The organism is Streptomyces yokosukanensis (genome assembly GCF_001514035.1).
Classification (GTDB): Bacteria; Actinomycetota; Actinomycetes; order Streptomycetales; family Streptomycetaceae; genus Streptomyces; species Streptomyces yokosukanensis.
Map to the genome: position 1 here is coordinate 364,319 of NZ_KQ948212.1, position 57,671 is coordinate 421,989.

The window sequence follows — 57,671 nt, forward strand, 5'->3', positions numbered from 1 at the left end:
ATGGGTCCTGCCGGGCACGCGGGGTCTGGCACGCACTCCTCCAGAGGGGGTGCCCCCAGCCGTGTTGGCGTCGGTCGCCGACGCTCCCCCACGCTCGACCGCGCTCGCGCGGGGGGACCCCCACCGTCGACTCCCTCCTCCGCCTTGCAGCTGCACGCGTCAGACCCCGCTCGGGTCGGCCGGTCCGCACTGTTCGTCACGGCCGGCCTGATCCGAACGACACCCCCCCCAGCCCCTCGCCGGGCCCCGCGGTCGTGGGGTCAGGCGCGGGGCGCCCGGGGGCGGTCCGGGATCTCCGCGAGGGCCACGGGGCGGTGCTCGCGGCGGGAGACCTCGCAGGCCTCGGCCACCCGCAGGGCCTGCAGGGCCTCATGGCCGTCGCACGGGTTGGGACCCTGACCGCGCACCACGTCGACGAAGGCGTTCAACTCGGCCTCGTACGCGGGCCCGAACCGCTCCAGGAAGCCCGTCCACGGCTTGTCCGCGGGCGGCGGCCCGGTCGGCTCGGTGGACGCGATCGGGGTACGGTCGTCCAGGCCCACCACGACCGTGTCCCGCTCCCCGGCCAACTCCATGCGCACGTCGTACCCGGCGCCGTTCAGCCGGGTCGCCGTGGCCGTGGCGAGCGTGCCGTCGTCCAGCGTGAGCAGCGCCGCGCCCGTGTCGACGTCGCCGCTCTCGCGGAACATCGCGGGCCCGCCGTCCGACCCGGCGGCGTACACATCGCTCACCTCACGGCCCGTCACCCAGCGCAGCACGTCGAAGTCGTGGATCAGCGTGTCCCGGAACAGCCCGCCGGACAGCGGCAGCCACTCGGCCGGGGGAGGGGACTGGTCGCAGGTCATCGCGCGCACGGTGTGCAGCCGGCCGAGCCGTCCCGCGCGCACGGCCTCACGGGCGCCCGCGTATCCCCGGTCGAAACGCCGCTGGAACCCCATCTGCAGGATCGTTTTCGCCGTCTCCACCTCGGCGAGTGCCTGCAGGGTGCCCGGCAGGTCGAGCGCGATCGGCTTCTCGCAGAAGACCGGCAGACCCGAGCGCGCCGCCCGGCCGATCAGTTCCGCGTGGGCCGGTGTCGCCGTGGTGATCACCACCGCGTCCACACCCCACGTGAAGATCTCGTCCACCCCCGGCGCCGCCGTCTCGCCCAGCCGGTGCGCCAGCCCCTGCGCCCGTGCCGGATCCACGTCGGTCAGGATCAACGATCCGACGTCACGGTGACGGCTGAGCGTTCTCGCGTGAAGGGTGCCGATGCGGCCCGTACCGATGACCCCGATGCGCATGGAATCAAAGTGAGGGCGGAGCCCGTACGCTGTCAATGTGTATGTCCGGACAATCGGACTACACAACTTCCCGTCAACCGATCACGGGGCTACGCTCGAGCCCGTGCCGAAACCAGATGTGGACCCGACCCGCTCGCTCGACCTCCGCGTGGACCGTAGCTCCCCGGTGCCGCTGTACTTCCAGCTCTCCCAGCAGCTGGAGGCCGCCATCGAGCACGGCGGCCTCACCCCGGGCAGCCTGCTGGGCAACGAGATCGAGCTGGCCGCGCGGCTCGGCCTGTCCCGGCCGACCGTCCGCCAGGCCATCCAGTCCCTCGTCGACAAAGGACTCCTCGTGCGCCGCCGCGGCGTCGGCACGCAGGTGGTCCACAGCCAGGTCAAGCGCCCGCTGGAGCTGAGCAGCCTCTACGACGACCTGGAGGCGGCCGGTCAGCGCCCCGCGACCAAGGTGCTGGTCAACACCGTGCTGCCGGCCTCCGCCGCCGTCGCCGTCGCGCTCGGCGTCCCCGAGGGCGGCGATGTGCACCGCGTCGAGCGGCTGCGCCTCGCGCACGGCGAGCCGATGGCGTACCTGGTCAATCATCTTCCGACCGGTCTGCTCGACCTGGACACCGAGCAGCTGGAAGCCACCGGTCTGTACCGGCTGATGCGCTCGGCCGGCATCACCCTGCACAGCGCCCGCCAGTCCATCGGCGCCCGCGCGGCCACGGCCGGCGAGGCCGAGCGGCTCAAGGAGACCGAGGGCGCCCCCCTGCTCACCATGCAGCGCACCACCTTCGACGACACCGGGCGCGCGGTCGAGTTCGGTGATCACATCTACCGCCCGACGCGCTACTCCTTCGAGTTCCAGCTGCTCGTCCGGCCCTGACCGCCACCCCCGGGTTCGTCGCAATGTCCGGACAATCGGGCGGGTGAGCGCTCCCCGGCTGTGTCATGAGTGTTCCCTGTGTTCGATACTGGATCGTTTGGGGCTGCCGAGACATGATCGGCGGTCCCTCTCTTCCGTCGGAACGCAGCAGGACACAGCAAGAAGGGGCACCGCCTCGTGGCACGGTTTCGGACCTGGGCAGTCATCGCGCTGACAGGGGCGCTCTCGCTGCCCCTCGCGGCGTGCAGCAGCACCGGAGGCAAGCGGGCCGAGGACGCCCGCGAGGCCGCCGCGGCCCAGGGCAGGGCGGCGGTGAACACCCCCCGCTGGACCTTCGCGATGATCACCCACTCGGGAGACGGCGACACCTTCTGGGACATCGTGCAGAACGGCGCCAAGCAGGCCGCCGTGAAGGACAACATCAACTTCCTGTACTCGCACGACGACGAGGCCCAGCAGCAGGCGCAGCTGGTGGACGCGGCGGTCGACAAGAAGGTCGACGGGATCATCGTCACGCTCGCCAAGCCGGACGCCATGAAGGCCGCCGTGGCCCGCGCCGAGAAGGCCGGTATCCCCGTCGTCACGGTGAACTCCGGCTCCGCCGAGTCCAAGGCCTTCGGCGCCCTCACCCACATCGGCCAGGACGAGACCATCGCCGGCGAGGCCGTCGGCGACGAGCTGAACAAGCGCGGGAAGAAGAAGGCCCTGTGCGTGCTGCACGAGCAGGGCAACGTCGGTCACGAGCAGCGCTGCGACGGCGTCGCCAAGACCTTCCGCGGCACGCTGCAGAAGCTCTACGTCAACGGCACCAACATGCCCGACGTCCAGTCCGCCGTCGAAGCCAAGCTCCAGGCCGACAGGTCCCTCGACGCCGTGGTCACCCTCGGCGCGCCCTACGCCGACACCGCCGTGAAGGCGAAGAGCGACGCGGGCAGCAAGGCCGAGATCGACACCTTCGACCTCAACGCCCAGGTCGCCGCCGAACTGAAGAACGGCACCCTCGGCTTCGCCGTGGACCAGCAGCCGTACCTCCAGGGCTACGAGGCGGTCGACCTGCTGTGGGCCTACAAGTACAACGGCGACGTCCTCGGCGGCGGCAAGCCGGTCCTGACCGGCCCGCAGATCATCACCAAGGACCAGGCGTCCGCGCTGGCCGCGTACACCCAGCGGGGCACCCGATGAGCACAGCCGTTGACGAAAGGATTCTGCAGACCTCGCCGCTGAGGAAGCTGCTCGCCCGGCCGGAACTGGGCTCCGTCGTCGGCGCGCTCGCCGTCTTCGTCTTCTTCGCCTGCGCCGCCGACGGCTTCCTCAACGCCTCCAGCCTCAGCACGGTCCTGTACGCCTCCTCGACCATCGGCATCATGGCCGTCCCCGTGGCGCTGCTGATGATCGGTGGCGAGTTCGACCTGTCGGCCGGTGTCCTCGTCACGTCCTCGGCGCTGATCTCCTCGATGTTCAGCTACCAGATGACGGCGAACACCTGGGTCGGTGTGGGGGTGTCCCTGCTGGTCACCCTGGCTGTCGGAGCCTTCAACGGCTTCATGCTGACCCGTACCAAGCTGCCCAGCTTCATCATCACGCTCGGCACCTTCCTGATGCTGACCGGCCTGAACCTCGGCTTCACCAAGCTGATCGACGGCACGGTCTCCACCAAGTCCATCGCCGACATGGAGGGCTTCCCGAGCGCGCGCGACGTCTTCGCCGCGACCCTCACCGTCGGCGGCGTCGCCTTCAAGGTCACCATCCTGTGGTGGCTGGGCCTGGTCGCCCTCGCCTCCTGGATCCTGCTGCGCACCCGCGCCGGGAACTGGATCTTCGCCGTCGGCGGCAACGAGAGCGCGGCCCGCGCGGTCGGCGTCCCGGTCGCCAAGACCAAGATCGGCCTCTACATGGGCGTGGCGTTCGGCGCCTGGATCTCCGGCCAGCACCTGCTCTTCTCCTTCGACGCCGTCCAGTCCGGCGAGGGCGTCGGCAACGAACTGATCTACATCATCGCGGCCGTGATCGGTGGCTGTCTGATCACCGGCGGCTACGGCAGCGCGATCGGCTCCGCCGTCGGCGCCCTCCTCTTCGGCATGACCAGCAAGGGCATCGTCTTCGCCGAGTGGAACCCGGACTGGTTCAAGTTCTTCCTCGGAGCGATGCTGCTCCTCGCGACCCTGCTCAACGCCTGGGTCAAGAAGCGCGCGGAGGCGACGACATGACCGAGACCACCGAGCGCACGCCGCTGGTCGAGCTGACCGACGCCGGCAAGCACTACGGCAACGTCCGCGCCCTGGAGGGCGTCTCCCTGGAGGTCCACGCGGGCGAGATCACCTGCGTCCTGGGCGACAACGGCGCCGGCAAGTCGACCCTGATCAAGATGATCGCGGGTCTGCACCGGCACGACGCGGGCACGCTGCGCATCGACGGCGAGGAGGCCCGCCTGGCCTCCCCGCGCGAGGCCCTGGACCGGGGCATCGCCACGGTCTACCAGGACCTGGCCGTGGTCCCGCTGATGCCGGTGTGGCGCAACTTCTTCCTGGGCTCCGAGCCCCGCAAGGGCGTCGGCCCCTTCAAGCGCCTGGACACCGACCTCATGCGCCGCATCACCCGCGAGGCCCTGCTGCGCATGGGCATCGACCTCCGCGACGTCGACCAGCCCATCGGCACCCTCTCCGGCGGCGAACGCCAGTGCGTGGCCATCGCCCGCGCGGTCCACTTCGGCGCGAAGGTCCTGGTCCTCGACGAGCCCACGGCGGCACTGGGCGTCAAGCAGTCCGGTGTGGTCCTGAAATATGTGGCCGCAGCACGTGACGAGGGGCTGGGCGTCGTCTTGATCACCCACAACCCGCATCACGCGTACCTGGTGGGCGACAGGTTCGTGCTTCTGCGCAGGGGCACGATGGTGGGCAATTACACACGGGACGAGATCACGCTGGACGAGCTGACCAAGCAGATGGCCGGCGGAGCCGACCTGGACGCCCTGGTCCATGAGCTGCAGCGGACCCAGGGCGGCGCGGGGCCGCGCTGATCAGCGGCTCCGCCGCGGGGCGCGTCCCACCGCCGAGCACCCGCGCACGGCGGTGCCCGCGCACCCGCTCCCCCTTCCCCGCGCAGCACTCAGCGTGAGCGTGGGGCACAATCGAGCCCGATGAGCACCTACCGCGACCTCACCGCCCCCATCGGCTCCCGCCGAGCCCCGGTCCTGCGTACCGTGGGCACACGAGAGCGCCGTTCCCACCTGACGGCACCCCGTGTGCCGACGGTCGGCATCGACATCGGCGGCACCAAGGTCATGGCGGGCGTCGTGGACGCCGACGGCAACATCCTGGAGAAGCTCCGCACGGAGACCCCGGACAAGTCCAAGAGCCCCAAGGTCGTCGAGGACACCATCGTCGAGCTGGTCCTGGACCTGTCCGACCGGCACGACGTGCACGCGGTCGGCATCGGCGCGGCCGGCTGGGTCGACGCCGAGCGCAACCGCGTCCTGTTCGCACCCCACCTGTCCTGGCGCAACGAACCGCTGCGCGACCGCCTCAGCGGCCGCCTCTCGGTGCCGGTCCTCGTGGACAACGACGCCAACACCGCCGCCTGGGCGGAGTGGCGCTTCGGCGCCGGCCGCGGCGAGGACCACCTCGTCATGATCACCCTGGGCACCGGCATCGGCGGCGCCATCCTGGAGGACGGCCAGGTCAAGCGGGGCAAGTTCGGCGTCGCCGGCGAGTTCGGCCATATGCAGGTCGTCCCCGGCGGACACCGCTGCCCGTGCGGCAACCGCGGCTGCTGGGAGCAGTACAGCTCCGGCAACGCCCTCGTCCGCGAGGCCAGGGAGCTGGCCGCCGCCGACTCGCCCGTCGCCTACGGCATCATCGAGCACGTCAAGGGCAACATCGCCGACATCAGCGGCCCGATGATCACCGAGCTGGCCCGCGAGGGCGATGCCATGTGCATCGAACTGCTCCAGGACATCGGCCAGTGGCTCGGCGTCGGCATCGCCAATCTCGCCGCCGCCCTCGACCCGTCCTGCTTCGTCATCGGCGGTGGGGTCTCGGCCGCCGACGACCTGCTCATCGGCCCGGCCCGGGACGCCTTCAAGCGCCATCTCACCGGCCGCGGCTACCGCCCCGAGGCCCGTATCACCCGCGCTCAGCTCGGCCCCGAGGCCGGTATGGTCGGCGCCGCCGACCTGGCCCGACTCGTCGCCCGCCGCTTCCGCCGCGCCAAGCGCCGCCGGGTCGAGCGGTACGAGCGCTACGAGCGCTACGCCCAGGCCCGCCGAGACCGGGACTCAGCATGATCGCGTCACTGCCCCGCCAGTCCGCCCCGCCGGACGAGCCGCGCCGCCCCGCCGAGAACCCCGGGCACAAGGCCAAGCGCCGCGCGCTCACGCTGCTGATCATCGTCCTGCTGATCGGGGTCCCGGCCGGCTATCTGGTGATCTCCGCCAACCAGAGCCGCGACAGCGGCAAGGACAAGGAGGCGAAGTACTCCGCGACCGGCCTCGTCCCGGGCTGGCCGTCGAAGGTGCAGCGCCGCCTCTACCAGGTGAGCGTCCCGCACCCCGCCGACCACATCGCCTCCTACGAGACGAACAACTGGAAGACCAGCCGGCTCTATGTGCAGTTCCGCACCAACGCGGCCGGCGTGGACAGCTTCCTGCAGACGATGGGCGCCCGCCGGGACCAGCTGAAGAAGGGCGACATCACCATCGGCGCCCGCGACCAGAAGGTCAGCGGCTGGCACTTCACCGGCCCCGGCCCCTGGTGGGGGCTCACCCGCGAACAGAAGAACCCGGCACCCACCCAGGACGTGGTCGTGAACATGTCCGACCCGAACAACCCGATGGTCTACGTCGTCTCCCGCACCGTGCCGTGAGCACCGGCCCCGGGCCGATGTCCGGGGCCGAGTGTCAGACCCCGCCCGTAGAGTCGAAGACGTCTGATCCGACACACGGACGGGAGGTGGCAGGACGTATGAGCGGCGGCATGTCGGCGGTGGCCGAGCACACGGGAGGTTCCGGGCGGACCGGGAGCGCGGTCCCCGCGCGCCTCGCGACCGTCTATCTGCCCGCGCCCCTCCCGCGCGAGGGCCGTATCGCCTTCTGGGACCCCGACGGCGGCGCCCTGCCCGGCGAGCCGGACGCCGAAGGCGACAGGTCCGAGCTGACGGTCGTCCGACGGCACGGAGCCGGTGTGCGCCGCCGCCAGGTGCCCGCGCTGACCCTGCCGCTCGCCGAGGCGCTGCCGCTGCTGGTCCGCGCCCGCCACGACCCCTCTGCCCATCCGGCCACGGCCTGCTGGGGCGCCGCCGCGCTGCACGCGCTGCGCCTGGTCGCGCGCGGCCGGCTGCTGCCTGGCCTGACCCCGTCCGGCCAGGACGCCTGGCGGGCCGGCCCGCTGGAACCCGACGACATCGCCCACCTGCGCGCGGTGGCCGCGGCCCTGCCCCCGGAGGGCCACGCCGTGCCGCTGCCGGAGCCCGGCCCGCTCCGGCTGCCCGAACCGGAGGCCCTGGTCCGCTCCTTCCTGGACGCGGTCACCGACACCCTGCCCCGCACCCCGGCGGCCCCGCACACCTCCGGCCGTCCCTTCGCCGCCCGGGAGCCCGTGATCCTGCCGCAGGCCCACGAGTGGGCGGCCGAGGTCGCCGCCGGCATGGACGCGGGCGTACGGATCTCGCTCCGCCTGGACCTTTCGGCACACGACGTCTTCGACGCCGGTGCGCACGACGGCGCCCGCGCCGCCGGAGCCGCCGTCGTGCAGGCGCACAGCCTCGCCGACCCCACCCTGGTGGCCGACGCCGCGGCCCTGTGGGCGGGGGAGGCCGACACGGCGTTCGGGCCCCGCGCACGCGTGGACGCCGCCCTCGCCGTGCGGCGCGCGGCCCGCGTCTGGCCGCCCCTGGACCGGCTCGCCGAGCAGGAGGTGCCGGACGTCCTCGCCCTGTCCGAGGAGGAGCTGGGCGAGCTGCTCGGCGCCGGTGCCGCCCGGCTGGCCGCCGCCGGGGTCGCCGTGCACTGGCCGAGGGACCTCGCCCGCGATCTGACGGCCGCCGCCGTGGTCCGCCCGGCACCCGGCTCGGCGACCGACGGCACCGGCTTCTTCGAGAGCGAGGAGCTGCTGCAGTTCCGCTGGCAGCTGGCGCTCGGCGGGGAGCCGCTCAGCGAGGCCGAGATGGACGCCCTCGCCGAGGCCCACCGCCCGGTCGTACGCCTGCGGGACCGCTGGGTGCTGGTCGACCCGGCCCTCGTCCGCAAGGCCCGCAAACGCGAACTGGGCCTGCTCGACCCGGTCGACGCGCTGTCCGCCGCGCTCACCGGCACCGCCGACGTCGACGGCGAGAGCGTGGAGGCCGTCCCGGTCGGTGCGCTGGCCGCCCTGCGCGACCGGCTCACCGCGGGCCTGCGCCCCGCCGCCCCGCCCCCGGGCCTTGCCGCCACCCTGCGCGACTACCAACTGCGCGGTCTCGCCTGGCTGGACCTCATGACCTCGCTCGGCCTCGGCGGCTGCCTCGCCGACGACATGGGCCTCGGCAAGACCGTCACCCTCATCGCCCTGCATCTCGAGCGCGCCCGCCCCGAGCCGACCCTCGTGGTCTGCCCGGCCTCCCTGCTCGGCAACTGGCAGCGGGAGATCACCCGCTTCGCGCCCGGTGTGCCCGTCCGCCGGTTCCACGGCCAGAGCCGCACCCTGGACGGCCTCGACGGCGGCTTCGTCCTGACCACCTACGGCACCATGCGCTCCACCGCGGCCCACCTGGCCGAACAGCCCTGGGGCATGGTCGTCGCCGACGAGGCCCAGCATGTGAAGAACCCGTACTCGGCCACGGCCAAGGCGCTGCGCACGATCCCGGCCCCGGCGCGGGTGGCGCTGACCGGCACCCCGGTGGAGAACAACCTCTCCGAGCTGTGGGCCCTGCTCGACTGGACCACCCCAGGACTCCTCGGCCCCCTCAAGTCCTTCCGCGCCCGCCACGCCCGCGCGGTGGAGAACGGCGAGGACGCCGAGGCGGTGGAACGGCTGGCCCGCCTGGTCCGCCCCTTCCTCCTGCGCCGCAAGAAGTCCGACCCCGGCATCGTCCCCGAACTGCCCCCCAAGACCGAGACGGACCACCCGGTGCCCCTCACCCATGAGCAGGCCGCGTTGTACGAGGCGGTGGTGCGCGAGTCGATGCTCGCCATCGAGACCGCCGAGGGCATCGCCCGCCGGGGCCTGGTGCTGAAGCTGCTGGGTGCCCTGAAGCAGATCTGCGACCACCCGGCGCTGTATCTGAAGGAGGAGGCCGGCACACATCGCCTCGCGCACCGCTCGGGCAAACTCGCCCTGCTGGACGAGCTGTTGGACACCCTGCTGGCCGAGGACGGCTCAGCGCTCGTCTTCACCCAGTACGTCGGCATGGCCCGCCTCATCACCGCCCACCTCTCCGCCCGCGCGATCCCGGTCGACCTCCTGCACGGCGGCACCCCGGTGCCGGAGCGCGAGCGCATGGTGGACCGCTTCCAGAGCGGCGGGACCCCGGTCCTGGTGCTCTCCCTGAAGGCCGCCGGCACCGGCCTGAACCTCACCCGCGCGGGCCATGTCGTCCACTTCGACCGCTGGTGGAACCCGGCCGTCGAGGAGCAGGCCACCGACCGCGCGTACCGCATCGGCCAGACCCAGCCCGTCCAGGTCCACCGGCTGATCACCGAGGGCACGGTCGAGGACCGCATCGCCGAGATGCTCGTCGCCAAGCGCGCTCTGGCCGACGCGATCCTCGGCTCCGGCGAGGCGGCCCTCACCGAACTGACCGACCGCGAGCTGTCCGACCTCGTCTCGCTGCGGAGGCCGTCGTGACGAGCGGGGAACAGCGTCCCGGCGACGGCGCCCGACGGGCGCTGCGGGCAGCACGGGAGCGGGCCGAGTCCGAGCGTACGGGCCGGGCCGAAGAGGCGCCCGGGGCGCCCGTCGCGCCGCTGGAGTCGGCGCCGGAGGGGCCGGAGACGACTCCGCCCGAGGCTCCGGCGGGTGCCACGCCGGAGCGGGCGCGGACGCCCGCCGAGACCGAGGCGGAACGCCCTGTGGCCGGCGGACCGGGCGACGCGGCGCGCGCGGCACTGCGGGCCGCGATGTCGGCACGGCGCGGCGCGGGCGAGACTGCGACGGAGCCGGTGCCTTTCCACCAAGGAGAGGACGACGCACGGCAGTCCGCCGCCCCCGCAACGCAGGCCGTCTCCGCACCATCGGCCGCCCCCGCAACGCAGGCCGTCTCCGCACCATCGGCCGTCTCCGCACCGCCGGCCGCCTCCGCACCTCCCGCCGTCTCTCCACCGTCCAGCGCGATCGTCCCGGATGAGGTCGACGCACCCGCGAAGGACACGACCGTGCCGCAGGCCCGCCCGGCCGACGCCGCCCGGGAGGCGCTGCGCGCGGCCCGGCGCGAGGCACGGGCCGCCGAGACGGACGAGGCCACCCGACGCCGGACGGGAGCGGGGGCGGCGAAGGCGGCCGGAAGCGCCAACTCCGCGCCCTCGCGTGCCGTGTCACCCTCCGCGCCGGACCCCGCGTCCCGGGCCGCCCGCCTCGAGGCCGCCCAGGAGATGCGGCACTACCTGGCGAACGCCTTCCGGATGCCGACGTGGTCCGACACCCCGGAGGAGGAAACACCCGCCGACGCAACCGTCGCCACGCCCGACCGCCCTGCGCCGCCCGCGCCGACCACGCTCCCGCCCACGACATCCGCCGCCGCTGCCGGGCCCGCCCCCGCGCCCGACGACCTGGCGTCCGCGCACACCCCCTCGGCCCCGCCCGAGGCCTCGGCGTCCGTACACACACCGCCCGGCCTGCTCGACGTCCCGGCGTCCGCGTACACACCGCCCGGCCTGCTCGACGTCCCGGCGTCCGCGTACACACCGCCCGGCCTGCCCGACGTCCCCGCGTCCCCCCATGTGCCGCCCACCATGGCCACACCCCACCGCGACACCGAACTGCGCCGTACCTTCCCGGCGTTCGGGCCCCGCGCGGCCACTGCCGATGACGTGCCGTTCGCGGCGACCTGGTGGGGCAACGCATGGGTGGACGCGCTGGAGCAGGGGGCGCTGGACGCCAAGAGGGTGGCGCGGGGCCGTGGTTATGCCGACCAGGGACATGTCGACGCGATCACCGTGACACCGGGGCTCGTGCTGGCGTACGTGCGCGGGAGCCGCCCCCGCCCGTACCGCGTACAGGTGCGGGTCCGCACCCTGGAGGGCGAGGACTGGGCACGGTTCCTGGATACGGCCGCCGACCGGCCGGGACACATCGCCGCGCTGCTCGACAAGGAGTTGCCGCAGTCCCTCGCCGACTCCGGTGTCCCGCTGCTGCCCGGCCCCGGCGACCTCGCCCCCCGCTGCAGCTGCCCCGACTCCGGTCACCCCTGCAAGCACGCGGCCGCCCTCTGCTACCAGATGGCAAGGCTGCTCGACACCGACCCGTTCGTGCTGCTCCTGCTGCGCGGCCGGGGCGAGAAGGAGCTGCTCGACGCGCTGTCCCGGCGCAGTGCCGCCCGCGCGGCCCGGGCCGCCCAGGAGCGGCAGCCCCGATCCCTGCCCGGCGTACGCGCGGCCGACGCCCTCGCCCCGCGCCGACTCCCGGCGCTGCCAAGGCCGTTGCCGGCGCTCGCGCACCCCGAGCAGCCTCCGGTGTATCCGGCGGCGCCCGGTGGCCCCGATCCCTTCGCGCTGGACCAGCTGGCGACCGACGCCGCCGCCCGCGCCCACGCACTGCTCACCACCGGACACGACCCGGTGGGCGAACTGACCCTGTGGCAGGACGCGGTGCGGCTGGCCGCGGCCCGCCCCGGTTCCGGCCTCACGGCCGCCACCCGCACGCTGTACGCCACGCTCGCCACGGCCGCCGACCGCACCCCCGCCGACCTCGCGCGTGCCGTCGCGGCCTGGCGCCAGGGCGGCCTCGCCGGACTCGCCGTGCTGGAGGAGGCGTGGGACCCGCCGGCCGGCCGCTTCGACCGGGCCCGCCCACTGCTGCTCGCCGCCGACCTCCCGGCGTTCCGCCCCTGGCGCAACCGCCTCACCCACCCGCGGGGCCATGTCCAACTCCGCCTCGGCCTGGACGGCCTGTGGTACGCCTACGAGTCGGAGCTCGACCAGGACGACTGGTGGCCCCGCGGCACCCCGGACCTCGACCCGGTGGGCGCCCTGACCGGCACCGGCCTCGGCACCCCGGACGACAGCTGACCGACGACCACGGCGAGCCGCCCGTGCCCTCGTGTCGATGTGACGGAAGCAGTCGGTTTATCGGAATGTTTGTGCGAAGTGTCGGGCCTCTCGCCTGCCGACTGTCGACAATCCGGATGGCGTCGGACGGTGCGAAGTGGGACATGTCCCAGTCCGTCGTGGTCGTCGCGGGTCCGTCGCTCCCGGCGGGCGTGCGGGCGGGGGCGCAGGGGGCGACGTGAGGGTGACGCGGCCCGTCCCGGCCAGGCCTACACTCACTTGGTAGCCGCAAGCAACAGAATGTGGCGAGGGTCCGCTGCGGCGCCACGACGACGACCCGGTTCACCGCACGTACACGAGCCTCGGGGCGGGCAGGGCCCGGCCGGCGAGGCGAGGCAAGGAGATCCGCACGCATGACCACGTCCGCATCCCCGGCCCGCGGGGAAACCACAGCGATATCCGGGTCGGCACCGCCGACCGCCGGAAGGCTGACGCACCGTCAGATCATGACAATCCTCAGCGGCCTGATGCTGGGGATGTTCCTTGCGGCGCTCGACCAGACCATCGTCAGCACCTCGATCCGCACGATCGCCGACGATCTGCACGGCCTGAGCGCGCAGGCGTGGGTCACCACCGCTTACCTGATCACCTCGACGATCAGTACGCCGCTGTACGGCAAGCTGTCCGACCTCTACGGCCGCAAGCCCTACTTCCTCGCGGCCATCACGATCTTCATCATCGGCTCGGCCGCCTGCTCGTTCGCCACCTCGATGACGGAGCTGTCCGCCTTCCGCGCCTTCCAGGGCATCGGCGCCGGCGGTCTGATGTCCCTGGCGCTGGCGATCATCGGTGACATCGTCCCGCCCCGCGAGCGGGCTCGGTACCAGGGCTACATGCTCGCGATGTTCGGCTCCTCCAGCGTGCTCGGCCCGCTGATCGGCGGCTTTCTGGCCGGCCGGAGCAGCATCCTGACCATCGCCGGCTGGCGCTGGGTCTTCCTCGTCAACGTGCCCGTCGGCATCATCGCGCTGTTCGTCGTCGCCAAGGTGCTGAATCTCCCGCACACCCGGCGCGAGCACCGCATCGACTGGTGGGGCGCGCTCACCATCGCCCTCGGCGTGGTGCCGCTGCTGCTGGTGGCCGAGCAGGGTCAGAGCTGGGGCTGGACCTCCACGAAGTCCGGCGTCTGCTACGCGGTCGGCGTGGTCGGCCTGATCGCATGGGTCTTCGTCGAACGGGCCATGGGTGAGGAGGCCCTGATCCCGATGCGGCTGTTCCGCAGCCCGGTCTTCAGCAAGATGAGCCTGCTGTCCGTGATCATCGGCATGGGCATGTTCGGCGGGCTGATGATGGTCCCGCTGTATCTGCAGATCGTGAAGGGCGTCAGCCCCACCAAGTCCGGCCTGCTGATGCTCCCGTTGATGATCGGGATGATCGCCGGGACCGTCGTGGTCGGCGGCATCATCCAGAAGACCGGCAAGTACAAGATCTTCCCGGTCATCGGCTCCCTGCTGATCATCGCCGCCCTGCTGCTGTTCCACTACCGGGTGGAGTGGAACACGGCGCTGCCGGAGACCATGGCCTACATGGCGCTGTTCGGCGTCGGCCTCGCCGGCTGTATGCAGATCCTGACCCTGGCCGTGCAGAACGACGTCGAGCCCAAGGACATGGGCGTGGCGACCGCCTCGGCCACCTTCTTCCGGCAGATGGGCGGCACCGCCGGTACCGCCATCTTCCTCTCCGTGCTGTTCAGCACCGTCGGTGACAAGATCAGCTCGGCCTTCCGCAGCGCGGCCCAGACGCCCGCGTTCCAGGCCGCGCTGCACGACCCGGCCGTGCGCGCCAACCCCGCGAACGCCCCGGTGCTGGAGATGGTCAAGCACCCGGGGGCGAGCGGCGGCAGTGGCTCGGGTGTGCTCGACGACTCCTCGTTCATCCAGCGGCTCGACCCGCGTCTCGCCCAGCCGTTCAAGGTCGGCTTCACCGACTCGATGCAGCTCGTGTTCCTCATCGCGGCGGCCGTGATGGTCCTGGGCTTCCTGGTCGCGCTGTGGACCAAGGAGGTGCCGCTGCGCCAGGTCTCCGGCTTGGAGGCGCGGGCGGCCGAGGAGAACGGCGCCCCGGCGCCGGACCCGGCTGCGACCGCCGCCGCCCCGGCCGCCGTCGCGCTGGCCAAGGCCGAGCCCCTCGCCGTCGAACCGGCACCCAACGGGAGCCGGCCCGAGAGCGGGCCGACGGCCGACCGGTTCGAGCCCGTCCCCGCCACCGGGCGCCACGGCGTCCGCGGCCGGGTCCTGGACGGCACGGGCGCTCCGGTGCCGCAGGCCGTCATCACCCTGATCGACGTCAACGGACGGCAGCTCGGCCGTGCCGTCAGCGGCGCGGACGGGTGCTACACCCTCGCCGTCTCCGGTCCCGGCACCTATGTGCTCATCGGTGCCGCCGGTGCCCGGCAGCCGCAGGCCGTCACGGTGCTGGTCGGCGACGAGCCGGTCGACTGCGACCTCGCGCTCAGCGGCTCCGTCGCCCTCACCGGCTCCGTCCGGGACGCCGTGGACGGACACCCGCTGCCCGGAGCCCTGCTGGTCGCCACGGACGTACGCGGCGAGGTCGTGTCCAGCGCGACCACGGCCGCCGACGGCGCCTTCGCGCTCGCCGACCTGGTCCCCGGCGGCTACACGCTCGTCGTGAACACGCCCGGATACCGCCCGGCCGCCCTCGGCGTCGACGTCACCCCGGGGGCGACGGACGCCTGCGACATCCGCCTGGAGCCGGGCGCCCGGCTCGGCGGCGTGATCAGCTCCGCCACGGGCGACCCGCTCGACGACGCCAAGGTCACCCTGCTGGACTCGGCCGGGAACGTCGTCGGCACCGCGATCACCGGCGCCGACGGCGCCTACGGGTTCACCGACCTGGACGGCGGCGAGTACACCGTCATCGCCAGCGGTTACGCCCCGGTCGCCGCGTCACTGCGCCTGGACGGCAGCGGCGCCACCGGCTTCGACCTGGAGCTGTCCCACCAGGACGAGGCCCACTAGCGCGTACGCCCGGCGCCCACGCCCGGCCGCGAGCGGACACGCGATCGAGCCCGGGACGACACGACGAAGCCCCGCCGGACCGCACCGGCGGGGCTTTCGCCGAACGGGGCCCGCACGACACGACTTCAGGCACCGTGCAAGGACCACGTCACGCACCCGCGACGACGGCCGTGGCCGAGGACTGCCCGCTCTGCTCCAGAGCCCCCGCAAGCAGTGCCGCGGCCTTCGATTCCAGACGGGAGGCGCGCGGCCGGCGGCTGTCGACGAGCGCTAGTTCCAGGATGCCGATCGCGTCCCGCGTCCGGCCGAGGGCGAGCCGGCGCTCGGCCTCCGAGACCCGGTCGGCGATCTCCAGGAGGGGCAGGTTGTGCGACACGGCCGGCCGGTGGCTCTCCGCGTGCAGATCCAGCGCCGTCTCCAGCCGCCCCTGGATCCGTGCGGTGAGGGCGAGGCCGCGCAGCGCCGCGCACTTGCCGTAGGGATCGCCGAGTTCCTCGAACGCCCGCAGCGCCGCCGCACGGCCGGCCTGGAGGGCCTCGTAGGGCCGGACCCGGTGGAGATTCACCATGATCGAGACCTGCGCGTCGGCCACGGTCCAGCGGCTGTGGTCGGCGCGCCCCAGTTCGACGGCCCGCTCGTAGAACGCGCGCGCCCTCCGCGTCGCCCTGGTAGGCAGCGGCGATCCCACGGCAGATGACGATCTCCGCGTTCCTGCGCAGGGCCGCGATGTGCCCCTGCGGGGCCGGCTTCGGGTGTGCCGGGGGCCGCTCGCCCCAGAGGAGCTCGCAGAACCGGTCCACGGGAACGACTCTGCCGAGTTCCAGCGCGAGCAGCGCCAGTACGGCCCCGCGCTGCGGACCCGCCACGTCGACCGTGCGTCCCGCGTCGTCGCGCAGCTCACCGGTGACTTCGGCCGGGCCGAGGACATCGTGCAGGAGACGTTCCTGTGGGCCTGGCAGCACCCCGAGGCGTTCGAAGGGGGCGTGGACTCGGCGCTGCCCTGGCTGCTGACCGTGGCCCGCCGTCTGACGATCGACCAGCACCGGATGCCGTCCCGCCGCGCCACGGAGGTCGGCGGCGAGGAGCGGATGGAATCCGGCGCCCATCCCGTGGACCCCTACGAGAACGTGCCGCGGGCCTGCGACGTGGCCAAGGAGATGGCCCGCCTGCCGGAGCACCACCGCCAGGTGCTGGTCGAGCTGTACTTCAAGGACCGGACGGCTGCCGAGGCCGCGACGCACATCGGAGTGCCCGTGGGCACGGTGAAATCCCGCAGCCACTACGCGATGCGCACACTCCGGCCGATTCTGCGGCGGCATGGACTCCTGCCGCAGTGCAGTGCGCTTGAATCGTCACTGAGATGCCCGCATTAGGCATGTTTGTAAACAATTCAAGAGATGGACGGAATGCGTCACACTTTCCTGGCGGCGGGCGTAGCGCTGGCCGCCGCCCTCACCGGCTGCACCGCTTCGCGTTCTCCGGCCGATCGATCCGCCTGGAGCGGCGACTTCGTACGGGAGGCCGCCGAGGAGTTCGCGTCCCTGTGCGCCGTACCGGCCGTCCCGCCCGGACCCGGTGGGGGCGCGGCGCCAGCCCCCGCCGTGCGGACACTTCCCGGCGAAGGCGACGAAGAGCCCATGCCCCCCTTGCCGGGCGGAACCATCCTCGTCTTCTGCGTCTACGGCGAGCGGCCCGCGTCCCCCGACCCGGCGCCCGAACCGCCCTCCTGCCCGGCCCGCATGGTCTCCGCCGCGCAGCCGAGGCCGGGGGTCGCCTGGGTCGTCGCGGCCGACGGCACACCCACCCCCTTCCCGTACCCGCGGCTCGAGGCCCGGCACGAGGAGGACTGCGCCCCCGTCGGGGACGACGTCCAGACGCGCCTGTGGCGTTGAACCGCCCCGCGTCCCTACGGCGCCCACCGATCAGGAGCATCCATGCCGCAGCGGCCTACGGGAGCCGGACGGGGATGCTCCTGTGGGCGTTGGCGATGAAGAAGCCGACCGGCCGCAGCTCGCCGGCCGGCACCGCGAGCCTCACCTGCGGGAACCGGTCGAACGGCGCCGGCAGGGCGATACGCGCTTCCTGCCGGGCCAGTTAGGCCCCGATGCGGTAGTGCGGTCCGTGGCCGAAGGACAGGCGTTCCATGATGGCCTCACCGCGCCGGAACGTCGGGCCCGTCCCCGCGGCGTGGACGTCCTCCACCGGGAAACGCATGATCAGGTTGGCCACCGGCGGCTGGTGCCGCAGGCTCTCCTCGAACGCGCTTGCTGAAGCGGGCCGCTCGTCCGACCCGCCGCAGGAAGGCACTCCCCGGTGCGAAATACTCTCCCGATGAGGTCACGTACTTCCCCGATCAGCCAGCCGATCACGATACGGAGGGCCGTCGCGCGGGATGCCAAGCGGCTCACGCGGCTCGTGCGTGGCTCAGGCGCCTACGAGGGCAAGTACGCAGCCGCTGTGGCGGGCTACCGGGTCGGTCCTGATTACATCGAGGCCCACCGCGCCTTCGTGGCCGTCGGCGCCGACGAGCAGGGGGGCCGGGTCATCGGGTTCTACTCGCTCGTCCTCGCTCCACCGGAGCTCGACCTGCTGTTCGTCGCCGACGAAGCGCAGGGACGTGGCATTGGACGGCTGCTCGTCGCGCACATGCAGTGCGAGGCCCGTGCCGCCGGGCTCGACCGTGTCGAGGTCGTGTCGCATCTTCCCGCCGAGGACTTCTACCACCGCGTCGGTGCGGTGCGGACCGGGACCGCGCTCGCGAACCCGCCCGCCGTGCCGTGGGACCGTCCCAGATTCGAGTTTCGCATTCCTTCGGAATGACGCGGTGTGCCGGTTCGCACCCGGCGCTACGGCGTGGGGGGCCGCTGCGGGGAGCGGAGCACAAGAAGAGTGATCTCGCTCGGGGCGAAGACGCGGAAGGGCGGGCCCCAGAAGCCGGTGCCGCGGCTGGTGTAGAGGAGGGTGCGGGTGCCGTGGCGGCTGAGGCCGGCGAGGGCGGGCTGGTCGATGCGGACCAGGTGGTGGAAGGGCCAGATCTGGCCGCCGTGGGTGTGGCCGGAGAGCTGGAGGTCGACGCCGCCGGCTGCCGCCCGGTCGACGAACTTGGGCTGGTGGGCCAGGAGCAGGACGGGGTGGTCGGGGTCGGCGCCGTGCAGGGCTCCGGCGAGGTGGGCGCCGTGGCCGGCGAGGCCGGAGGACTCGGCCGTGACGTCGTCCACGCCGGCGACCACGAGGGTGTCGCCGCCGCGTTCGAGCAGCAGATGGCGGTTGCGCAGCGGCTCCCAGCCCAGCTCGTCCATCAGGTCGACCCAGCCCTGGGCCTCGCTGTAGTACTCGTGGTTGCCGGTGACGTAGACCCGGGCCCGGGTGGCCTGCACGGTGCCGAGTGGGGCGGCCTGGGCGCGGCGGCGTTCGGCCGTGCCGTCCGCGATGTCTCCGGTGTGGCAGACCAGGTCGGCCTTGAGCGTGTTGACCGTCTCGCAGACCCGCGCCGACCAGCGGGCGCGGTCGAGCGGGCCGTAGTGGGTGTCGGTGACGAGGACGACGCGCGTGCCGTCCAACCCGGCCCCCAGGCGGGGAAGTTGCACGTCCAGACGGCGTACCCGTGGTACCCGGCGAGCCTCGGCGTACCCCCAGGTGAGCAGCACGGTGGTGGCGCCGAGGACCGCCCAGGTGGCGGTCCGGGCCTGGTCCTGGCCGTCGCCTACGCCGGTCACGGCCAGGGCGAGCCGCAGCGGGACGCCGAGCACGACGGACCAGGTGAACACCACCCAGCTGGTGCCCAGCAGGGTGTCTCCGACGATCGCCGCCCAGTCCTGCTGGCGTCGGCCGTGGCCCCGCGCCATCGCGAGCGGCATACCGATCAGGCCGAGGGCGAACAGGGCGGTGCCGGCGAACGTGACGGGGAGCGGCCAGTGCTGTCCGGTGTACAGCAGCAGCCAGCAGGGCACGGTCCACAGCAGGACGGGGGCGATCAGGGGGAGGTAGCGCATCAGGCGGTGCAGTCGGCTCTGCTGCGTCGCCTGCGCCGCACTGTCGGCGGATCGGGTTTCGCTGGTGTCGGTCACGCTTCCCCTCCTCGAGCAACCGGGCTGCCGTCGCGCGCACTGTATCCGGCCGTCCCGGGCCGGTCGGACGGACGGGGTGCTCATGGTGGCAGCCCCGTACGGAGAGGCGGCCTCCGACTTCGCCCCGGCGTGCTCACGATTCCGTGAGGCTGCCCGCGGGTCCTCCACCCGGTCGGCCAGCCGCAGCCAGGCCCCGCTCATAGGGGCTGCGGCATCGCAGTACAGGTTCGCCGGGCCCAGCGCGTGTTCGGCGGCGATGTGGCACCGCCCCCGCTCGTCGAGGAGAGACCTGTCCGCCCACACACCACTCGACATCTGCTCAGGTCAGGACATCCCTCGAAACGAGGCGCACCCGGTCGAGAACGCCGACACCCTGGGTAGCCGCACGGCGCGTGCGCCGAACGGCTACCCAGATCGGGATGCCTTCCGGCACTCCGTTGTAGCCGGTCGAACGATCTACCGCTCACTTCCTTTGCATGGCGAAGATTGAACCGCCCAATCGGATGACATCGCTATTGGCGAGATCAAAGGAAGGTCCCATGAGCCTGCCCGGGCACTGGTGGAGTGCAAGTCGAAGTTATGTCTCGGAGATTCTCTCGCTGTTCGCAGCCGCGCCGGATCGAGATGCCGTCTATTGGCGCGGCGAAGCCTTCTCGGGCGGTGACCTGATTCGGTCCGTGACTGAAACGTTCCTTGCGCTGCGCAATCGCGGAGTGGGCAAGGGGGATGTGGTAGCGATTCTGGTCGCGCCCAACAGCCCTGAGATGCTCACCGTGCGGTACGCGACACATCTGCTCGGCGGTGCCGTGTGCTATGTGCGGACCACTAATCCTGGTACCAGGGCAACGATCCTTCCGCTGGATCACCAGATCCAGATCCTGCGCGAAACCGAAGCCGTGACCATCTATGCCGACGCCGAAGGTGCGGAGCGCGCGACGGAGCTCGCTGATGGTAGTGGGATCCCTGTAACGCGACTTCAGCATGGGGAACGCGATGAGGTCGGCCGGGTCGATGTTGCCGATACCCCGGACGCCGTGTCATGGGACCCGGAAGCGCTGGCCTTCATCGGCTTCACGAGTGGCAGCACGGGACGGCCCAAGGGCATCCGGTTGTCGGGCCGCGCGTGGGAAGCGACCATGCGTGCATGGATGGAGGTCGGTCGTGAATACGACTGTGCGTCGATCCTGGTGTCGACCCCTCTGAGTCATGGCGTCGCCCCGATGGTGGACGCAGTCTTCGCCCTGGGCGGAGCGCTCTATGCCCATGAGAGCTTCGATGCCGGGAAATTCGTGGACACCGTCTCTGCGGAGAAGGAGGTCTCGTGGACGTTCATGGCGTCGAATCACGTGTTCCAAATCATCGACCATCTGCTTGAGCGAGGCATCCGCGACAGTGCAGCTGTGGAAGCTGCGGGCCTGTCTTCGCTGAAGCGGATCGTCTACGGCGGCAGCCCTGCGGCACCGGCTCGAATTGCACAGGCTATTGGACTTTTCGGCCCCATTCTGGCGCAGGGGTATGCCACGAGCGAGAGCGGTCGGATCACGATCCTGACGCCTGAGGAGCACAGCGACCCGGAACTCGCGGCCACTGTCGGCCGGCCCTTCCCTGGGGCGGAGGTCGTCGTCTGCAACTCGAATTCGGGCGCGGAATTGGCGGTCGGGGAAATCGGCGAGGTCCGTGTCCGCTCGCCTCAGATGATGGACGGCTACAACGGCAACCCGGAATTGACTGCAAAGGTTCTTCGTGACGGCTGGTATTTCACCGGAGACATCGGCCGTCTCGACGAGCGAGGTTATTTGACTCTCCTGGGTCGGGTGGCCCACGTCATCAAGGTCGGCGGCGTCAAGGTTCATCCCATAGTTCTCGAGGCGGAAATTCTTTCCCACCCAGGTGTCCGGCACGCCGCCGTATACGGCGTGCAGGACGAGGATGGAAGCGATCACATCCACGCCGCAATCGAATGCGATCCGGCTGAGGTGGTCGAAGTAGAGGACATCTGCGCGAGAATTGCTGAGGCACTGTCCCCGATTCATGTGCCCGAGAAGATACATGTCTTGAGCGCACTGCCGATGAATAGCAACGGCAAGCCCGACAAGGTACTCCTGAAGTCGCAATATTCCTAGCGTAGACCTTTCGGTTCGCAGGTCAATCAAACCGCTACGTCGAGAAGGCGAGTGAATGAACGTTCACCTGGCATCATACCTGAGTGGGAACGCCACTGCAGATCTTGCTGAAAGCAAGCGCGAGTTCCTGGAGATCGGCCGCCGTTCCGGCCATTACCCCCTGGCCAGTGCGCGGCGTGATGGGGTGGATTCGGAAGTAAGCGTCTGGTGCAGCAACGACTATCTGGGAATGGGCCAGAATCGTCAGGTCATCGCGGCCATGCACGCCGCGATCGATGCTCATGGCGTGGGCTCCGGAGGTTCCCGGAACATCGGTGGAACCAACCACTACCACGTCCTCCTCGAAAATGAGCTGGCGGATCAGCACGGCAAGGAAGCCGCCCTCCTCTTCACGTCGGGATACACGGCCAACGAGGGATCCCTCACCGTGCTGGCGGGGCTGCCGAAGGACACCATCGTATTTTCCGATGCGAAGAACCACGCCTCGATCATCGACGGTCTCCGGCACAGCGGCGCGAAGAAGTACGTCTTCAGGCACAACGACGTCGCCCACCTGGAAGAATTGATCGCGGCCGCTCCCGCCGACTGCCCGAAGCTCATCGTCGTGGAATCGGTCTATTCCATGTCGGGCAACGTTGCGCCGCTCGCCGAGATCGCCGACATTGCGGACAAGTACGGTGCCACGACCTTCATCGACGAGGTCCATGCGGTCGGCATGTACGGCCCGCAGGGCGCCGGCATCGCCGCGCGGGAAGGCATCGCCGATCGGTTCACGGTCGTGATGGGTACCCTGGCAAAGGGTTACGGAACGGTCGGCGGCTACATTGCGGGACCGGCGGCCCTCGTGGACGCGGTGCGGACCTATTCGCGCTCGTTCGTCTTCACCACCTCGCTGCCGCCGGCGGTCGCGGCCGGTGCGCTGGCGTCGGTTCAGTACCTGCGCTCCTCCGATGTCGAGCGAAAGCTTCTCTCGGAGAATGCGCGGCTTCTGCACAGCCTTCTGATCTCGGCCGACATCCCGTTCATTTCGACGGACTCCCACATCGTTGCGGCCTTCATCGGTGATGACGACCTGTGCAAGCGGGCGTCCCAGCTGATGTTCGAGCGGCACGGGATCTACGTCCAGTCCATCAACGCCCCCAGCGTGCCCGCGGGCGAGGAGATCCTGCGCATCGCTCCGTCCGCCGTGCACAATCAGAACGATGTCGAGGAATTCGCCCAGGCCCTTCATGGGATCTGGAGGGAACTCAACATCCCGACCGCGAGTGCCCGAGACTGGTCCACGTCCGAGCTCCGCGGTGGCGGCGCCCGTATTCTCGCGACAGCCGGACTGCTGTAGCAATGACCATGTCAGTTGTCGGCGTGCTGGCCGACACGGCGGCGCAGCGACCCGACCACTCGGCAGTGATCTACGAGTCCGAGCACTTCTCCTACGGGTGGCTGTGGGAACAGGCACGTCGCTACGCCTCCGTGCTGCGGGCCAACGGGGTGCGGCCGGGCGACCGGGTCGCCATGCTCCTGGTCGACACCCCGCAGTTTCCCGTCGTGTACTTCGGCGTGCTGGCGGCCGGCGCCGTCGCGATCCCGCTGAGTGTCATGTCGACCGCGTCGGAGATCGATCACGTACTGACCGATGCCGACGCCCGCTTTCTGGTGTGCGCCGCCGCCTTGCTCGCTCAGGCGAGGGAGGCGGCGGAGCCGCTCGGCACCGTGCTCCTCACTGTCGGCCCGGGCCCCGCGGGCACTGTCGACCTGGAGAACGCGGCACAGGACGCAGCGCCGATCGACGAGTCCGCGGTGCGGGAACCCGACGATGTCGCGGTCGTGTTCTACACGTCCGGCACGACGGGTAGGCCGAAGGGGGTGATGCTCACCCACCGGAACATTCTGCACAACGTCGAGAGGATGGTCACCACTCCGTACATGTTCCGGAGTGACGACGTACTGCTCGGGTGTTTGCCGCTGTCGCACGGTTTCGGTCAGATTTGCGGCATGCTGACCGGCTTCCGCGCCGGCATATCCATTGTCATGATGCCGAGATTCTCCGGGCGGGAAGCCCTCGCGCTGATGACGAAACACCGGTGCACGGTGTTCATGGGCGTGCCGACCATGTATTTCGGGTTGCTCGATGCGGTGGCCCAGGGCGAGCAGGTTCCTCGGCTCGACCGCGTGTACAGCGGGGGATCGGCACTTCCGGTCAAGACCCTCGACGATGTCCGAAGCGTGTTCGGATGTCCTGTGTACGAGGGCTACGGGATGACCGAGACCTCCTGCAGCGTTGCCTATCACTATCCCGGCATGACTTTTCGATCCGGAACAGTCGGTGTGCCGATCACTGGCATCACAGTCGGTATAGCTCGGCCGAATGCCGACGGGATCGATCTCCTGCCCGTCGGTGAGGTGGGCGAGATCGTGGTGCGCGGTCCGAACGTCATGGCCGGATATCTCGGTCGCCCGGAGACCACCGCTGAGGTTTTGATCGACGGCTGGTTCCTCACCGGCGATCTCGGCAGGCTGGACGGCGACGGCTACCTTTCGGTCGTGGGTCGTAAGAAGGACTTGATTCTGCGTGGCGGCTACAACGTCTATCCGCGCGAAATCGAGGAGATCCTCGTCGGGCATCCGGGCGTGGCGCAGGTGGCAGTTATCGGTGTTCCGCACCCTGTGCTTGGCGAGGAGGTCTGGGCGATCGTCGTGCCAGCCCGGCCGGAGGACGCCGCCTCTGGATCGGATGAAGAGATCATTGAATGGGGCAAACAGCGTCTCGCCGCATATAAGTACCCTCGTCGAGTCGAGTTCACCGACGCTCTCCCGTTGGGGTCCAGCGGAAAAGTCCTCAAGCGGATGCTCGTCTCGAAATACGAGCAGACCGTCGGCTCGTAGCTGCAAACGAAGGGCCCTCGCTCTCGGAACTGGCTTTGGATCGTCCGGTTCCCCATGCGGCTGACCGGCCGCCACAGAATCAAATCGACGTAGCACCCGCGGCACCGCTGCGGGTGCTACGCCTCCGCTCAGGCATCGTTCGTAACAATAGGTAGGGCGACCGACCATGGTTGAATTCCAAGCTGACACGTCGACATCGACCGAGGCCATTGCCATCGTCGGTATGTCCTGCCGTCTGCCGCATGCGGAGAACCCCGCGCAACTGTGGCAGCTGCTGCGCGACGGCCGCAGTGCGATCGGCGCGCCCCCGGAAGGCCGCCCCGAACTGCCCTCTCGGCCGGGGGGCTATCTCGAGGACGTCAGCGGCTTTGACGCAGGCTTCTTCGGCATCAGTCCGCGTGAGGCGTCGTCGATGGACCCGCAGCAGCGGCTGATGCTCGAGCTGGCCTGGGAGGCACTGGAGGACGCCAGGATCCTCCCGTCCGATCTTGCCGACAGCCGGACCGGTGTCTTCGTCGGCGTCATCGCCGACGATTACGCCGCCCTCACGCGTCAGCACGGGGTCGATGCCATCACCCGCCACACCCTGACCGGTCTCAACCGCGGCGTCGTTGCCAACCGGATCTCCTACACCCTGGGTCTGCACGGACCGAGTGCGGCCGTGGACACCGGCCAGTCCTCCTCGCTGGTCGCTGTGCACCTGGCAGTCGAGAGCCTGCGCCGCGGCGAGTCCGCCATGGCCATCGCCGGCGGTGTCAACCTCAATCTGGTGCCGGACAGCACCATCGGCGCGGAGCGGTTCGGCGCACTGTCACCAGACGGTGTCAGCTTCACCTTCGACGCCAGGGCGAATGGATATGTACGCGGTGAGGGCGGCGGGTTCGTGGTGCTCAAGCCGCTGCACGCCGCCATGGCGGACGGCGACCCGGTCTACTGCGTGCTGCACGGCAGCGCGATGAACAACGACGGGACGACCGACGGTCTCACCGCACCGAGTCCGGCCGGCCAGCAGGATGTCCTGCGGCAGGCGTACGAGCGTGCCAAGGTGTCCGCGGAGCAGGTGCAGTACGTCGAACTGCACGGCACGGGTACCAAGGTGGGCGACCCGATCGAAGCGTCGGCTCTGGGCGCGGTGCTCGGTGACGGCCGCGTGGACGGAGCCGAGCTGCGGGTCGGGTCGGTGAAGACCAACGTCGGACACCTTGAGGGTGCCGCCGGCATTGTCGGCTTGCTGAAGGCGGCGCTCTGCATCCGCAACCGCGAGCTCGTGCCGAGCCTGAACTTCGAAACCCCCAACCCGGACATTCCGTTCGACGAGTTGAAGCTCGCCGTGCAGCGGGGCCTCGAGGCATGGCCGCGGCCGGACGAGCCGCTGTACGCGGGCGTCAGCTCGTTCGGTATGGGCGGTACGAACTGCCACGTCGTGCTGTCGGACTGGCGCACCGAGTCGGCGGCGGAAGAGGAGTTGCCCGGCGCCGAGTCCGGCTCGGGTGCGGTGCCGTGGGTGGTGTCGGGCAAGTCGGCCGAGGCGGTGGCCGGTCAGGCGGAGCGGCTGGTGTCGTTCCTGGACGGGCGTCCGGGGCTGGACGTCGCGGCGGTGGGTCGTTCGCTTGCGATGTCACGTACTCGTTTCGATCACCGTGCGGTGGTCGTGGGAGAGACGCGCGAGGAGCTTCTGGCGGGTGCTCGGGCGCTGGCTGAGGGTATGCCCGCGGCTGGTGTGGTGTCGGGTCGTGCGGTGCCGGGCGGTGCGGGCAAGACGGTGTTCGTCTTCCCCGGTCAGGGTTCGCAGTGGCAGGGCATGGCGCTGGAGCTTTTCGACTCCTCCCCGGTGTTCGCAGCCCGGCTGATGGAGTGTGAGCGGGCGCTGGCGCCGTTCACGGACTGGTCGCTGCTGGATGTGCTGCGCGGTGTGGAGGGTGCGCCTGATTTCGACCGGGTGGATGTGGTGCAGCCCGCGCTGTGGGCGGTGATGGTGTCGTTGGCGGCGTTGTGGCGTTCGGTGGGCGTCGAGCCGGATGCGGTGGTCGGTCACTCGCAGGGTGAGATCGCGGCGGCTGTGGTCGCCGGTGCGTTGTCGCTCGAGGATGCGGCGAAGATCGTCGCGTTGCGCAGCCGGGCGATCGTGAAGCTGGCCGGTTCGGGCGGGATGGTGTCGGTCGCCCTACCGGCCGACGAGGTTCGCGAGCTCATCGCCCATTGGGGCGGCGCGATCGACATCGCCGCACACAACGGCCCCATGAGCACGGTCGTCTCCGGCGACCCGGAGGCCCTGGCCGAACTCGTCGCTCAAAGGGAGGCCAAGGGATACCGCGCCCGCACCATTCCGGTCGACTACGCCTCTCACTCCGCCCACGTCGACTTGCTGGAGGAGGAGCTGCGGGAGCTGTTGGCCGGCATCACGCCGCGTACCGGTGACATCAGGTTCTTCTCCACCGTCACCGGGCAGCCGCTGAACGGCGAGGAGCTCGACGGCGGCTACTGGTTCCGCAACCTCCGCCGGACCGTCCGGCTGGAAGAGGCCACCCGTGCTCTGCTCGACGACGGGCATCGCGTCTTCATCGAGGTCAGTGCCCACCCGGTGCTCACCTCGGCCCTCGGTGACACGGCCGACGAGGCCGGCGCCGGCGGCACTGTTGTCGTCGGATCCCTGCGGCGCGACGACGGTGGACGGGGTCGTTTCCTGGCCTCGGTCGCAGAGGCCCACGCAGGCGGTGTGGAGGTGGAGTGGGGGCGGTTCCTGCCGGGTTCGGCTCTGGTGGATCTGCCCACGTACGCCTTCCAGCGTGAGCCCTTCTGGCTGGAGGGTTCGGCGATCGCACCGGTCCAGGTCCGCACCGCCGCGGCACGGCGGAGCGGCCCGAAGCGGTCCGCGCCGCGCGGCGATGAGCTGGAGCTGGTACGCGCGCACGTGGCAGCAGTGCTCGGCCACGGATCGGCGCGCGACGTGGACATCGACACGACCTTCAAGGACCTGGGCTTCGACTCCCTCTCGGCCGTCGAGCTCCGCAACGCGCTGAACAGGGCCACCGGGCTCTCGCTGCCCTCCGGCCTCCTTTTCAACTACCCGACCCCGGCCATACTCGCCGAACACCTCAGTGGTCAGCTCCGCGGCCTGGACCAGGACCAGGACGACGACGAGTACGAGGCCACAGCCCTTGACGAGCCGATCGCGATCGTGGGCATGGCATGCCGGCTGCCGGGAGGGGTCGCCTCTGCCCAGGACCTGTGGCGTCTGGTCAGCAGCGAGGTCGATGCGGTCGGCGGATTCCCGACCAACCGAGGCTGGGACCTTGAATCGCTCTTCACCCCCGATCCGGACAGCCCCGGCAAGACCTACGCCACCCAAGGCGGCTTCCTGCACGACGCGGACCGCTTCGATGCCGAGTTCTTCGGCATCAGTCCCCGCGAGGCGGCGGCCATGGAGCCCCAGCAGCGGCTGCTGCTGGAGACGGCCTGGGAGGCCTTCGAGCAGGCGGGCATCGACCCCGCCGCGCTGCGCGGCACCCGCACCGGTGTGTACGTGGGTGCGACGGCACAGGAGTACGGGCCGCGGCTGCACGAACTGTCCGGCGGATACGACGGCTACCTGCTGACGGGCAACACCGCCAGTGTGGCCTCGGGCCGGCTGGCCTACACCTTCGGGCTGGAGGGCCCGGCGGTGACGGTCGACACCGCCTGCTCGTCCTCGCTCGTCGCGCTCCACCTCGCCGCGCAGTCGCTGCGCCAGGGCGAGTCCTCCGTGGCCATCGCCGGCGGTGTGTCCGTCATGGCCACGCCCGGCATGTTCGTGGAGTTCTCCCGGCAGCGCGGGCTGTCGCCGGACGGGCGGTGCAAGGCGTTCTCCTCGTCGGCGGACGGTACGGGCTGGGCCGAGGGCGTGGGTCTGCTGGTGCTGGAGCGGCTGTCGGACGCGCAGCGCAACGGGCACCAGGTGCTCGCGGTGATCCGTGGTTCCGCCGTGAACCAGGACGGTGCGAGCAACGGTCTGACGGCCCCGAACGGCCCTTCGCAGGAGCGGGTCATCCGCGCCGCGCTGGCCAACGCCCGCCTGTCGGCGTCCGAGGTGGACGCGGTGGAGGCGCACGGCACGGGCACCAAGCTCGGCGACCCGATCGAGGCGCAGGCGCTGCTGGCCACCTACGGCCAGGACCGCGAAGAGCCGCTCCGACTCGGCTCGTTGAAGTCCAACATCGGTCACACGCAGGCCGCGGCGGGTGTCGCGGGCGTGATCAAGATGGTCATGGCCATGCGTCACGGGGTTCTCCCGGCGACGCTGCACGTGGACGAGCCGACCTCGCACGTCGATTGGTCGGCCGGCGCGGTGGAGCTGCTGACGCAGGCCCAGGAGTGGCCGGAGCTGGACCGCCCGCGCCGGGCGGCCATCTCGTCCTTCGGCATCAGCGGTACCAACGCGCACCTCATCGTCGAGCAGGTCACCGAGACCGAAGCTCCGGTGGAGGAGCGGTCGGTGCCGGGTCCGGTGCCGTGGGTGGTGTCGGGCAAGTCGGGGACTGCTCTGGCGGAGCAGGCGGATCGGCTGGTGTCGTTCCTGGAGGAGCGGCCGGAGCTGGACGTCGTCGCTGTGGGCCGTTCGCTGGCCGCGTCGCGTGCTCGTTTCGATCACCGCGCGGTGGTCGTGGGGGAGACCCGTGAGGAACTCCTGGACGCGCTGCGGGCGCTGACCCCGGGCGAGGCCGTCTCGGCGGGTTCGGTCGCGTTCCTGTTCTCCGGGCAGGGCAGTCAGCGTGTCGGCATGGGCCGTGAGCTGTATGCGGCGGAGCCGGTGTTCGCGGCCGCGTTCGACGAGGTCGTCGGGGCGTTGGACGTCCACTTGGACCGTTCGCTCGCCGAGGTGATCGAGGGTGAGCCGGAGCTGCTTCAGCGGACGGTGTTCACTCAGCCGGCGCTGTTCGCGGTCGAGGTGGCCCTGTTCCACCTGCTGTCTCATCACGGGGTGACCCCGGACTATCTGGTGGGTCATTCGGTGGGCGAGCTGGCGGCGGCCCATGTGGCGGGTGTGCTGTCGCTCGAGGACGCTGCGCGTCTGGTGTGCGCGCGGGCGCGTCTGATGGAGGGCGTGGCCGAGGGCGGGGCGATGGTTGCCCTGAACGCGGGCGAAGCGCGCGTTGCCGGGTGGCTCGAGGGCCGTTCCGGTGTGGACGTGGCCGGGTTCAACAGCCCTGCGAACACCGTGATTTCGGGTGACGAGACGGCAGTGCTCGAAGTCCTGGAGCTGGCTCGCGGGGAGGGTGTGAAGGCGACGCGGCTGAAGGTGAGCCATGCCTTCCACTCCGCGCACCTGGACGGAATGCTGGCGGAGCTCACCGAGGTCGCCCGGACCCTGACCTATTCGGTTCCCCGGATCCCGGTGGTCTCGAATGTCACCGGTGAGGTGGTCGAGGAGTTCACCGCCGAGTACTGGGCCGTCCAGGCCCGTTCGGCGGTCCGTTTCGCCGACGGCATCGCCACGCTGGCCGGCCTTGGTGTGACGGCCTTCGTGGAGCTGGGCCCCGACGGGACGCTTGCCGGTCTGACGGGCGAGTGCCTGGCCGACACCGAGGGCAACGCCGTGGTTCCGGTGCTGCGCAAGGACCGTGCCGAGAAGCGCTCCCTCCTCGCCGCCCTGGGCGCTGTGCACGCACATGGTGTGGGTGTGGACTGGGAGGGCTTCCTGCCGGGCCCCGGTGCGGCGGAGCTGCCGACGTACGCGTTCCAGCGTGAGCGCTTCTGGTTGGACGCGCCGCGTTCCGGTGACGCGGCGGGTCTGGGTCTGACGGCTGTGGATCATCCGCTGCTGGCCGCGATGATCACGGAGCCTGACGGTGATGCGGTGCAGTTCTCGGCTTCGCTGTCGTTGTCCTCGCATCCGTGGCTGGCCGATCACGCGATCGGTGGGACGGTCCTGGTTCCGGGGACGGTGTTCCTGGAGCTCGCGGGCACCGCGGCCGAGCAGCTGGGTTACGCCACCGTCGAGGAACTCACCCTCCAGGCACCCCTGATGCTCTCGGAGAAGACGGGCGCCCAGCTGCGGCTCACCGTCGACCGGGCCGACGCGCGCGGCGATCGTCAGTTCACCGTGTACTCGCGGACCGGCGAAGAGCAGTGGACCGCCCACGCGGCCGGCCTGCTCACGTCCTCCGTCCCCTCGCCGGGCGTCTCCCTGGACCAGTGGCCCCCGGCCGATGGCACCCCCATCCCGCTGGACGGCGTCTACGACCGCCTCGACGACCTGGGCTACGGCTACGGGCCGGCCTTCCACGGCCTGCGCGCCGCCTGGCGCGCCGGCGACGACCTCTTCGCCGAGGTCGCCCTGCCCGACCAGCTCCACACCGAAGCCGCGCGCTTCGGAGTGCACCCCGCCGTCCTCGACGCGGTTCTGCACCCGCTCGTGCTGGAGGCCGCGGCCACGGCGCAGGACGACAGCACGATCCGGCTGCCGTTCTCGTTCTCGGGCTACGCGCTGCACGCGGTCGGTGCCACGGTGCTGCGCGTCCGCTGGACCCGTACCGGCCAGGACACGGCCCGTCTCGCTCTCGCCGACGGCGCCGGCGCTCCGGTGGCGGCGATCGAGTCGGTCGCCCTGCGGCCGATCGCCCGCGACCAGCTCGCCGTTGCCGGCCCGGCCGTGGAGTCCCTGTACCGGGTGGCCTGGGAGGCCGTCCCGGCCGCCGAGCCGGTCGCCGACCAGCGATGGATCCGGCTGGGCGAGTCGCCCTACGCCGACCTCGCCGCGCTCGGCGCCGCGGTCGACGCCGGATCCGCCGTACCGGAGTTCGTGGTGATCGGCGAGCAGGAGCTCGTCGTCGGCACCACCGAAGATGTGCTCGACCAGACCCACGCCACGGCGGCGCGCGGGCTGGAGGCGGTGCGGGAGTGGCTGGCCGCCCCGCAGTTCGCGGAGAGCCGCCTCGTCCTCGTCGTGCCGGACGGCGCGCTGCACACGGCCCCGCTCGTGGGCCTGATCCGTACCGCGCAGACCGAGCAGCCCGACCGACTGGTCCTCGCCCACGTGGACGAGGGTGGCCTTCAGCTGCTGCCTGCCGTGTTGGCTTCGGGTGAGCCCGAGGTCGCGGTGCGGGGCGGCGAGTTGTTCGTGCCGCGTCTGACGCGTGCCGCGGGTGTCGTGGCGGGCGCGGTGGAGGGTCTGGATCCGGAGGGTACGGTCATGGTGACCGGTGCTCTGGGTACGTTGGGCCGTCTGGTGGCGCGTCGGCTGGTGACGCATCACGGTGCGCGGCACCTGCTGTTGGTGTCGCGTCGCGGTGGCGAGACCCCGGGTGCCGCCGAGTTCGTGGCGGAGCTGGCGGAGTTGGGTGCGCAGGCCCGGACCGCGGCGTGCGACGTGTCGGACTTCGACGCGCTCGCGGGTCTGCTGGGCGAGGTCGCGGTCGCGCGCCCGCTGACCGCCGTCGTGCATACGGCGGGTGTCCTGGACGATGCGACGGTCGCGTCGCTGTCGGCCGGTCGCCTGGAGCGGGTGATGCGTCCGAAGGTGGACGCGGCCTGGAACCTCCACCGCCTGACCGAGTCCCTCGGCCTCGCCTCGTTCGTCATGTTCTCGTCCATCGCGGGTCTCATGGGCAACGCCGGCCAGGCCAACTACGCCGCCGCGAACACCTTCCTCGACGCCCTCGCGCAGCACCGCCGCGCCCGGAACCTGCCCGCCACCTCCCTCGCGTGGAGCCTGTGGGACAGCGCCGACGGCATGGCCGGAACCCTCGCCGACGCCGACGTCGCGCGGTGGAAGCGGAGCGGAATCGTCCCGCTGACCCCGGAACTGGGTCTCGACCTGTTCGACGCGGCGCTCGCCTCGGCGGAGCCGCTGCTGGTCCCCGCCGAACTCGACCTGGGCGCCCTGCGCGCCCGGGCCGAGGAGAACGCGCTCCCCGAGCTGTTCACCGGCCTGGTCCGCGTCCGCCGCCGGCAGGCGGCCGGCGCCGCCCGCGGCGCCGACTCGTCGTGGGTCCAGCGGCTGATCGCGCTGTCCCCGCAGGAGCGGGCGCAGGCCGTGCTCCAGACCGTACGGGAGACCGTGGGGCTGGTTCTCGGGCACGGGGCCGGCGCCGACACCGACCCGGCCAAGGCCTTCATGGTCATCGGCTTCGACTCCCTCACGGGTGGCGAATTGCGCAACCGCCTCAACTCGGTGACCGGTCTGCGACTGCCCACCACCCTCGTGTTCGACCACCCGTCGCCCCAGGCGGTGGCGGACTTCCTGCTGGAACAGCTCGACGCGACCGGACCGGCCGTCGTCCCGTCGGTGGCCGCCCACGCTCCGGGACTGGACGAGCCGATCGCCGTGGTCGGTATGGGGTGCCGCTACCCGGGCGGGGTCTCCTCGCCGGAGGACCTGTGGCGGCTCGTGGCGGAGGGCCGCGACGCGATCGACGAGTTCCCGTCCGACCGCGGCTGGGACGTGGAAGGCCTCTTCGACCCGGACCCCGAGAAGATCGGCAAGTCGTACACGCGCAAGGGCGGATTCCTCTACGAGGCCGCGGAGTTCGATGCCGAGTTCTTCGGTCTGAGTCCGCGTGAGGCGATCGCGACCGACCCGCAGCAGCGTGTGCTGCTGGAGGTCGCGTGGGAGGCGCTGGAGCGTGCGGGAGTCGACCCCGCCTCGCTGCGCGGTTCCTCGACCGGTGTCTACGCGGGTGTGATGTACAACGACTACGGGTCGCGGCTGGGGAGTGCTCCGGAGGGCTTCGAGGGGCACTTGCTGACGGGCACGATCGCGAGCGTCCTGTCGGGCCGGGTGGCTTACACGTTCGGTTTCGAGGGGCCGGCGGTGACGCTGGACACGGCGTGTTCATCGTCGCTGGTGGCGGTGCACCTGGCCGCTCAGGCGCTGCGCCAGGGCGAGTGCTCGATGGCGCTCGCCGGCGGTGTCACCGTGATGTCCACGCCGACGACCTTCGTCGAGTTCTCGCGTCAGCGTGGTCTGTCGCCGGACGGGACCTGCAAGTCGTTCGCGGCCACGGCGGACGGTACGGGTTGGGGCGAGGGCGCGGGCATGCTGGTGCTGGAGCGTCTGTCGGACGCCCAGCGGCTCGGGCACGACATCCTTGGTGTGATCCGTGGTTCCGCGGTCAACCAGGACGGTGCGAGCAACGGCCTCACCGCCCCCAACGGGCCCTCGCAGGAACGCGTCATCCGCCAGGCCCTCGCCAACGCCCGCCTCGCCCCGCACGAGGTGGACGCGGTCGAGGCGCACGGCACCGGTACCCGGCTCGGTGACCCGATCGAGGCCAACGCGCTGCTGGCCACCTACGGCCAGGACCGCGAAGAGCCGCTGCGTCTGGGATCGATCAAGTCGAACATCGGTCACACGCAGGCTGCCGCGGGTGTCGCGGGCATCATCAAGATGCTGATGGCGATGCGCAACGGGGAGCTTCCGGCGACGCTGCACGTGGACGAGCCGACGCCGCACGTCGACTGGTCGACGGGTGCGGTGGAGCTGGTCACCGAGCGTCGGGCGTGGCCGCAGGTGGCGCGTCCGCGTCGCGCGGCCGTGTCCTCGTTCGGTATCAGCGGTACGAACGCGCATGTGGTCCTGGAACAGGGCCCGGAGCCGGTCGTGGCCGGTGAGCCGGTGGTGGCGGGGCTTCCGCTGGTGGTCTCGGCGAAGAGCGAGGCGGCCCTGGCGGCGCGTGCCGGCCAGGTGCGTGAGCTGCTGGCCTCGGAGACCGTCGACCCGGCGCGGGTGGCTTCGGCTCTCGCGACGCGGGTCCCGCACCTCCCCTTCCGGGCGACGGTTTCGGGCGCCGGCCGGGATGAGCTGTTGGCGGGTCTTGAGGCGCTGGCCTCCGGCGGGTCCGCGGCGAACCTGGTGCACGGCGCGGTCACGGGCTCGGGCAAGACGGTGTTCGTGTTCCCGGGGCAGGGTTCGCAGTGGCAGGGCATGGCGCTGGAACTCTCCGACTCCTCCCCGGTGTTCGCCGCCCGGCTGGTGGAGTGCGAGCAGGCGCTGGCGCCGTTCACGGACTGGTCGCTGCTGGACGTCCTGCGCGGTGTGGAGGGTGCGCCCGGTTTCGACCGGGTGGACGTGGTCCAGCCGGCGCTGTGGGCGGTGATGGTGTCCCTGGCCGCGTTGTGGCGTTCGGTGGGCATCGAGCCGGATGCGGTGATCGGTCACTCGCAGGGCGAGATCGCGGCGGCCGTGGTGTCGGGGGCGCTGTCGCTGGACGACGCGGCGAAGGTCGTGGCGTTGCGCAGCCGGGCGATCGTGAAGCTGGCGGGTACGGGCGGGATGGTCTCGGTGGCCCTGCCGGCCGACGAGGTCCGCGAGCTGATCACCCGTTGGGACGGCGCCATCGACATCGCCGCACACAACGGCCCGCGTTCCGTGGTGGTCGCCGGAGAGGTGACCGCTCTCGAGGAGATGGTCGCCCACTGCAAGGGCAACAAGGTGCGCGCCAAGCGCATCCCCGTCGACTACGCCTCCCACTCCGCGCACGTCGAAAGCCTGCGGGACGAGCTTCTCGACGCCCTGTCCTCGCTCACCCCGCGCGCCGCCAAGGTGCCCTTCCTGTCCACCGTCACCGGGCAGCCGCTGGACGGCACGGAGCTCGACGGCTCGTACTGGTTCCGCAACCTGCGCCAGACCGTCCAGCTGGAGCAGGCCACCCGGACCCTGCTCGACCAGGGCCACCGCGTCTTCATCGAGGCCAGCGCCCACCCGGTGCTGACCATCGCGCTCCAGGAGACGATCGACGACACGTCGTACGACAGCGCCGTCACCGTGCCCTCCCTCCACCGCGACGAGGGTGGACTCGACGACTTCCTCGCCTCCGCGGCGCAGGCCCACGTCTGGGGCGCCCCGCTCGACTGGGCCGCCGTGGTCGGCGGACCCGGCGCGGTCGTCGACCTGCCGACCTACCCCTTCCAGCGCCGGCGCCACTGGCTGGAGGGCCCGGCGCCGGCCGGGGACGCGGGCGGGCTCGGCATGGCCGCCGAACGGCACCCGCTCATCGGCGCCGCGCTCTGGACGGCCGACGCGGACAAGCTGGTCCTGAGCAGCAGGATCGCCCTGAACACGCAGCCCTGGCTGGCGGACCACGCCGTGGCCGGCACCGTGCTGCTCCCCGGTACCGCCTTCGTGGACCTCGCCATCCGGGCGGGTGACCACACGGGCCTCGACCAGCTCGACGAACTGACCCTCCAGGCACCGCTGGTGCTGGCCGGCCGCGGCGCAGTACAGCTCCAGGTCGTGGTCGACGCTCCGGACGAGGAGGGCCGGCGCGCGCTGTCGGTCCACTCCCGCCCGGAGCCCGAGTCCGACGACGCCGCGCTCCACCCGTGGACCCTGCACGCCACCGGCGTACTGGGGCACGCGGAAGGAGGGGCGGCCAGAGCGGCCGACACCGCCTGGCCCCCGGCCGGCGCCGAGCCGGTCGACCTGACGGCGGCGTACGACACGCTCGCCGAGCGGGGCTTCCAGTACGGACCCGCTTTCCAGGGCCTGCGGGCGATGTGGCGCGCCGGCCAGGAGACGTTCGCCGAAGTCGCGCTCCCGAAGGACGTCCCCCCGGGCGAGTTCGGGATCCACCCGGCCCTCCTCGACGCCGCCCTGCACCCGCTGGCGCTCGCGGAGGACGGCCGCCTGGCGCTGCCGTTCGCCTGGACCGGCGTTCGGCTGCACGCGGTGAACGCCAGCGTGCTGCGCGTACGGATCACCCCGGAAGGCTCGGGTGCCGCCCTGTCCCTCGCCGACGCCGGCGGTGCGCCGATCGCGTCGGTGAAGACGCTCAGCCTGCGGGCCGTGGACCCCGCGCAGCTGGCCGGCTCGGGCACCCCCCGCCAGCCGCTGCTCCAGGTGGAGTGGACGACCGCCCCGGAGGCCGCCCCGGCCGCCGGATGGGCCGTCCTCGACGAGTCCGGCCACGGTCTGCCCGCCCCCCTGGGCAGCTGCTCGGACCTCGCCGGCATCGTCGGAACCCCGCCGGTCGTCGTGGTCCCCTTCCCCGGCGAGGACGGCCCCGGTGCCGTGGCGCACCGGGCCCTGCGGCTGGCCCAGGAGTGGCTCGCCGAGGAGCGGTTCGCCGACTCGCGCCTGGTCTTCGTGACCCGTGACGCGACCACCGGCCGCACGGAGGCCGGACTCGGCTCGGCTCCCGTCTGGGGGCTGGTGCGTACCGCCATGGCCGAGAACCCCGACCGGTTCGGCCTGCTGGACCTGACGGACTGGGACCTCTCCGAGGCCGAGCTGGGCCGTGCGCTGGGCGTACCCGACGCGCAGGTGAGCCTGCGGGACGGGGCACTGCTCGTGCCGCGGCTGGTCAAGTCGCCGGCGACGGACGACACCGTGCCCGCCCTCAGCCCCGAGGGCACCGTGCTCATCACGGGCGCCACCGGCACCCTGGGCCGGCTGTTCGCCCGCCACCTCGTCGCCGAACACGGCGTACGGCACCTGCTGCTGGCGAGCCGCCGCGGCCGGGACGCGGCGGGCATGCTGGAGCTGGAGGCCGAACTCACGGCCCACGGAACCGACGTGTCCGTGGTCGCCTGTGACACGGCCGACCGCATGGCGGTCGCCGCGATGCTGGACGCGATCCCCTCGGAGCACCCGCTCACCGCGGTCCTGCACACCGCCGGCGTCCTCGACGACGGCACGCTGCACGCCCTCACGGCCGAGCAGCTCGACACCGTACTGCGCCCCAAGGTCGATGCCGCCCGGCACCTGCACGAGCTGACGGCCGGCCTGGAACTGGACGCGTTCATCCTGTTCTCCTCGCTGGCCGGTACGGTCGGCACCGCGGGACAGGCCAACTACGCCGCGGCCAACACCTATCTGGACGCCCTCGCGCACCACCGCCAGGCCCTGGGCCTGCCCGGTACGTCGCTGGCCTGGGGCCTGTGGGCCGAGGGCAGCGGGATGACCGGTCACCTGACCGACGCCGACCTCGCCCGCATGTCCCGGGGCGGCATCGCCCCCATCGGCAGCGAGCAGGGACTGGCGCTGTTCGACGCGGCCCTCGCGACCCGTCGGCCGGTGCTCGTTCCGGCACTGCTGGACTACACCGGACTGCGGGCGCAGAGCGAGGACGGCACCCTGCCCGCGCTCTTCCACGGCCTGGTGCGCCCGGCGCGACGCGCCGCCGTCGGCGAGCGGGCGGGCGGGAACTCCCTCCGGGAACGCCTGGCGCCGCTGGCCCTCCAGGACCAGGAGCGCGCGCTGCTGGAACTGGTCCGCGGCGTGGTGGCCTCCGTACTGGGGCACACCGACGCCGACCAGGTCGCGTCCGAGCGGGCCTTCAACGAGCTGGGCTTCGACTCGCTCAAGTCGGTGGAAGTGCGCAACCGGCTGAACGCGGCCACAGGTCTGAAACTGCCCGCGACGCTGCTGTTCGACCACCCGAACACGGTCGAGCTGGCCGGCTTCGTGCGCACCGAACTGCTCGGCTCGGACGCCGTGGCGGCCGTGGCCGAACCGGTCGTCGGCGCCTCCGACGAGCCGATCGCGATCGTCGCGATGGCCTGCCGCTACCCGGGCGAGGTCAGCTCCCCGGAGGAGCTGTGGGCGCTGCTGTCCGACGAGCGGGACGCCATCGGCCCGTTCCCGGACGACCGCGGCTGGGACCTGGACGGCCTGTACGACCCGGACCCCGACCACGCGGGCACCTCGTACACCCGGCACGGCGGATTCCTCTACGAGGCTCCGCAGTTCGACCCCGAGCTCTTCGGGGTGAGCGCCCGGGAGGCCATCGCCATCGACCCGCAGCAGCGCCTGCTGCTGGAAATCTGCTGGGAGGCCTTCGAGCGCGCGGGCATCGACCCGACCTCTCTCAAGGGCAGCCAGACCGGTGTGTTCGCCGGTGTCATGGCCAACGACTACGCGGCACGCCTGAAGGACGCCCCCGAGGCCCTGGAGGGCTACCTGGCGGTCGGCAGCACGGTCAGTGTCGCCTCCGGCCGCGTCGCCTACACCTTCGGCCTGCAGGGACCGGCGATCACCGTCGACACCGCCTGCTCCTCCTCGCTCGTCTCCATCCACCTCGCCGCGCAGGCGCTGCGCAACGGCGAATGCGGGCTGGCCCTGGCCGGCGGTGTGACCGTACTGGCCGCGCCCACCCTGTTCGTCGAGTTCAGCCGGCAGCGCGGCCTGGCACCGGACGGCCGGTGCAAGTCCTTCTCCGCGCAGGCGGACGGGGCGGCCTGGGCCGAAGGCGCCGGAATCCTGCTGCTGGAGCGGCTCTCCGACGCCCAGCGCAACGGCCGCCGGATCCTCGGCGTGATCCGCGGAACCGCCGTCAACCAGGATGGTGCGAGCAACGGCCTCACCGCCCCCAACGGCCCCTCCCAGGAGCGGGTGATCCGCCAGGCCCTGACCAGCGCGGGCCTGACCGCCGCGGACGTCGACGCGCTGGAGGCCCACGGCACGGGCACCACGCTGGGCGACCCGATCGAGGCCCAGGCCGTACTCGCCACCTACGGGCAGGAGCGTCCGTCGCCCTTCCTGATGGGCTCCCTGAAGTCCAACATCGGACACTCCCAGGCCGCCGCCGGTGTGGCCGGCGTCATCAAGATGGTCATGGCGATGCAGCACGGGGTGCTCCCCAAGAGCCTCCACATCGACGAGCCCACCCCGCAAGTGGACTGGTCCGCCGGCGAGGTGGAACTGCTCACCGAGGCGGTGGCGTGGCCCGAGTCCGGGCGGCCGCGCCGGGCAGGCGTGTCCTCCTTCGGCATCAGCGGTACCAACGCCCACGTCATCGTGGAGCAGCCGCCGACCGAGGGGACGGTCCCGCCGGCCGAGCCGATGCCGGTCGTGCCGCTGCTGCTGTCCGCCCACAACGACGCGGCCCTGCTGGCGCAGGCCGACCAGGTGGGCGCGGCCCTCGCCGGCACCGGGCAGCAGGACCTGGCAGTGACGGGCCGGACCCTGGCCGTCGGACGGGCCGGACTGCCGCACCGCGCCGTGGTGGTGGCCTCCACCGCCACCGAAGCGGTCGACGGATTCGCGGAACTGACCGTGCGGGGTACACCCGTGAGCGGCCGTACGGCCTTCCTCTTCACCGGTCAGGGCAGCCAGCGACTCGGCATGGGCCGCGAGCTGTACGCCGCCTACCCCGCCTACGCCGAGGCCCTGGACGCCGTCTGCGCAGAGCTCGACCGGTGGCTGGAGGCGCCGCTGCTCGACGTCCTCTTCGGTGAGGACCCGGAGCCGCTGGACCAGACCGGCTTCACGCAGGCCGCCCTGTTCGCGACCGAGGTCGCGCTCTTCCGGCTCCTCGAGGGCTGGGGCGTACGGCCGGACTTCCTCGCGGGCCACTCCATCGGTGAGCTGGCCGCCGCGCACGTCGCCGGCGTCCTGTCGCTGGCGGACGCGGCGCAGCTCGTCGCGGCCCGCGGCCGGCTGATGCAGGCACTGCCCGGCGGCGGCGCGATGCTCGCCGTGCAGGCCGGGGAGGAGGAGGTGCTGCCGCTGCTCGCCGGACGGGAGGACCTGCTGGACATCGCCGCCGTCAACGGCCCCGCCTCCGTGGTGCTCTCGGGCGACGCGGAAGCCGTCGAGGCCGTCGGGGCCGAACTCTCCGCCGAGGGACGCAAGACCAAGCGACTGCGCGTCAGCCACGCCTTCCACTCCCCGCACATGGACGCGATGCTGGACGAATTCCACTCGGTCGCGAGGGGGCTCACGTTCGCCGCGCCCACCATCCCGATCGTCTCCACCCTGACCGGGCAGCTCGTCGGCGCCGAGGAACTGACCACGCCCGAGTACTGGGTCCGGCACGTCCGCCGGCCCGTGCGCTTCCTGGACGCGGCACGCGCCCTGGAGGCCGAAGGCGTACGGACCTTCCTGGAACTCGGCCCGGACGGCGTGCTCAGCGCGATGGGGCAGGACTTCCTCGACGCGGGATCGCTCCTGGTCCCGGTGGTGCGCGGCGGGCGCCACGAACCGCTGACCGCCGTCACCGCCGTGGCCCACGCCCACGTGCGGGGCGTGCCGGTCGACTGGCGCGCACTGTTCGGCGAGGACGCCGGACCGGCCGCGGACCTGCCGACCTACCCTTTCCAGCGCCAGCGCTACTGGCTCATGGAGGGGCCCGGCGGCGACGTCACCTCGGCCGGACTCGACTCCGCACGGCACCCGCTGCTCGGGGCCGCGGTTCCGCTCGCCGACTCCGACGGTGTCCTGTTCACCGGCCGGATCTCGGCCCGCAGCCACCCCTGGTTCGCCGACCACGCCGTCGCCGGCACCCTGCTGGTCCCGGGCACGGCCCTGGTGGAGCTCGCGCTCCACGCGGGCGCCGCACTCGGCTGCGAGCGCCTGGAGGACCTCGCCCTCCAGGCACCCCTGGTCCTTCCCGACGAGGGTGCGCTCCAGCTCCAGATCACCGTCGGCGGCCCCGACGGGGACGGCCGCAGGCCCGTCGCCGTCCACTCGCGCGGGGACCAGGAAGGCGACGTCTGGAACCGGCACGCCACCGGAACCGTGGGAGCCGCCGTTCCCGGCGGCCCCGATCCCGACCTCGCGTCCTGGCCTCCGGCCGGCGCCGAAGCCCAGCCGGTCGAGGACCTGTACGACCGCCTCGCCGACCAGGGCTACGGCTACGGCCCCGCCTTCCAGGGCCTCCAGGCGGCATGGCGCTCGGGCGAGGACCTCTACGCCGAGGTACGGCTGTCCGTCGACCCTGATGGATTCGCCCTGCACCCGGCACTGTTCGACGCCGCCCTGCACGCACTGCTCCTGGAGGAGTCGGCCGAACTACGGCTTCCCTTCTCCTTCGACGGCGTCCAGCTGACCGGGTCCCGGACCGACACCCTGCGGGTCAAGCTGTCACCCGGACCGGACGCGACGGTCGCGGTCGACATCGCCGACGAGACGGGCGCGCCGGTCGCCACCGTCGCCTCGCTCGCCCTGCGGGCCCTGCCGGCGGGGACCGCGCTGACCCGACCCTCCGACCAGATCGTGTACGCGGTGGAGCGGACCGGCGTGGAACTCCCCACCGGTGGCGACACGGCCGTCGTGGTCCTCGGCGAGGCCGACCTCGGACTCGTCGCCGAACACCACGCCGACCTCGCCGACCTGGCCGCCTCGACGGCGGACGGCGCGGCCGCACCCGACGTGGTCGTCCTTCCGGTACGCCCGGCCACTGTGCAGGAGACCGGCCGGGTCACCCAGGAGGTGCTGGCGGTGCTGAGGCAGTGGCTCGCCACCGACGCTCCTCCCGGGGCGCGGCTCGCCGTGGTCAGCACCGGGGAACTGGCGCACAGCACACTCTCCGGGCTGATGCGGACCGCCGCGGCGGAACACCCGGGACGTTTCCAGCACGTGATCACGGACGGCCTGCCGGCCGACCGCGAGCTGCTGGCCGCGGCCCTGGCCGACCCCCGGCCGCAGCTCGAACTGCACGAGGGACGGGCCTACGTGACCCGGCTCGCCAAGGTTCCGCACCCGGTCCGGACCCCGGACGTCGAGGACGCGTTCGACCCGGAGCGCACGGTGCTGATCACCGGTGGCACGGGCGCACTCGGAGCCCAGGTCGCCCGGCACCTGGTGACCGCCCGCGGCGCCCGTCGCCTGCTGCTCACCAGCCGGCGGGGCGGGGCGCAGGACCTGGTCGCCGAACTGACGGCACTCGGCGCGGACGTACGGGTCGCGGCGTGCGACGCGGCCGACCGCGACGCGCTGGCCGGGCTGCTCGCCTCGGTCCCGGACGAGCACCCGCTCACCGCGGTCGTGCACGCGGCCGGAGTCGTCGAGGACGCCACGCTGGAGGCCATGAGCCCGGAGAGCCTCTCCCGGGTCCTGCGGCCGAAGGTGGAAGCCGCCTGGAACCTGCACGAGCTGACCGCCGGACTGGAGCTGACGGACTTCGTCCTCTTCTCGTCCGTCGCCGGCCTGGTGGGCAACGCCGGACAGGCCAACTACGCCGCCGGCAACACCTTCCTGGACGCGCTCGCCGAGCACCGGCGCGCCGAGGGCCTGCCCGCCGTGTCCCTCGCCTGGGGCATGTGGCAGGACGGCATGGCGAGCGACCTCGACCGTGCCGACCGGGCCAGGCTCGCGCGGGGCGGGATCCTGCCGATGCCGACGGACCGGGCACTCGCGGCCCTCGACACGGCCCTGGCCGGAGCCGGAGCGCCCCAAGCCGACGGCGGGGCGGGGACCCGACCGGTGCTCGCACCGGTGGCACTCGACCTCGCGGTACTTCGCAGCCTCGGGGACGCACTGCCCGAGCCGTACCGCGGCCTGGTGCGCACCGAGCGCCGAGCCGCTCGGCGCACCTCCGCCCCGGCGGAGATCCCGCTGGCGCAGCGGCTCACGGGCCTGGACGCGGAAGGGCAGCAGGAGCTGCTGCTCGACCTCGTCAGGGAACAGGTCGGCATCGTCCTGGCCCACCCGGCCCCGCGGACGATCGACGTCGAGCGCGGACTGCTGGACCTGGGCTTCGACTCGCTCACCGCGGTCGAACTGCGCAACAGGCTGAACGCCCTCACCGGACTGCAGCTGCCCAGCACGCTCGTCTTCAACCACCCGACCACCCGAGCCGTCGCCGAGTACCTGCGGGGCGAGCTGGTCGGCGAAGCGGCGGACCCGATCCAGGCGGCCATGGACGTACTCGAGGCCGCTCTCTGGGCCTCCGGCGCGGCGGACAGCGACGGACCGGCGGGAAGGTACACCGCGCGACTGCGCGCCCTGCTTCGGGCGATGGACGGCGGCACCGACGGCGCCGACATCGACCTGGCGACCGATGACGAACTCTTCGCAGCACTTGACAACGAACTCGGCAGGTAGACATGAACAACGAGCAGAAACTTCGCGACTACCTCAAGCGGGCAACGGTCGACCTGCGGGAGAGCCGTCAGCGTGTGCAGGACCTGGAGGAGCGCGCACACGAGCCGATCGCGATCGTGGGCATGGCGTGCCGGCTCCCGGGCGGTGTCGCCTCCCCGGACGACCTGTGGGAGCTGCTGAGCGCCGAACGCGACGCGGTCGGTCCCTTCCCGGACGGCCGCGGCTGGGACCTGGAGAACCTGTACCACCCGGACCCCGACCACCTCGGGACCTCGTACGCCCGCGAAGGCGGCTTCCTGTACGAGGCGGACCGGTTCGACGCCGAGTTCTTCGGCATCAGTCCGCGCGAGGCGGCGGCCATGGATCCCCAGCAGCGGTTGCTGCTGGAGACGGGCTGGGAGGCCTTCGAGCACGCGGGCATCGCCCCGACCGCGCTGAGGGGCACCCGTACCGGGGTGTACATGGGCGTCATGTACGACGACTACGGCTCCCGGACCCCCCAGGCGCCCGAGGACTTCGAGGGCTACCTGCTGACCGGAAGCGCGGGCAGCGTCGCGTCGGGGCGTCTGTCCTACACCTTCGGCCTGGAGGGGCCCGCGGTGACGGTCGACACCGCGTGTTCGTCCTCGCTGGTCGCCCTCCACCTCGCCGCGCAGTCGCTGCGTCAGGGCGAGTGCTCGATGGCGCTTGCCGGTGGTGTGACGGTGATGGCGACACCGGGCACGTACGTGGAGTTCTCCCGGCAGCGCGGGTTGTCGCCGGACGGGCGGTGCAAGGCGTTCTCGTCGTCGGCGGACGGTACGGGCTGGGCCGAGGGCGTGGGCGTGCTGGTGCTGGAGCGGCTGTCGGACGCGGAGCGCAACGGGCACCGGGTGCTCGCGGTGATCCGTGGTTCCGCGGTGAACCAGGACGGTGCGAGCAGCCAGCTGACCGCGCCGAACGGGCCTTCGCAGGAACGGGTCATCCGGGCCGCGCTGGCCAACGCGCGGCTGTCGGCGTCCGAGGTGGATGCCGTCGAGGCGCACGGTACGGGTACGCGGCTGGGTGACCCGATCGAGGCGCAGGCGCTGCTGTCCGCCTACGGCCAGGCCCGTGGGGACGACAACCCGTTGTGGCTGGGTTCTCTCAAGTCGAACATCGGTCACACGCAGGCCGCGGCGGGCGTCGCGGGCGTGATCAAGATGGTCATGGCGATGCGCAACGGGGTCATGCCCTCGACCTTGCACGTGGAAGAGCCGACCCCCGAGGTCGACTGGTCGGCGGGCACGGTGAAACTGCTGACGCAGGCTCAGCAGTGGCCGGAGCTCGATCGTCCGCGCCGTACGGGCGTGTCGTCCTTCGGGATCAGCGGGACCAACGCTCACGTGATCCTCGAAGAGGCACCGCGCGAGCCTGCTGCCGATCCGGTGACAGGGCCGGATGCCGTCGTACGACAGTCCGAGTCGGGCCGACCGGCGCTGCCGGCACCCTGGTTGCTCTCGGCCAAGTCGGAGACCGCGCTGCGGGCGCAGGCGAGCCGGCTGCTGGCCTGGCTCGCCGAGCACCCCGAGGCGGACGACGCCGATGTCGCCGCCGTCCTGACCGCTTCGCGCGCTCAGCTGGGCCGGCGCGGCGCGGTGCTCGGCGCCGACCGGGCCGCTCTGCTCGCCGGCCTCACGGCCCTGGCCGCGGGTTCGGCGTCCCCGCACATCGAGTCAGGTGTCGCCACCAACGGCGAGACGGCCTTCCTGTTCACCGGCCAGGGCGCGCAACGCGTCGGCATGGGCGCAGGGTTGGCCGCCGCGTTCCCCGTGTTCGCCGCTGCCCTCGACGAGGTGTGCGCGGAGTTCGACGCCCTGCTGGGGGTGTCGCTGCGCGAGGTCATGTTCGGCGGGACCGGTGCTGCCGGGGACAGCGCCACCGACACCGAGCGCAAGGCCCTGCTCGACCGGACGGAATTCACGCAGCCGGCGCTGTTCGCGTTCGAGGTGGCGATGTACCGCCTCGTCGAGTCGTTCGGCGTGACCCCGGACGTGGTGGTCGGGCATTCGATCGGTGAGCTGGCCGCCGCCTACGTGGCCGAGGTGTGGTCGCTGGCCGACGCGTGCCGGCTCGTTGCCGCCCGTGGCCGGCTGATGGGTGCGCTGCCGACCGACGGAGCGATGCTCGCCGCCGCGGTGTCGGAGGAGCGGGCGCAGGAACTGCTCGCGGCCGGGACGGTCTCGTTGGCGGCCGTGAACGCGCCTGCGGCGATGGTGTTCTCGGGCGAGACGGCGGCGATCGTCGCACTGGAGGACCAGCTGGCCCACGAGGGTGTGAAGACGACGCGGCTGAAGGTCAGCCACGCCTTCCACTCGGCGCTGATGGAGCCGATGCTCGCCGAGTACGAGCAGGTCGCCGCAGCGGTGACGTACCGGGAGCCGCGAATCGGCGTGTGCTCCACGGTGTCCGGTGCGCCGGCCGGTCCCGAACTGCTGACGCCGCAGTACTGGGTGCGACAGGTGCGCGAGGCCGTGCGGTTCGCCCCGGCGGTGCGGTCACTCGCCGACGCCGGCGTGCGCCGGTTCGTCGAGGTGGGGCCGGACGCGGTGCTGGCGGCGCTGACCCGCCACACACTGGTCGACGAGGTGGCGTCCCGCTCGCTGGTCGCGGCGGCGTCACGGCGCGGCGTCGATGAGGTCGACCAGTTCCTGCGGTTGCTCGCCGCCGCCCATTGCTCGGGCGTCACCGTCGACTGGGCGCCGCTGTCACCAGGAAGGCCGGGCACCCACCTCGACCTGCCTGTCTACGCTTTCCAGCACCGCCGTTACTGGGTGCAGCCCGACGACGACGCGCTCGGCGACATGGGCCGCGCCGGTCTGTCCGCGCTCGAGCACCCGATGCTGCGCGTCGCCGCGCCGCTCGCCGGTCGCGACGAATGGCTCTTCAGCGGCAGGCTCTCCACCACCGACCAGCCGTGGATCGCCGACCACACGGCCTTCGGAACGGTGCTCCTGCCCGGCACCGGTTTCGTGGACCTCGCGCTGGCCGCGGGCCGCCGCCTGGAACTTCCCGTCGTGGACGAGCTCGTCCTGGCGACACCGCTGCTGTTCGACGGCGACGCCGCCGTGGACGTGCAGGTCTCGGTGACCGAGCCCGACCACACCGGCCGTCGACGCCTGTCGGTCCACTCGCGTGCCGCCACCGGCACCGAGCGGTCCCACCCGGGCGAGCCGGACTGGACGCTGCACGCCACCGGCACCCTCGCCCCCGCCGACGGCGCGACGCCGGCCTGGACCGGCCCCGAGTGGCCGCCGGCCGACGGCACGCCGATCGACGGAACGCGTCTGTACGACCGGCTCGCCGACCTGGGATTCGGCTACGGCCCGAGCTTCCAGGACGTGCGCGCCGCCTGGACCGGTGGTGACGACGTGTTCGCGGAGGTGGCCCTGGACGAGGCGACAGCGGGCCGGGCGGCGGGCTTCGGGGTGCATCCGGCGCTCCTGGACGCGACCTTCCACGCTGCCATCGACGCGCTCGCCGACGACCTCCCCGACGGCAGGCTGCCGCTTCCGTTCTCCTTCAACGGCGTCCGCGTGTTCCGGCACGGCGCCACCGCGGTCCGCGCCCGCATCATCCGATCGGGTTCCGAGAAGGTGCGCATCGACGCCTGCGACGCCACCGGCGCCGCGGTGCTGTCGATCGACGCCGTGCTCGCCCGCCCCGCGGACGCGACCGCTCTCGCCGGTGCCCGCAGCCCGCTCTACGCCGTCGACTGGACGCCGGTGACGGCGCCTGCGGTGCCGGACCAGCAGCTGGTCGCACTGGGTCGACCCGTCGCGGGCTGCGCCGAGGCGTTCGAGGACGTCGCGGCGTTCGCGACGGGCGGGGGCCGCACCGGCGCAGCTGTCGTCTGGTCGCCCGAGACGGCGACGGCGGACGGCGACGACGTCCCCGCGACGATCCGCGCCGCCGTGCACAACGCCCTCGCGGTGCTGCGCGACTGGTTCGCCGAACCGGGTTGCGCCGACTCGACGCTGACCGTGCTGACCCGCAACGGAGCAGGTCTGCCCGGTGAGACGCCGGACCCCGCGGCAGCGGCCGTCCGCGGTCTGGTACGCAGTGCGCAATCGGAACATCCGGGGCGCATAGTGCAGGTCGACCTCGACCTCGACGACAACGACCTCGCGGACCTGCACCGGTGGATCGCCGCCGCGGTCGCCGCGGACGAACCACAGCTCGCGGTCCGCGGCGGCGCCACGCTGGCACCGCGGCTGATTCGTGCGACCACCCTCGAACCGGCCGGCGGGCACTTCGGTGACGGCACGGTCCTGATCACCGGCGGCGCAGGCGGACTGGGCGCCGTCACCGCACGCCACCTGGTCACCCGGCACGGGGTGCGCAGCCTGTTGCTCGCCTCGCGCCGCGGCCTCGCCGCGCCGGGTGTCGAGGAGCTGGTCACCGAGCTGACCGCGCTGGGCGCCGACGTACGCGTCGCCGCGTGCGACGTCAGCGATCGCGCCGCGGTCGCGGCGCTGCTGGAATCCGTACCGGCGCACGACCCGGTGACCGCTGTCGTGCACACCGCGGGCGTGGCCGACGACGGCACCATCGAAACCCTGACCGCCGAGCAGGTGGACCGGGTGCTCGCCCCGAAGGCCGATGCCGCCTGGCACCTGCACGAGCTCACCCGCGACATGGACCTGTCGGCGTTCGTGCTGTTCTCCTCCGCCGGGCCGCTGCTCGGTGGGCAGGGCCAGGGCAACTACGCGGCCGCGAACGCGGCGCTGGACGCGCTCGCCCAGGCGCGCCGCAGCGCCGGTCTGCCCGCGCATTCGCTGGCCTGGGGGCTGTGGAAGCGCGGCATGGCCGAGTCGTTGAACGACGCGGGTGCCGAACACCTGGTGCGTCAGATCCGCACGCGTCTCGGTCTATCCCCGATCGAGCCGGACACCGGCATGCAGATGTTCGACAACGCGTTGACCACCGGCGATCCGATGCTGATGACCGCGCTGCTCGACACCCCCGCCCTCACCGCGCTGGGCCGGCTCGGCACGCTGCCCGCGCTGCTGCGCGGCCTGATTCACGTACCGCCGCGCGGCCAGGTCGCCGACAGCCCGCTGCGCCAGCGGTTGCTCGACGCCCCCGCCGAGCAGTGGGAGGCGCTGATCCGCAACGAGGTCCGCGCGATCGCCGCCGCGGTCCTCGGCCACGAGTCGGCCGACGCCGTCGACCCCGAGACACCGTTCACGGCCCTGGGCCTCGACTCCCTCGGCGGAGTCGAGTTCCGCAACCGGGTGACCGCCGCCACCGGTGTTCAGCTTCCGTCCACGCTGGTGTTCGACTATCCGACCGCCGCCGCTGTCGCGGGCTTCCTGCGGACCAGGGTCGACGGTTCGGAGCCGGCGCGACCGCGCCCCGCCCCGACCAGTGCCAGGGGCAGGGCCGGGGCCGGGGCCGACGAGCCGATCGCGATCGTCGGCATGAGCTGCCGGTACCCCGGCGGCGTCGAGAATCCCGACCAGCTCTGGGAACTGATCGCGGGGCGCGTCGACGCGATCACCCCGATCCCGGGCGACCGCGGCTGGGACCTCGACCACCTGTACGACACCGACCCCGGCAAACCCGGCAAGATCTACACCCGGGAAGGCGGATTCCTGCATGCCGCAGGTGATTTCGATGCCGCCTTCTTCGGAATCGGGCCCCGCGAGGCAGCGGCGATGGACCCGCAGCAGCGACTGATGCTCGAGGCGGCCTGGGAAGCGCTCGAAGACGCCGGTATCGATCCGACCTCACTGCGGGGCAGCGATACCGGGATGTACGCGGGCGTCATGTACCAGGACTACGGCTACTCGGCGCGCGATGCCGCCGACGGTGCCGCGGAAGGCTATCTGGCGACCGGAGCGGCCGGCAGTGTCGTCTCCGGCCGGGTGTCCTACGCCCTCGGTCTGGAAGGACCCGCGGTGACGGTGGACACGGCGTGCTCGTCGTCGCTGGTGGCCCTGCACGTGGCGGCGCAGGCACTGCGCGCCGGGGAGACGTCGCTGGCCCTGGTCGGCGGGGTGACGGTCATGTCGACCCCGTTGCTGTTCGTGGAGTTCTCCCGGCAGCGGGCGCTGTCGCCGGACGGGCGCTGCAAGGCGTTCTCGAACGCTGCGGACGGTGTCTCGTGGGCCGAGGGAGTCGGCATGCTCGCCCTGGAGCGGTTGTCCGACGCGCAGCGCAACGGGCGCCCGGTGCTGGCCGTGATCCGCGGCAGCGCGATCAACCAGGACGGTGCGAGCAACGGCCTGACCGCACCGAACGGCCCGTCCCAGGAGCGGGTGATCGCCCAGGCACTGGTCAACGCGGGGGTGACCGCGGCCGAGGTGGACGCGGTGGAGGCGCACGGCACCGGCACCACGCTGGGTGACCCGATCGAGGCGCAGGCGCTGATCAACGCCTACGGTCAGGAGCGCGCCGAGCCGCTGCGGATCGGGTCGTTGAAGTCGAACATCGGGCACACGCAGGCGGCTGCCGGCGTCGGCGGTGTGATCAAGATGGTGCAGGCGCTGCGGCACGAGGTGCTGCCGCCCACCTTGCACGTCGACGCGCCGTCGCCGCACGTGGAGTGGTCGGCGGGCGCGGTAGAGATCCTGACCGAGGCCGAGCCGTGGCCGGCCGGGGAGCGTCCGCGCCGGGCAGGAGTGTCGTCGTTCGGGATCAGCGGCACCAACGCGCACGTGATCCTCGAAGAGGCGCCCGCGGTCGCGCCGCGGCCGGTCGACCCACCGCGTCCGGAGGCCTTGCCGTTGCTGCTGTCCGCGCGGACGACCGACGCGCTGCGGACCCAGGCGCGCCGTCTGCACGACGCGCTGAGCGAACGTCCGGAGCTCGACCTGACCGACGTCGCGGCGACGCTGGCGCTGCACCGCGCGCAGCTGGAGCAGCGCGCCGCCGTCGTGGGCCCGGACCGGGAGACGCTGCTGGCGGCCTTGGCTCGCCTGGCAGCCGACGAGACAGGGACGGGCATCGCCAACGGCGCCGGTCAGACAGGCACGACAGCGTTCCTGTTCACCGGTCAGGGCGCGCAGCGCATCGGGATGGGCGCTGGACTGTACCGGGCGTTCCCGGCCTTCGCCGCCGCGCTCGACGAGGTGTGCGCGGAATTCGACGCACACCTGGGGCATTCGCTGCGGGACGTGATGTTCGGCGCGCAGCGCACCGGCACCGGACAGGAGGCGAGTGAGCTCGACGCGCCGGCCGCCGCGAGCGGCGCGACCGCCGAGACCCTGCTGGACCGCACCGAGTACGCCCAGCCCGCGTTGTTCGCGTTCGAGGTGGCGATGTACCGCCTCGTCGAGTCGTTCGGCGTGACGCCGGACGTGGTGGCCGGGCATTCGATCGGCGAGCTGGCCGCGGCGTACGTGGCCGGTGTGTGGTCGTTGCCGGACGCGTGCAGGCTCGTTGCGGCCCGGGGACGCCTGATGGGGGCGCTGCCGACGGGTGGGAGCATGCTGGCCGCCGCGGTGCCGGAGCGGCGGGCCGTGGAGCTGCTGGCGGCGGGTCATGCCGATCCGGCGGCCGCCGCGGTCTCGCTGGCCGCGGTGAACGCCCCCGACGCGGTGGTCTTCTCCGGAAACACCGAGGCGATATCGGCGCTCGAGTCGAGGCTGGTGGCCGAGGGCGTCAAGACCAGCAGGCTGCGGGTGAGCCACGCGTTCCACTCCGCCTTGATGGATCCGATGCTGACCGAGTTCGCGGAGGTCGCCGCGGGCCTGACGTACCACGAGCCCCGCATACCTCTGTGCTCCACGGTCTCCGGCGCGTTCGCCGGCGATTCGCTCGGCACGCCCGAGTACTGGGTGCGGCAGGTGCGCGAGGCGGTGCGCTTCGCCCCGGCGGTGCAGTCACTGCTCGATTCGGGTGTGCGCCTGTTCGTCGAGCTGGGCCCGGACGCGGTGCTGACGACCATGACCCGCGCCGCTCTGCCGACAGACCCCGCGGCGCGCGCATCGGTGGTCGCGGGATCCCGTCGCACGGTCGCCGAACCCGAGCAACTGGTCGCCGCGCTGGCAACCGCGCACTGTGCGGGCAGGCCGGTGCAGTGGGCGGCCTACTTCGGAGCTCGACCGCAGGCACGGATCACGCTGCCCACCTATCCCTTCCAGCACGAACGATTCTGGCTGCTGCCCGCGGAGGCCGCTGCGCCGCTCGCCGGTGCCGACTCCGCCGAGCATCCGCTTCTGCACGCCCAGGTGCAGCTCGCCGGCAAGGACGAGTGGCTGTTCACCGGCAGGCTCTCGCTGCGCACGCACCCATGGCTCGCCGACCACGCCGTCTTCGGCGCGGTCTTGATGCCAGGTACCGGATTCGTGGAACTGGCTCTGGCCGCTGGTGCCCGGCTCGGCGTGCCGCGCCTGGCGGAACTGGTGCTCGCGGCGCCGCTGATTCTCACCCCCGACGGTGCCGCGGACATTCAGCTCGCTGTGGGTGAACCCGATGCCGATGGGCACCGGACCGTGGCCGTCCACGCCCGCGCCGCCGACGCCTGGGTGCTGCATGCCCGTGGCCTGCTCACGCCCGCCGCGCCGACCGCGGCGCCGGATTGGTCCCAGGCGTGGCCTCCGGTCGCGGGCGATCCGGTCGACGGGCAGCAGGTGTACCGCGCACTCGGCGACCTCGGCTTCGGGTACGGCCCGGTGTTCCAGGGTGTTCGCGCCGCGTGGTCGCGTGGGGAGGAAGTCTTCGCCGACCTGGCGCTCGACACCGACACCGCAGCGCGCGCCACCGCCTTCGGAATACATCCGGCACTGCTGGACGCGGTGTTCCACGCGGCTGTCGACCCTCGCGCCGAGGGCGGGCCCGACGGCCGGGTGCCACTGCCCTTCGCCTTCGACGGTGTCCAGCTGGCACAGTCCGGCGTGGGTGCCTTGCGCGTCCGCATCGCCCGCACCGCACCGGACACCTTGAGCGTGGAAGCGGTCGACGAGACCGGTGCCCTCGTGCTGAGCGTGGATTCGGTGCGGGCCCGCCCGCTCGAGCAGCGGGCGCTGGCCCAGCTGCGCGGCGCGGCACCGTTGTTCGACCTCGAGTGGGTCGCCGTACCCACCGCCTCCAAGTCGGACGCCGGGCGCATCGTCGTGCTGGGGGACCCGGCGACCGTCGAGGCCCCCGAGCCCCCGGCCTCCTGTGCCGATCTCGCGGAACTCGCTGTGCTGCGGGATGCTCCCGACACGGTGGTGTGGTCGGCGCCCCGCGGAACCGGTGCCGGCGCGGCGGACGTACACGCCGGCGTGCTGACGACCCTCGCACTGCTGCAGGGCTGGATGGGCGCCGAACACCCCGGCCGGCTCGCGATCGTGACGCGCAGGGCCGCCGGACTGCCCGGCGAGGAACCCGATCTGGTCGGAGCCGCCGTGGCGGGCCTGGTGCGCAGCGCACAGTCCGAGCACCCTGGCCGGTTCCTGCTCATCGACCACGACAGCGACGCCCTGCCGATCAAGTCGCTCGCCGATGCCGTGGCCCAGGACGAACCGCACATGGCCGTTCGCGGGGGCCGGCTCCTGGCACCGCGACTGCAGCCGCTGCCCGCCACCGAACAGGGCGTGCCCCTGTCGTTCGACCAGGGCACGGTGCTCATCACCGGCGGCACCGGCGGCATCGGCGCGATCGTCGCCCGGCACCTGGTCGCAGCGCACGGCGCACGACGGCTGCTGCTGGCATCGCGGCGCGGTGCCGCCGTGGACGGCGCCGCCGAACTGGTCGCCGAGCTGACCGACCTCGGCGCCCACGTCCAGGTCGTGGCGTGCGACGTCACCGAACGCAGCGCGGTCCACGCCCTGCTGGCCGGCATCGACGCCGACGCCCCGCTGACCGCCGTCATCCATGCGGCGGGCGTTCTGGACGACGGCACGATCGACACCCTCACCACCGCGCAGACGACACGGGTGCTGGCGCCGAAGGTCGATGCGGCACTGCACCTGCACGAGCTGACCCGCGACCTGGATCTGTCGGCGTTCGTACTGTTCTCGTCCGCGGCGCCGTTGCTCGGCGGACAAGGACAGGGCAACTACGCCGCCGCGAACAGCGCGTTGGACGCGCTGGCACGCGCGCGGCGCAGCGCGGGCCTGCCCGCGCACTCACTGGCCTGGGGACTGTGGACCGTCGGCATGGCAGGGGTGCTCAGCGGCGACGGCGCCGAGCAGTACGCCCGCCAGATCCGGTCCAGGCTGGGCCTGGTCCCGATCGACCCGGAGTCCGGGATGGCGCTGTTCGACAACGCACTCGCGACCGATCGGGCGACACCGACGACGGCACTGCTGGACATGGCGGCGCTCACCGACCTGGCGCGCGGCGGCACACTGCCCGCCGTACTGCGCGGCATGATCCGGGTTCCCCAGGCCGCCGCGAGTACCGGTGTCGGCCTGGCGCAACAGCTGGCCGCGCTGCCCGACGCCGACCGCGACGGTGTGATCCTGCGCGAGGTGCGCAACGTCGCCTCGGCGGTCCTCGGCCACGTCTCCGGCGACGCGATCGACCCGCACGCGCCGTTCACCGAGCTCGGTTTCGACTCCCTCGGCGCCGTCGAGTTCCGGAACCGGCTCGCACAGCTGACCGCGCTGACGTGGTCACCGACGCTGATCTTCGACCACCCGACCGCCGCCGACGTGGCGAAACTGGTGCGAGCGCGGATCGAGGAATCCGACACCGGCGTGGTCGAGCAGGCACCGGCCGGTGTGCGCGGCACGATCACCGACCTCGTGTCGGGGGCGCATCGCCGCGGTGAGCTGGCAGGGGCGATGCCCCTGCTGACGGCGAGCTCGGCTCTGATGACCACGTACTCCGCCGACGAGGCCGGCGCGGAGCGCACGGCTGCGCAGCTCCTGGCGCGCGGCGCCGCGGCACCGGCACTGGTCTGCATCCCCTCGTTCCTGGCGGGATCGGGCCCCCACCAGTTCGCCCGCCTGGCTCGCGAACTGGGCGGCGAGCGGCGGGTCAGTGCGTTGCGGCTGCCCGGCATGCGCGCGAGCGACGACCTGCCGGCGACCTGGGCGGCGGCGATCGAGAGCCTCGCCGCGGCCGTCGCATCGGAACTCGAGCGAGGCCCGGTGGCGCTCATCGGCTATTCGGCCGGTGGCGCGATCGCCCATGCGGTCGCCCGGCGGCTCGAGGATGACGGCGCTGAACTCGCGGGCGTCGCGATGATCGACACCTACTCCCCGCAAGACCACGAACTCAACCGCCTCGTGCTCACCGACGCGCTGGGACAGATCCTGTCCCGGGACAACGCACTGACCCCCGTCGACGACCACGGCCTGGTCTCCATGGGCGGCTACGTGCGGATATACCCCGAGCGCGAGGCCGAGCCGATCGCCGCGCCGACGCTGAACCTGCGGGCCACCGTGACGCTGAGCAGCTTCGGGGAGGTCGACCCCGTCCCCGACTGGCAGCACCGTGGACCGGCCGAGTACATCGAGGCAGATCACTTCTCGATCATCGAGGAACAGGTGGCGGAGACCGCCGCGCACCTGCGGCGCTGGCTCGATTCGCTCAGCGACCACTGATGTCCGAACCTTCAGATCCGAGGAACGAGGACACATGACAGCCCTGGACGAGCCCGGCCGCCCGCGCGGCGCGCTCGGGCGCCTGCGCCGAGCATTCGACGACGTTCACGCGGTCCGCCGCCGCTTGAGGCACGACCACGTGTCGGCGGTCAAGTAATTCTCCGCGAGCTGCATTATCGGCGTCAGTCAATTCCCCACCCCTGTGGTCACGACTCCCCAGCGGGACGCTGACGCCGATCATGCTGCCGGCCACGCCCGAACTAGAGCCTTCCTGGAGAATCGGTCGAGTTTTCCATGAGAATGCTCGCAGATCCGCCAGAGGCACAAATCTGCTCTGTCCGCAAATCTGGCAGAGGCATATAGTTCGTTCGTCCGCAATGGGTTTGGCGAGAAAATCCAAGCTTGACAGCGTTGTGGAGTTTGCTTATATTCCAGTCGGCCAGGTTTCCGTCGATCGATATCCGAAGGTGTTCATGATCGCGCCTCCCGCGTTGCCAAAGTCCAGGCAGCAGTTGATCCTTTCCATTCTCATGTTGTGTTCAGTGCTGATTTGGATAGAAAACACTGTCCTGAGTACCGCGCTGGAGACCCTTGCGGACCCGGTCCGTGGACTGGGAGCCGATCCGGGTCAGCTGCAATGGGCGACCGGTGCGTACACCCTGGCCTTCGCCACGTTGATGTTCACCGCAGGAGCGCTGGGCGATCGGTTCGGCCACCGGACTGTGTTCTCCAGCGGGTTGGTGATCTTCGCCGCGTCCTCGCTCTGGGCGGCGTACGCAAGTGGTGCTTCCCAGCTGATTGCGGCTCGAGCTGCGATGGGGGTGGGCAGCGGGCTGATCACGCCGGCCATGATGGCCATCCTCATGTGGACCTTCACCGGCCCCGCGCGGGCTGCCGCGATCGGCATCTTCTCGACGTCGGCCGGTGTCGGAATGGCTGCCGGCCCGGTGCTGGCGGGAACCCTGCTCGATCATTTCTGGTGGGGCTCGGTCTTCCTGATCAATGTTCCGATCGCGGCATTGGCATTTATCGGGCTCGCGGTGCTGGTTCCGAATTTCCGCAGCCCCACTCCGCGGCCACTGGACCCCGCTGGAATGCTGCTGTCGATCGGTGGGCTCGTGGCGTTGGCCTACGGGCTGATCCGGGCCGGGCAGGTGACGGAGTGGAGTCGTACCGACGTTTGGGCGCCGATCGTATTCGGTCTGGTTCTGCTGGCCGTTTTCGTACTCGTCGAACTGCGTCTCAAGGCGCCCAGCTTCGATCCGCGACTGTTCGCGCAACGCGCATTCGGTGGCGGCAACGTGGCGCTCGGATTGCTGCTCTTCGGTGTAGCCGCCATCACCTTCTATAACGCGTTCTACCTGCAGGGCGCGCTCGGATTTCCGCCGATGAAGGCGGGTTTGGCCAACATCCCGACCGCACTCGGCGCGCTCGCGGGGGCGCCCCTTGCCTCGCGTCTGGTGCGCCGTCTGCCGCTGCGCCTTGTCGCCGTGCCGGCGCTCACCGTGGGTGCGCTGACCATGGGTGGGTACGCGTTCCTCGGGCTCCAGACCCCACTCGTCTGGATCGAGATCCTGCTGTTGCTGCAGGGCCTCTCGGTCGGCATGGTGATCGGCCCCGTTACGGCCGCATTGATCAGTGACCTGCCGCTGGAACAGGCTGGTGCGGGATCGGCCGTCACCAACACCGTGCGACAGACCGGAAGCGTGATCGGAATCGCGGTGGGCGGCACGATCATGTCGATCGTGTACCGACGTGCGATCGAACCTTCGCTGACGGGTGCATCCGGTCCGGTGCGGGAGCAGGCGCAAGTCTCCGCCGAACAGGCCCGTCACGTCGCCGCCACCATCCACCAGCCCTCTCTTGCCCGGGCTGCCGACAACGCGTTCATCCATGCCATGCACGTCGGCGCGGGCTGGATCGCGGCCATCGCACTCCTCGGAACGGCCGTGCTGCTGGTCACCCTGCCTGCTGCCGGAAAGAAGAAGACCCCGGCACCGCAGCCGTACCGCGAAGAGGCCCGCAGCGCCGAGCCTCGATCCACCGCGTGACGGGCTGTCTGCAAAACATCGCCGGCCTCCAACTGCGGGCTCAGCAGCGGAAAACTTCACCAAGTGAGTCAAGGCCCATCTTCTAGGGGGCTTTGACTCATGTTCTGGCTCAAATCGAAGGAGACCCCTGTTGTCGAAAATCAATGATCCCGCTGTGCGCGCGGTCGAATCGGAGCAGGATTATGTGTCCTCCTTGTACGAGCTGGTCACCGAGCGGATTTCCGAGGCGCGAGTACAGCGCGCGAGTGTGCTGAAGGCCCCGGCGGAAAGCGCCGGTGAGGCATACGAGAGGGAAATCGCCGCCGAGCGCCTGTCCAAGGAGATCGGCCGGCTGGAGGGCGCCGAGAAGGGCCTGGTCTTCGGGCGCATCGACTGGACGGATGGCACGGCCCTGCGCATCGGGCGGATCGGACTGCAGACGGAGGAGGATGACCTGCCTCTCCTCGTGGACTGGCGCGCGAACGCGGCGCGGCCCTTCTACGAGGCGACACCGGTCCACCCGATGGACCTGCGGCGGCGCCGGCACCTGCGCGTCGAGGAGCGCACGGTCGTCTCGGTGAGCGACGAACTGCTGGACGGGACCGCCCCGACCGACGAGGACGTCGTGGGGGACGGCCCGTTGACCGAGGCTCTGTCGGCACGGCGTACGGGCAGGATGCACGCGGCCGTCGCGACGCTGCAGGCCGAGCAGGACGAGATCGTCCGCTCCGCCCACCGCGGGGTGACCGTCGTGCAGGGCGGGCCAGGCACCGGCAAGACGGTGGTCGCGCTGCACCGGGCGGCCTACGTCCTGTACGCGTTCCCGCGCGCCGCGGACGAGGGTGTCCTGGTCGTGGGCCCGAACGCCCGGTTCATCGACTACATCTCCCAGGTCCTTCCCTCGCTCGGAGAGAACGACGTCGTTCTGGCGACCTGCCGGGAACTGGCCGGAGTGTCCC

The 57,671-nt window shown here is 71.7% G+C and carries 24 protein-coding genes (1 of these 24 cut by a window edge); 20 read left to right on the forward strand and 4 right to left on the reverse strand.

The annotated features are described in order from the left end of the window. Window positions 1-260: 260 nt before the first annotated feature. A complete protein-coding gene (locus tag AQI95_RS19440) occupies window positions 261-1,283 on the reverse strand; it encodes a Gfo/Idh/MocA family protein (protein ID WP_067124709.1) in 1,023 nt (340 codons plus the stop codon). Between the two features lie 118 nt (window positions 1,284-1,401). Between AQI95_RS19440 and AQI95_RS19445 the strand changes: the two genes are divergently transcribed. From AQI95_RS19445 to AQI95_RS19485, 9 genes are all read left to right on the forward strand, one after another. Next, a complete protein-coding gene (locus AQI95_RS19445; RefSeq protein WP_067124711.1) occupies window positions 1,402-2,151 on the forward strand; it encodes a GntR family transcriptional regulator in 750 nt (249 codons plus the stop codon). Between the two features lie 177 nt (window positions 2,152-2,328). Continuing rightward, window positions 2,329-3,333, forward strand: a complete 1,005-nt coding sequence (locus AQI95_RS19450) for a sugar ABC transporter substrate-binding protein (RefSeq protein WP_067124714.1) — start codon at window positions 2,329-2,331, stop codon at window positions 3,331-3,333. Further along, window positions 3,330-4,358 carry an ABC transporter permease gene (locus AQI95_RS19455; RefSeq protein ID WP_067124717.1) on the forward strand — a complete coding sequence of 343 codons (1,029 nt, stop codon included), beginning with the start codon at window positions 3,330-3,332 and terminating at the stop codon, window positions 4,356-4,358. Before AQI95_RS19450 ends, AQI95_RS19455 begins: the two co-directional genes overlap by 4 nt. After that, complete coding sequence (locus AQI95_RS19460) at window positions 4,355-5,167, forward strand: ATP-binding cassette domain-containing protein (protein ID WP_067124720.1); 813 nt, start codon at window positions 4,355-4,357, stop codon at window positions 5,165-5,167. Before AQI95_RS19455 ends, AQI95_RS19460 begins: the two co-directional genes overlap by 4 nt. Before the next feature lie 120 nt (window positions 5,168-5,287). Continuing rightward, window positions 5,288-6,433: an ROK family glucokinase gene (locus AQI95_RS19465; protein WP_067124724.1), complete on the forward strand. Its 1,146-nt coding sequence runs from the start codon at window positions 5,288-5,290 to the stop codon at window positions 6,431-6,433. Further along, entirely contained in the window at window positions 6,430-7,011 is a 582-nt protein-coding gene (locus tag AQI95_RS19470; protein WP_067124727.1) for a sugar kinase, read from the forward strand. The genes AQI95_RS19465 and AQI95_RS19470 overlap by 4 nt, the downstream gene beginning before the upstream one ends. A gap of 98 nt (window positions 7,012-7,109) precedes the next feature. Next, window positions 7,110-9,968 carry a DEAD/DEAH box helicase gene (locus AQI95_RS19475; RefSeq protein ID WP_067124729.1) on the forward strand — a complete coding sequence of 953 codons (2,859 nt, stop codon included), beginning with the start codon at window positions 7,110-7,112 and terminating at the stop codon, window positions 9,966-9,968. Window positions 9,969-10,240: 272 nt separating this feature from the next. After that, window positions 10,241-12,346, forward strand: a complete 2,106-nt coding sequence (locus AQI95_RS49045) for an SWIM zinc finger family protein (protein WP_425264888.1) — start codon at window positions 10,241-10,243, stop codon at window positions 12,344-12,346. A 485-nt stretch (window positions 12,347-12,831) separates the two neighbouring features. Then, on the forward strand, window positions 12,832-15,363 hold the full coding sequence (locus tag AQI95_RS19485) for an MFS transporter (protein ID WP_279617009.1): 2,532 nt from the start codon (window positions 12,832-12,834) through the stop codon (window positions 15,361-15,363). Between the two features lie 148 nt (window positions 15,364-15,511). On the opposite strand, the gene AQI95_RS19490 is transcribed toward AQI95_RS19485, so the two are convergent. After that, window positions 15,512-16,051, reverse strand: a complete 540-nt coding sequence (locus tag AQI95_RS19490; RefSeq protein ID WP_067124755.1) for a hypothetical protein — start codon at window positions 16,049-16,051, stop codon at window positions 15,512-15,514. Between the two features lie 40 nt (window positions 16,052-16,091). Between AQI95_RS19490 and AQI95_RS19495 the strand changes: the two genes are divergently transcribed. Together AQI95_RS19495 and AQI95_RS19500 are read left to right on the forward strand one after the other, a co-directional pair. After that, window positions 16,092-16,736 (forward strand): sigma-70 family RNA polymerase sigma factor, encoded by a 645-nt coding sequence (locus tag AQI95_RS19495; protein WP_159056542.1) that lies wholly within the window; start codon window positions 16,092-16,094, stop codon window positions 16,734-16,736. Between the two features lie 33 nt (window positions 16,737-16,769). Continuing rightward, on the forward strand, window positions 16,770-17,255 hold the full coding sequence (locus AQI95_RS19500) for a hypothetical protein (RefSeq protein WP_067124761.1): 486 nt from the start codon (window positions 16,770-16,772) through the stop codon (window positions 17,253-17,255). Between the two features lie 202 nt (window positions 17,256-17,457). Here AQI95_RS19500 and AQI95_RS49055 read toward each other — a convergent pair whose 3' ends face one another. Next, window positions 17,458-17,592, reverse strand: coding sequence for a cytochrome P450 (locus tag AQI95_RS49055; RefSeq protein WP_244188788.1), 135 nt, complete (start codon window positions 17,590-17,592; stop codon window positions 17,458-17,460). Window positions 17,593-17,694: 102 nt separating this feature from the next. Here AQI95_RS49055 and AQI95_RS19505 point away from each other — a divergent pair, with 102 nt between their 5' ends. Continuing rightward, window positions 17,695-18,183: a GNAT family N-acetyltransferase gene (locus AQI95_RS19505; protein WP_067124764.1), complete on the forward strand. Its 489-nt coding sequence runs from the start codon at window positions 17,695-17,697 to the stop codon at window positions 18,181-18,183. A gap of 26 nt (window positions 18,184-18,209) precedes the next feature. Here the strand turns inward: AQI95_RS19505 and AQI95_RS19510 are convergent, their stop codons facing one another. Then, complete coding sequence (locus AQI95_RS19510; protein ID WP_067124766.1) at window positions 18,210-19,430, reverse strand: metallophosphoesterase; 1,221 nt, start codon at window positions 19,428-19,430, stop codon at window positions 18,210-18,212. A 539-nt stretch (window positions 19,431-19,969) separates the two neighbouring features. Here AQI95_RS19510 and AQI95_RS19515 point away from each other — a divergent pair. The 8 genes from AQI95_RS19515 to AQI95_RS19545 all read left to right on the forward strand — a co-directional run. Next, window positions 19,970-21,553: a class I adenylate-forming enzyme family protein gene (locus tag AQI95_RS19515; protein WP_067124768.1), complete on the forward strand. Its 1,584-nt coding sequence runs from the start codon at window positions 19,970-19,972 to the stop codon at window positions 21,551-21,553. A gap of 55 nt (window positions 21,554-21,608) precedes the next feature. After that, window positions 21,609-22,892 (forward strand): 5-aminolevulinate synthase, encoded by a 1,284-nt coding sequence (hemA, locus tag AQI95_RS19520; RefSeq protein ID WP_107121690.1) that lies wholly within the window; start codon window positions 21,609-21,611, stop codon window positions 22,890-22,892. 2 nt (window positions 22,893-22,894) lie between these two features. Next, on the forward strand, window positions 22,895-24,436 hold the full coding sequence (locus tag AQI95_RS19525) for a long-chain-fatty-acid--CoA ligase (protein WP_067124771.1): 1,542 nt from the start codon (window positions 22,895-22,897) through the stop codon (window positions 24,434-24,436). 166 nt (window positions 24,437-24,602) lie between these two features. Next, on the forward strand, window positions 24,603-43,178 hold the full coding sequence (locus AQI95_RS19530; RefSeq protein WP_067124774.1) for a type I polyketide synthase: 18,576 nt from the start codon (window positions 24,603-24,605) through the stop codon (window positions 43,176-43,178). A gap of 2 nt (window positions 43,179-43,180) precedes the next feature. Further along, window positions 43,181-54,682, forward strand: a complete 11,502-nt coding sequence (locus AQI95_RS19535; RefSeq protein WP_067124777.1) for a type I polyketide synthase — start codon at window positions 43,181-43,183, stop codon at window positions 54,680-54,682. A 34-nt stretch (window positions 54,683-54,716) separates the two neighbouring features. After that, window positions 54,717-54,839, forward strand: a complete 123-nt coding sequence (locus AQI95_RS49830; protein ID WP_279617010.1) for a hypothetical protein — start codon at window positions 54,717-54,719, stop codon at window positions 54,837-54,839. Between the two features lie 220 nt (window positions 54,840-55,059). Beyond that, window positions 55,060-56,733 (forward strand): MFS transporter, encoded by a 1,674-nt coding sequence (locus tag AQI95_RS19540; RefSeq protein WP_244188790.1) that lies wholly within the window; start codon window positions 55,060-55,062, stop codon window positions 56,731-56,733. Between the two features lie 130 nt (window positions 56,734-56,863). Then, on the forward strand, window positions 56,864-57,671 hold the 5' portion of the coding sequence (locus tag AQI95_RS19545; RefSeq protein ID WP_425264887.1) for a HelD family protein. The gene runs 1,274 nt beyond the window's last position; 808 of the gene's 2,082 nt are visible here — the first part of the coding sequence; its start codon is at window positions 56,864-56,866; the stop codon falls past the right edge of the window.

Bases quoted from the DNA above. Each gene is read 5' to 3' on its own strand.
- AQI95_RS19440 (WP_067124709.1), bottom strand. From the start codon at position 1,283: ATGCGCATCGGGGTCATCGGTACGGGCCGCATCGGCACCCTTCACGCG.
- AQI95_RS19455 (WP_067124717.1), top strand. From the start codon at position 3,330: ATGAGCACAGCCGTTGACGAAAGGATTCTGCAGACCTCGCCGCTGAGG.
- AQI95_RS19460 (WP_067124720.1), top strand. From the start codon at position 4,355: ATGACCGAGACCACCGAGCGCACGCCGCTGGTCGAGCTGACCGACGCC.
- AQI95_RS19465 (WP_067124724.1), top strand. From the start codon at position 5,288: ATGAGCACCTACCGCGACCTCACCGCCCCCATCGGCTCCCGCCGAGCC.
- AQI95_RS19470 (WP_067124727.1), top strand. From the start codon at position 6,430: ATGATCGCGTCACTGCCCCGCCAGTCCGCCCCGCCGGACGAGCCGCGC.
- AQI95_RS19475 (WP_067124729.1), top strand. From the start codon at position 7,110: ATGAGCGGCGGCATGTCGGCGGTGGCCGAGCACACGGGAGGTTCCGGG.
- AQI95_RS49045 (WP_425264888.1), top strand. From the start codon at position 10,241: ATGTCGGCACGGCGCGGCGCGGGCGAGACTGCGACGGAGCCGGTGCCT.
- AQI95_RS19485 (WP_279617009.1), top strand. From the start codon at position 12,832: ATGACAATCCTCAGCGGCCTGATGCTGGGGATGTTCCTTGCGGCGCTC.
- AQI95_RS19500 (WP_067124761.1), top strand. From the start codon at position 16,770: ATGCGTCACACTTTCCTGGCGGCGGGCGTAGCGCTGGCCGCCGCCCTC.
- AQI95_RS19505 (WP_067124764.1), top strand. From the start codon at position 17,695: ATGAGGTCACGTACTTCCCCGATCAGCCAGCCGATCACGATACGGAGG.
- AQI95_RS19515 (WP_067124768.1), top strand. From the start codon at position 19,970: ATGAGCCTGCCCGGGCACTGGTGGAGTGCAAGTCGAAGTTATGTCTCG.
- hemA (WP_107121690.1), top strand. From the start codon at position 21,609: ATGAACGTTCACCTGGCATCATACCTGAGTGGGAACGCCACTGCAGAT.
- AQI95_RS19525 (WP_067124771.1), top strand. From the start codon at position 22,895: ATGACCATGTCAGTTGTCGGCGTGCTGGCCGACACGGCGGCGCAGCGA.
- AQI95_RS19530 (WP_067124774.1), top strand. From the start codon at position 24,603: ATGGTTGAATTCCAAGCTGACACGTCGACATCGACCGAGGCCATTGCC.
- AQI95_RS19535 (WP_067124777.1), top strand. From the start codon at position 43,181: ATGAACAACGAGCAGAAACTTCGCGACTACCTCAAGCGGGCAACGGTC.
- AQI95_RS49830 (WP_279617010.1), top strand. From the start codon at position 54,717: ATGACAGCCCTGGACGAGCCCGGCCGCCCGCGCGGCGCGCTCGGGCGC.
- AQI95_RS19540 (WP_244188790.1), top strand. From the start codon at position 55,060: ATGGGTTTGGCGAGAAAATCCAAGCTTGACAGCGTTGTGGAGTTTGCT.